The organism is Bradyrhizobium ivorense (genome assembly GCF_900696085.1).
Lineage (GTDB): Bacteria > Pseudomonadota > Alphaproteobacteria > Rhizobiales > Xanthobacteraceae > Bradyrhizobium > Bradyrhizobium ivorense.
In genome coordinates this window covers 741,057-797,976 of sequence record NZ_CAADFC020000028.1, presented here as the reverse complement: position 1 = coordinate 797,976, position 56,920 = coordinate 741,057, and the positions used below count along the sequence as shown (strand labels likewise).

Annotated in this window: 49 protein-coding genes (2 of these 49 only partly in view); 21 read left to right on the top strand and 28 right to left on the bottom strand. The window is 64.8% G+C overall.

Features of this window, described 5'->3' with window-relative positions:
* Positions 1–3,043, bottom strand: the 5' portion of a protein-coding gene (locus tag CI41S_RS34850; RefSeq protein WP_139863515.1) for an indolepyruvate ferredoxin oxidoreductase family protein. Its footprint begins 599 nt before the window's first position; only the first 3,043 of its 3,642 coding nucleotides appear in the window; it begins with the start codon at positions 3,041–3,043; its stop codon lies beyond the left edge, outside the window.
* Between the two features lie 156 nt (positions 3,044–3,199).
* Between CI41S_RS34850 and CI41S_RS34845 the strand changes: the two genes are divergently transcribed.
* Complete coding sequence (locus tag CI41S_RS34845; protein WP_139863514.1) at positions 3,200–3,655, top strand: Lrp/AsnC family transcriptional regulator; 456 nt, start codon at positions 3,200–3,202, stop codon at positions 3,653–3,655.
* Between the two features lie 605 nt (positions 3,656–4,260).
* Here the strand turns inward: CI41S_RS34845 and CI41S_RS34840 are convergent.
* The 3 genes from CI41S_RS34840 to CI41S_RS34830 are packed head-to-tail and all read right to left on the bottom strand — an operon-like array spanning position 4,261 to position 7,506.
* On the bottom strand, positions 4,261–5,046 hold the full coding sequence (locus CI41S_RS34840) for a fumarylacetoacetate hydrolase family protein (RefSeq protein ID WP_139863513.1): 786 nt from the start codon (positions 5,044–5,046) through the stop codon (positions 4,261–4,263).
* A gap of 12 nt (positions 5,047–5,058) precedes the next feature.
* On the bottom strand, positions 5,059–6,426 hold the full coding sequence (locus CI41S_RS34835) for an LLM class flavin-dependent oxidoreductase (RefSeq protein ID WP_139863512.1): 1,368 nt from the start codon (positions 6,424–6,426) through the stop codon (positions 5,059–5,061).
* Positions 6,427–6,453: 27 nt separating this feature from the next.
* Positions 6,454–7,506, bottom strand: a complete 1,053-nt coding sequence (locus CI41S_RS34830) for an Ldh family oxidoreductase (RefSeq protein WP_139863511.1) — start codon at positions 7,504–7,506, stop codon at positions 6,454–6,456.
* A gap of 403 nt (positions 7,507–7,909) precedes the next feature.
* Here CI41S_RS34830 and CI41S_RS34825 point away from each other — a divergent pair, with 403 nt between their 5' ends.
* Positions 7,910–12,055 carry a bifunctional diguanylate cyclase/phosphodiesterase gene (locus CI41S_RS34825; RefSeq protein WP_139863510.1) on the top strand — a complete coding sequence of 1,382 codons (4,146 nt, stop codon included), beginning with the start codon at positions 7,910–7,912 and terminating at the stop codon, positions 12,053–12,055.
* Between the two features lie 18 nt (positions 12,056–12,073).
* Here the strand turns inward: CI41S_RS34825 and CI41S_RS34820 are convergent, their stop codons facing one another.
* Both CI41S_RS34820 and CI41S_RS34815 read right to left on the bottom strand, forming a co-directional pair.
* Entirely contained in the window at positions 12,074–12,313 is a 240-nt protein-coding gene (locus tag CI41S_RS34820; protein WP_139863509.1) for a DUF2171 domain-containing protein, read from the bottom strand.
* A 101-nt stretch (positions 12,314–12,414) separates the two neighbouring features.
* A complete protein-coding gene (locus tag CI41S_RS34815) occupies positions 12,415–12,828 on the bottom strand; it encodes a cupin domain-containing protein (protein WP_244626767.1) in 414 nt (137 codons plus the stop codon).
* A gap of 284 nt (positions 12,829–13,112) precedes the next feature.
* Between CI41S_RS34815 and CI41S_RS34810 the strand changes: the two genes are divergently transcribed.
* Complete coding sequence (locus CI41S_RS34810) at positions 13,113–13,709, top strand: 3-keto-disaccharide hydrolase (protein WP_172628299.1); 597 nt, start codon at positions 13,113–13,115, stop codon at positions 13,707–13,709.
* Between the two features lie 10 nt (positions 13,710–13,719).
* On the opposite strand, the gene CI41S_RS34805 is transcribed toward CI41S_RS34810, so the two are convergent.
* The 7 genes from CI41S_RS34805 to CI41S_RS34775 all read right to left on the bottom strand — a co-directional run bounded on the left by CI41S_RS34805 (position 13,720) and on the right by CI41S_RS34775 (position 22,877).
* Positions 13,720–15,195 carry a hypothetical protein gene (locus tag CI41S_RS34805; protein ID WP_139863506.1) on the bottom strand — a complete coding sequence of 492 codons (1,476 nt, stop codon included), beginning with the start codon at positions 15,193–15,195 and terminating at the stop codon, positions 13,720–13,722.
* Between the two features lie 106 nt (positions 15,196–15,301).
* The gene (locus CI41S_RS34800) at positions 15,302–16,408 is read right to left on the bottom strand and encodes a glycoside hydrolase family 5 protein (RefSeq protein ID WP_139863505.1); all 1,107 of its coding nucleotides are present in this window, start codon (positions 16,406–16,408) and stop codon (positions 15,302–15,304) included.
* Positions 16,409–16,440: 32 nt separating this feature from the next.
* Positions 16,441–18,789 carry a GumC family protein gene (locus tag CI41S_RS34795; RefSeq protein WP_139863504.1) on the bottom strand — a complete coding sequence of 783 codons (2,349 nt, stop codon included), beginning with the start codon at positions 18,787–18,789 and terminating at the stop codon, positions 16,441–16,443.
* Between the two features lie 141 nt (positions 18,790–18,930).
* Positions 18,931–19,683, bottom strand: a complete 753-nt coding sequence (locus tag CI41S_RS34790; protein WP_139863503.1) for a polysaccharide deacetylase family protein — start codon at positions 19,681–19,683, stop codon at positions 18,931–18,933.
* Positions 19,680–20,498 (bottom strand): class I SAM-dependent methyltransferase, encoded by an 819-nt coding sequence (locus tag CI41S_RS34785; protein WP_244626766.1) that lies wholly within the window; start codon positions 20,496–20,498, stop codon positions 19,680–19,682. Before CI41S_RS34785 ends, CI41S_RS34790 begins: the two co-directional genes overlap by 4 nt.
* A 22-nt stretch (positions 20,499–20,520) precedes the next feature.
* Positions 20,521–21,957: a lipopolysaccharide biosynthesis protein gene (locus CI41S_RS34780; protein ID WP_139863502.1), complete on the bottom strand. Its 1,437-nt coding sequence runs from the start codon at positions 21,955–21,957 to the stop codon at positions 20,521–20,523.
* Complete coding sequence (locus CI41S_RS34775) at positions 21,951–22,877, bottom strand: DUF6492 family protein (protein WP_139863501.1); 927 nt, start codon at positions 22,875–22,877, stop codon at positions 21,951–21,953. Before CI41S_RS34775 ends, CI41S_RS34780 begins: the two co-directional genes overlap by 7 nt.
* 415 nt (positions 22,878–23,292) lie before the next feature.
* On the opposite strand from CI41S_RS34775, the gene CI41S_RS34770 reads away from it, so the two are divergent.
* Positions 23,293–24,267 (top strand): glycoside hydrolase family 26 protein, encoded by a 975-nt coding sequence (locus CI41S_RS34770; RefSeq protein WP_139863500.1) that lies wholly within the window; start codon positions 23,293–23,295, stop codon positions 24,265–24,267.
* A gap of 66 nt (positions 24,268–24,333) precedes the next feature.
* On the opposite strand, the gene CI41S_RS34765 is transcribed toward CI41S_RS34770, so the two are convergent.
* A complete protein-coding gene (locus CI41S_RS34765) occupies positions 24,334–25,422 on the bottom strand; it encodes a radical SAM protein (RefSeq protein WP_139863499.1) in 1,089 nt (362 codons plus the stop codon).
* 395 nt (positions 25,423–25,817) lie between these two features.
* Here CI41S_RS34765 and CI41S_RS34760 point away from each other — a divergent pair, with 395 nt between their 5' ends.
* From CI41S_RS34760 to CI41S_RS34740, 5 genes are all read left to right on the top strand, one after another.
* Positions 25,818–26,813: a glycosyltransferase family 2 protein gene (locus CI41S_RS34760; protein ID WP_139863498.1), complete on the top strand. Its 996-nt coding sequence runs from the start codon at positions 25,818–25,820 to the stop codon at positions 26,811–26,813.
* Entirely contained in the window at positions 26,810–28,123 is a 1,314-nt protein-coding gene (locus tag CI41S_RS34755) for an O-antigen ligase family protein (protein ID WP_139863497.1), read from the top strand. Before CI41S_RS34760 ends, CI41S_RS34755 begins: the two co-directional genes overlap by 4 nt.
* A gap of 458 nt (positions 28,124–28,581) precedes the next feature.
* Complete coding sequence (locus CI41S_RS34750; protein ID WP_139863496.1) at positions 28,582–29,931, top strand: adenylate/guanylate cyclase domain-containing protein; 1,350 nt, start codon at positions 28,582–28,584, stop codon at positions 29,929–29,931.
* Positions 29,932–30,294: 363 nt separating this feature from the next.
* Entirely contained in the window at positions 30,295–31,734 is a 1,440-nt protein-coding gene (locus CI41S_RS34745; RefSeq protein WP_139863495.1) for an IS1182 family transposase, read from the top strand.
* A gap of 290 nt (positions 31,735–32,024) precedes the next feature.
* Positions 32,025–33,725 carry an adenylate/guanylate cyclase domain-containing protein gene (locus CI41S_RS34740; RefSeq protein ID WP_172628298.1) on the top strand — a complete coding sequence of 567 codons (1,701 nt, stop codon included), beginning with the start codon at positions 32,025–32,027 and terminating at the stop codon, positions 33,723–33,725.
* 356 nt (positions 33,726–34,081) lie between these two features.
* On the opposite strand, the gene CI41S_RS34735 is transcribed toward CI41S_RS34740, so the two are convergent.
* The gene (locus tag CI41S_RS34735; protein WP_139863493.1) at positions 34,082–35,173 is read right to left on the bottom strand and encodes a glycosyltransferase family protein; all 1,092 of its coding nucleotides are present in this window, start codon (positions 35,171–35,173) and stop codon (positions 34,082–34,084) included.
* Positions 35,174–35,365: 192 nt separating this feature from the next.
* Here CI41S_RS34735 and CI41S_RS34730 point away from each other — a divergent pair, with 192 nt between their 5' ends.
* The gene (locus tag CI41S_RS34730) at positions 35,366–36,313 is read left to right on the top strand and encodes a cupin-like domain-containing protein (protein WP_139863492.1); all 948 of its coding nucleotides are present in this window, start codon (positions 35,366–35,368) and stop codon (positions 36,311–36,313) included.
* A gap of 27 nt (positions 36,314–36,340) precedes the next feature.
* Positions 36,341–37,528 (top strand): GNAT family N-acetyltransferase, encoded by a 1,188-nt coding sequence (locus CI41S_RS34725; protein ID WP_139863491.1) that lies wholly within the window; start codon positions 36,341–36,343, stop codon positions 37,526–37,528.
* A gap of 32 nt (positions 37,529–37,560) precedes the next feature.
* On the opposite strand, the gene CI41S_RS34720 is transcribed toward CI41S_RS34725, so the two are convergent.
* From CI41S_RS34720 to CI41S_RS34705, 4 genes are all read right to left on the bottom strand, one after another.
* Positions 37,561–38,511, bottom strand: a complete 951-nt coding sequence (locus CI41S_RS34720; RefSeq protein WP_139863490.1) for a DUF5996 family protein — start codon at positions 38,509–38,511, stop codon at positions 37,561–37,563.
* 125 nt (positions 38,512–38,636) lie between these two features.
* Positions 38,637–39,236 (bottom strand): NAD(P)H:quinone oxidoreductase, encoded by a 600-nt coding sequence (gene wrbA, locus CI41S_RS34715; protein WP_139863489.1) that lies wholly within the window; start codon positions 39,234–39,236, stop codon positions 38,637–38,639.
* Positions 39,237–39,327: 91 nt separating this feature from the next.
* Positions 39,328–40,026, bottom strand: a complete 699-nt coding sequence (locus tag CI41S_RS34710) for a pirin family protein (protein WP_139863488.1) — start codon at positions 40,024–40,026, stop codon at positions 39,328–39,330.
* A gap of 75 nt (positions 40,027–40,101) precedes the next feature.
* Positions 40,102–40,854 (bottom strand): SDR family NAD(P)-dependent oxidoreductase, encoded by a 753-nt coding sequence (locus tag CI41S_RS34705; protein ID WP_139480704.1) that lies wholly within the window; start codon positions 40,852–40,854, stop codon positions 40,102–40,104.
* Between the two features lie 116 nt (positions 40,855–40,970).
* On the opposite strand from CI41S_RS34705, the gene CI41S_RS34700 reads away from it, so the two are divergent.
* From CI41S_RS34700 to CI41S_RS34685, 4 genes are all read left to right on the top strand, one after another.
* Positions 40,971–41,885: a LysR family transcriptional regulator gene (locus CI41S_RS34700; protein WP_139863487.1), complete on the top strand. Its 915-nt coding sequence runs from the start codon at positions 40,971–40,973 to the stop codon at positions 41,883–41,885.
* Positions 41,886–41,933: 48 nt separating this feature from the next.
* On the top strand, positions 41,934–42,461 hold the full coding sequence (locus CI41S_RS34695) for an REP-associated tyrosine transposase (RefSeq protein WP_139863486.1): 528 nt from the start codon (positions 41,934–41,936) through the stop codon (positions 42,459–42,461).
* 86 nt (positions 42,462–42,547) lie between these two features.
* The gene (locus tag CI41S_RS34690; RefSeq protein WP_139863485.1) at positions 42,548–43,537 is read left to right on the top strand and encodes a Bug family tripartite tricarboxylate transporter substrate binding protein; all 990 of its coding nucleotides are present in this window, start codon (positions 42,548–42,550) and stop codon (positions 43,535–43,537) included.
* 151 nt (positions 43,538–43,688) lie between these two features.
* On the top strand, positions 43,689–44,048 hold the full coding sequence (locus CI41S_RS34685) for a hypothetical protein (RefSeq protein ID WP_430650058.1): 360 nt from the start codon (positions 43,689–43,691) through the stop codon (positions 44,046–44,048).
* 206 nt (positions 44,049–44,254) lie between these two features.
* Here the strand turns inward: CI41S_RS34685 and CI41S_RS34680 are convergent, their stop codons facing one another.
* The 4 genes from CI41S_RS34680 to CI41S_RS34665 all read right to left on the bottom strand — a co-directional run bounded on the left by CI41S_RS34680 (position 44,255) and on the right by CI41S_RS34665 (position 47,332).
* A complete protein-coding gene (locus CI41S_RS34680; protein ID WP_139863484.1) occupies positions 44,255–44,722 on the bottom strand; it encodes a YbaK/EbsC family protein in 468 nt (155 codons plus the stop codon).
* A gap of 22 nt (positions 44,723–44,744) precedes the next feature.
* Complete coding sequence (locus tag CI41S_RS34675) at positions 44,745–45,488, bottom strand: haloacid dehalogenase type II (protein ID WP_139863483.1); 744 nt, start codon at positions 45,486–45,488, stop codon at positions 44,745–44,747.
* Positions 45,485–46,327, bottom strand: coding sequence for a dienelactone hydrolase family protein (locus CI41S_RS34670; RefSeq protein ID WP_139863482.1), 843 nt, complete (start codon positions 46,325–46,327; stop codon positions 45,485–45,487). The genes CI41S_RS34675 and CI41S_RS34670 overlap by 4 nt, the downstream gene beginning before the upstream one ends.
* Positions 46,328–46,447: 120 nt before the next feature.
* Complete coding sequence (locus tag CI41S_RS34665; RefSeq protein ID WP_139863481.1) at positions 46,448–47,332, bottom strand: amidohydrolase family protein; 885 nt, start codon at positions 47,330–47,332, stop codon at positions 46,448–46,450.
* Positions 47,333–47,631: 299 nt separating this feature from the next.
* Here CI41S_RS34665 and ykgO point away from each other — a divergent pair, with 299 nt between their 5' ends.
* A complete protein-coding gene (ykgO, locus tag CI41S_RS34660; protein ID WP_002718645.1) occupies positions 47,632–47,757 on the top strand; it encodes a type B 50S ribosomal protein L36 in 126 nt (41 codons plus the stop codon).
* A gap of 95 nt (positions 47,758–47,852) precedes the next feature.
* Positions 47,853–48,509 carry a tetratricopeptide repeat protein gene (locus CI41S_RS34655; RefSeq protein WP_139480696.1) on the top strand — a complete coding sequence of 219 codons (657 nt, stop codon included), beginning with the start codon at positions 47,853–47,855 and terminating at the stop codon, positions 48,507–48,509.
* A gap of 293 nt (positions 48,510–48,802) precedes the next feature.
* Here CI41S_RS34655 and CI41S_RS43865 read toward each other — a convergent pair whose 3' ends face one another.
* On the bottom strand, positions 48,803–48,979 hold the full coding sequence (locus CI41S_RS43865; RefSeq protein ID WP_172626676.1) for a hypothetical protein: 177 nt from the start codon (positions 48,977–48,979) through the stop codon (positions 48,803–48,805).
* Positions 48,980–49,319: 340 nt separating this feature from the next.
* Between CI41S_RS43865 and CI41S_RS34645 the strand changes: the two genes are divergently transcribed.
* The 3 genes from CI41S_RS34645 to poxB all read left to right on the top strand — a co-directional run bounded on the left by CI41S_RS34645 (position 49,320) and on the right by poxB (position 52,685).
* The gene (locus tag CI41S_RS34645; protein WP_139480695.1) at positions 49,320–49,760 is read left to right on the top strand and encodes a PEGA domain-containing protein; all 441 of its coding nucleotides are present in this window, start codon (positions 49,320–49,322) and stop codon (positions 49,758–49,760) included.
* Between the two features lie 110 nt (positions 49,761–49,870).
* Positions 49,871–50,833 carry an alpha/beta fold hydrolase gene (locus CI41S_RS34640; RefSeq protein WP_139863480.1) on the top strand — a complete coding sequence of 321 codons (963 nt, stop codon included), beginning with the start codon at positions 49,871–49,873 and terminating at the stop codon, positions 50,831–50,833.
* 115 nt (positions 50,834–50,948) lie between these two features.
* On the top strand, positions 50,949–52,685 hold the full coding sequence (gene poxB / locus CI41S_RS34635; RefSeq protein ID WP_139863479.1) for a ubiquinone-dependent pyruvate dehydrogenase: 1,737 nt from the start codon (positions 50,949–50,951) through the stop codon (positions 52,683–52,685).
* Between the two features lie 64 nt (positions 52,686–52,749).
* Here poxB and cycA read toward each other — a convergent pair whose 3' ends face one another.
* Positions 52,750–53,145 (bottom strand): cytochrome c-550 CycA, encoded by a 396-nt coding sequence (gene cycA, locus CI41S_RS34630; protein WP_139863478.1) that lies wholly within the window; start codon positions 53,143–53,145, stop codon positions 52,750–52,752.
* Between the two features lie 237 nt (positions 53,146–53,382).
* On the opposite strand from cycA, the gene CI41S_RS34625 reads away from it, so the two are divergent.
* The gene (locus tag CI41S_RS34625; RefSeq protein WP_139863477.1) at positions 53,383–54,876 is read left to right on the top strand and encodes an FAD-linked oxidase C-terminal domain-containing protein; all 1,494 of its coding nucleotides are present in this window, start codon (positions 53,383–53,385) and stop codon (positions 54,874–54,876) included.
* Between the two features lie 82 nt (positions 54,877–54,958).
* Here CI41S_RS34625 and CI41S_RS34620 read toward each other — a convergent pair whose 3' ends face one another.
* From CI41S_RS34620 to CI41S_RS34610, 3 genes are all read right to left on the bottom strand, one after another.
* Complete coding sequence (locus CI41S_RS34620) at positions 54,959–55,867, bottom strand: heme o synthase (RefSeq protein WP_139863476.1); 909 nt, start codon at positions 55,865–55,867, stop codon at positions 54,959–54,961.
* A 154-nt stretch (positions 55,868–56,021) separates the two neighbouring features.
* Positions 56,022–56,429, bottom strand: coding sequence for a cytochrome C oxidase subunit IV family protein (locus CI41S_RS34615; protein WP_139480689.1), 408 nt, complete (start codon positions 56,427–56,429; stop codon positions 56,022–56,024).
* Between the two features lie 8 nt (positions 56,430–56,437).
* On the bottom strand, positions 56,438–56,920 hold the 3' portion of the coding sequence (locus CI41S_RS34610) for a heme-copper oxidase subunit III family protein (protein ID WP_139863475.1). Its footprint extends 240 nt past the window's final position; 483 of the gene's 723 nt are visible here — the last part of the coding sequence; its start codon lies off the right edge, out of view; its stop codon occupies positions 56,438–56,440.

Genomic DNA, 56,920 nt, shown 5'->3' with positions numbered 1-56,920 from the left:
GCCGCATCGCATCGATAGATGCGATGCGGGTGGGGGCTCCCTCCGCGATACGACTCGTGGAGAGACCCCCACCCCAACCCTCCCCCGCAAGCGGGAGAGGGGGCACAGTCCCTTCGCGGTTGCTGCCAAGCGCCGCCTCGGCACGGCGCACGCGATCGACCGTTGCGCGATAGCGCGCGGCATAGGCCTCGTCCTGATAGTCGCGCAGGAAATCGGCGCGCCGCGCGATGATCTGGTCGATCGTCTCGGGCTGCTTGCTGGCGGCATCCTCGGCCTTCGGCAGGAACTCCGGATCGGCAAACGCGATCCGGCCCCAGGCCAGCGCCTGCTGGTTGCGCTCGACAGTGACGCCGTTGAGCTCGATCGCGCGCGTCAGCGCGTCCAGCGACACCGGCACCAGGCCCTGCTGCCAGGCAAAGCCGAGCATCATGATGTTGGCGTAGACGCTGTCGCCGAGCAGTCGTTCGGCCAGCGCGTTGGCATCGATGCTGGCGAGGTTGCCGGGTCCGATCACCCGCTCGATGGCGCGGAGGCGCACCGGCGAGGCGAGGTCGGCATCGCGAAACCGCACCACGTCGCCGGTCGGCATCTCCGCGAGGTTAACCGCGGCGCGCATGCCCTTGCGATAGGAGCCGGAGGCTTTCGCCGACGAGCTCACCACGAGGTCGCAGCCGATCAGCGCATCGGCCGCGCCCTGGTCGATCCGCACCTGGTGCAGCGCCTCGGGCGCCGCCGCCAGCCGCAGATAGCTCAGCACCGGGCCGAACTTTTGCGCAAACCCGGTGAAGTCGAGCACCGAGACGCCGCGGCCCTCGAGATGCGCGGCCATCGCGATCAGCGCGCCGACCGTGATCACGCCAGTGCCGCCGACGCCGGTGACGAGCAGATCATAGGGCTTGTCGAGCATCGCCAGCTCCGGCGCGGGCAGCGTGGCGGCACGCGCGAGCGGATCGATCGCGCTGGCGCTCTTGGCCCGCCGCTTGCCGCCTTCGATGGTGACAAAGCTCGGGCAAAAGCCGTTGATGCAGGAAAAATCCTTGTTGCAGGTCGAGAGGTTGATCTTGCGCTTGCGGCCGAACGGCGTTTCCTTCGGCTCGACGCTGAGGCAGTTCGACTCCACCGAGCAGTCGCCGCAACCCTCGCAGACCAGGTCGTTGATATAGGCAAAGCGCGCCGGGTCGGGAAGCGTGCCGCGCTTGCGCCGCCGCCGCTTCTCGGTGGCGCAGGTCTGCTGATAGATCAGCACGGTGACGCCGGAGATTGCGCGCAGCTCGCGCTGCACGGCGTCCATCTCCTCGCGCGGATGGATGGTGACGCCGCTAGGCAGATCGGCGGGCGAGAAATGCGTGGGATCATCAGACACCAGCGCGATCCGCGACACGCCCTCGGCGCGGACGCTGTGCGCGATCGCCTGCACGCTGACCGGGCCGTCGACCGGCTGACCGCCGGTCATCGCCACTGCGTCGTTGAACAGGATCTTGTAGGTGATGTTGGCCTTCGCGGCGATCGCCTGCCGGATCGCCATCGAGCCGGAATGATAATAGGTGCCTTCGCCGAGATTCTGGAACACATGCGTGTTGCCGGTGAATCGCGACGAGGCCGCCCAGTTGACGCCTTCGCCGCCCATCTGGATCAGTGACGAAGTCTCGCGGTCCATCCAGCTCGCCATGAAGTGGCAGCCGATGCCGGCGAGTGCCTTGGAGCCTTCGGGCACTTTTGTGGAGGTGTTGTGCGGGCAGCCCGAGCAGAAATACGGCGTCCGCGTCGCGCCCGGGACCGCGATGGTCCGATCCCGCTCCGGCGCAAGCGCAGCCACGCGCTGCGCGAGTTGCAGCTCCGGAAACATCGGATCGAGCCGCCGCGCCAGCACGCCGGCCAGCATGCGCGGCGACAATTCGCCGATCCAGGAGATCAGCCGTGCGCCGGTTTCGTCATGCTTGCCGACCATCCGCTCCGGCTTCGCGCCCGGATAGTCATAAAAATATTCCTTGAACTGGCTCTCGATGATGCCGCGCTTCTCCTCGACGACCAGAATCTCGCGCTTGCCCTTCACAAACTCCATGGCGTCGTGCAGCGCCAGCGGCCACACCATGCCGACCTTGTAGATGTCGATGCCGAAGCGGCGGCAACTGGCTTCATCGAGCCCGACCAGCCGCAGCGCCTCCATCAGATCGAGGTGCGCCTTGCCCGTGGTGACGATGCCGTAGCTCGCGTCCTTGACATTGTAGATGCGGCGGTCGATCGGATTGGCTTTTGCAAAGGCGTACACCGCGTGCTTCTTCGCCTCCAGCCGCTCCTCGATCTGCGGTCCTGGCAAATCCGGCCAGCGATAGTGCAGGCCGCCGGGCGGCGGCGTGAAATCGGGCTGGATGAACCGGCGCGGCGGCCGCAGTTCGACCGAAGCGCCTGACTCGACGATCTCCGAGATCGCCTTGAAGCCGACCCACATGCCGGAGAAGCGGCTCAGCGCATAGCCATACTCGCCGAACGCGAGATATTCGCCGACGTCGGCCGGGTGCAGCGTCGGCATGAACCAGCTCATGAACGCGACGTCGGACTGGTGCGGCATCGACGACGACACGCAGCCATGGTCGTCGCCGGCGACCACGAGCACCCCGCCATGCGGCGACGAGCCATAGGCATTGCCGTGCTTCAGCGCATCGCCGGAGCGGTCGATACCCGGGCCCTTGCCATACCACAGCCCGAATACGCCATCGACCTCGCGATCCCGTTGCGTCTCGACCTGCTGCGAGCCGAGCACCACGGTGGCCGCGAGGTCCTCGTTGACCGCAGGCAGAAACTCGATGCGGCTGTCCTTCAATTGCTGCTGGATCTTCCACAGCTCGAGATCGACGCCGCCGAGCGGCGAGCCGCGATAGCCGGAGATGAAGCCCGCGGTGTTGAGCCCGGCGGCGCGGTCGCGCCTGATCTGGTCGAGCGCGATGCGCACAATCGCCTGCGTTCCCGTGAGGAAGACGCGGCCGTGCTGGCGGCTGTAGCGGTCGGAAAGCTGGTAGGCGTCGAGCTGCGGCATCTGGCCCATAACTGACCCCTTAAGGAATCGATGTGATCTCAGACCCAACGCTACGCCTGAGCCGTTGGTAGGTCTTACCTATCTGTTCGGCTCGAAACACATTTTCGGCAAAAGATTTTTGAACCCGCTCAATTTTGGTAGATTTTACCAAAATGGAGCTGAATCGTGGTTGAGGAGCAAGACGAGAAGATCCTCGCCGAATTGCAGAAAGACGGCCGCGCCACCAACCAGCAGCTGGCCGACACCGTCGGCATGTCGACCTCGGCCTGCTGGCGCCGCGTCCGCGCGCTGGAAGAGTCCGGCGTCATCGAAGGCTATTCGGCGCTGGTGAAGCGCGAAGCGGCGGGCTTTGCGACCTCGGCGATCCTGCACGTCTCGCTGGAGCGCCACGACACCACATTCGTCGACGAGTTCGTCGCCCGCGTGATGCAGCGCCGCGAGGTGCTGGAGTGTTTTGCGACCACTGGCGATGCTGACTATCACTTGCGCGTCGTCGTGCGCGACATGGACGCCTACAACAAATTCCTCGACGAGTTCATGTTCCGCATCCCCGGCATCCGCCACGTCCGCACCAACGTGATCCTCAAGGAAATCAAGACCGGCGTCGCGCTGCCGTTTTGAGGCGGCGATGTGTGCGCGTGAGGTGAGCACGCTAGTTGGGCTCCCTCCCCCCTTGCGGGGTAGGGTGGGGAGAGGGGTACCACACGGCGCGCCCTCTCGATGAATCCGCAACGAAGCCCGGTGAGGTTTGCAAGCGCAGCACACCCATCGATCATCTCGCCCGGGGCTTACCCCTCTCCCCGCCCTCCCCCGCAAGGGGGGAGGGAGCCCGACCAGTGTGCTCACCTCACTTGGTTTGCGGGTCGACAAGAGAGAGCGGAAGGAAGCAAAGCTCGGACAGCCCGTGCTGCGAAATCGCGAAGCTGCGTCCCCACTCATACTGTCATTGCCCGGTTTAACCGGGCGATCCAGTACGCCGCGGCTTCTCGGCTCAATCACCACGGCCTCTGGAATACTGGATCACCCGCATGCGCCGGTGATGACACCGAACAAGCTGCTTGAAGCGTGCATCGTACCAACCCCACGTCGTCCTGGCGAAAGCCAGGACCCATTACCCCGAATTCGAGTTGTTGCGAGCGCTGAGGCCGCGATCCCGTTCACAACCAGATATGGTGGTGATGGGTCCTGGCCTTTCGCCAGGACGACGGTGGAGAGAGCTGCGCGCCTCACGCCTGCTCCCGCACGAAGCGGTTGCGCAAGGTGCCGATGCCGGTGATGTCGATCTCGACCACGTCGCCGTGCTTCAAATCCGGCGAGGCGCCGTCGGTGCCCATCCAGATCACGTCGCCGGGCCACAGCGTAAAATATTTCGTCAGCTCGACCAGGAACGGCACGATACCGAAAATCATGTCGTTGGTGCGGAAGCGGCCGGTTTCCTTGCCGTTGACGCGGATCGCGGTCTCCATGGTGTCGAGATCGACATCGGTTTCGATCCACGGGCCCATCGGCTTGAAGGTGTCGGCGTTCTTGGCGCGCCACAGGCCGCGGTCGGCCTTTTGCCAGGTGCGCTCGGAGACGTCGTTGCCGATGGTGTAGCCGAACACGCAGTCCATCGCGTTGGCTTCAGTGAGATGCTTTGCCTTCTTGCCGATCACGACGGCGAGCTCGCCCTCGTAATGGATCTTCTCGGTCGCAAAGGCCGGGATCACGACGTCCTCGTCATGGGCGATCAGCGCGTTCTGGGCGCGGTAGCCGATCTCGGGACGGTCGGGAATGTTCGGCACCGTGCCAGCCTTGTCGGCGGCCTCCTTCAGATGCTTCAGGTAATTCAGCCCGACGCAGTAGAAGGTGCGCGGGATCAGCGGCAGCTCGATCTTCACATTCTTCAGCGCATGGGTTTGCGGCGTCTTGCTCCATTCACTGAGCGGATCGCCGCTGACGGCGACGACCGTGTCGCCCTCGACGAGGCCCCAGGAGGTCTTGCCTGCGGCAGTGAATTTCAGCCAGCGCATGATGATGTCCTTCTATTCTGCGGCGGCCTGCGCGCGCGTCTTCCAGGCGCCCGCGGCAGGGCGCTTGAGCCCGAGATTCTCGCGCAGCGTGGTGCCGGCGTAGTCCTGGTGAAACAGGCCGCGCTTCTGCAGCTCCGGCACCACGTGGTTGACGAAATCGGCGTAGGAGCCCGGCACGTAGCTCGCCGCGACCACAAAGCCGTCGCAGCCACGGCCCTCGAACATCTCCTCCAGCCGGTCGGCGATCTCCTTGGGGCCGCCGACGATCGCGTCCTGCACCTGGGCGCGGCCGGAGAAGGTGATGAAGTCGCGGGTGGACGGATTGCTCTTGCCGGAGGCGCGCAGCACGCCGTCGCGCATGCCGAGCATGCCCTGCATGCCCTGCAACTCCTCTGACGTCAGCGGCTCGTCGATCGGCTTGGCGCCGAAATCGAAATTGAGCGCTTCGGCGAGCAGCGACAGCGCGTCGATCTCGAGCGGCAGTTTCTGGATCACGGCCATGCGATCCTCGGCTTCCGCCTTGGTGGCGCCGGCGACCGGCGTGATCAGATTGCAGAGGAACATCTGGTCGGGATCGCGGCCGGCCTTGACGGCCTCGCCCCGGATCGCGTCGTAGCCCTGCTTTGCGCTGGCGAGGTTGCGCGAGGCGGTGAAGATCACCTCGCCCCAGCGGCCGGCAAAACGCTGGCCGCGGCCGGAGGCGCCGGCCTGAATGATGACCGGATGGCCCTGGGCCGAGCGCGGCACGGTGAACGGCCCGCGCGAGGCAAAGAACTCGCCCTTGTGGTCGAGCCGCTTCACCTTGGTCGGATCGGCGAAGCGGCCGCTTGTCTTGTCGATCAGCAGCGAGCCGTCCTCCCAGGAATCCCAGTGGCCGAGCACCACCTCCATGAACTCGTCGGCGCGGTCGTAGCGCGGGTCGTGGTCGAGATGCTGCGCCTTGCCCATGTTGAGGGCTTCGCCGTCATTGACCGAGGTCACCACGTTCCACGCGGCGCGGCCATTCGTCATCAAATCGAGCGTGGCAAAGCGGCGGGCGACGTCGAACGGCTCGAAATAGGTGGTGGAGGCGGTCGAGGCGAGGCCGAGCTTTGTCGTCACCATGCCCATCGTGGTCAGCACCACGATCGGGTCCATCTTCACGCAGCGGATGCCGTATTCGACGGTGTGGGCGTGATCGTTGTTGTAGCGGTCCGGCATCGCGAGGCGATCGTCGAAGAACGCCATGTGAAACTTGCCGCGCTCCAGGATGCGGGCGATCTCCTGGTAGTAGTCCGCCGACATCGAATCGTCGCGCGATTCCGGGTGGCGCCAGGAGCCCGGCAGGTTGGTGCAGTTCTGCGCCTGCAGGAAGCCAACCAGCGCCATCTGCCGTGTCATGTCGTTCTCCTGTGCTCGGGCAATGTGTCAGCGAAGCGCGAGCTCTTCTGCGAGCTTGTAGTCGGCGGCGAGCGCCTTCAGCTTCTCCCAGGTCGCGTCCTCGATCTCGATGCCGTTCTTGCGCCGCTCAAGCTCGCGCAGATGCTCGACCTCGCCGGGATAGAACACGCCGCGGCTGCCTTCCGACGGCGGCGTCGATTTCAGATAGCGGGCGAAGTCGGCGACCTCTTTCTTGAACTGCTGCAGCGGGCGGAACGCGGCGACGTTGAACACCGCCATGAAGCAGCCGTCATTGTGCCGGCCGGTCGGCTCGACGCCGAAGCCGAGCCCGGTGAGCAGGCCGCACAGCACCTCGACCATCGCGGCAAGCCCACTGCCCTTGTAGCCCTCGGTGCCGCCGAGCGGCAGCAGCGCGCCGCCCTTGCGATAGTCCTTGGGGTCGGTGGTGTCGCGGCCCTCGGCGTCAATGATCCAGCCCTTCGGAATGGATTCGCCGCGCGCCACCGCGAGCTGGATCTTGCCGGCGGCGACCGCCGAGGTCGCCATGTCCAGATAGAACGGCGCCTCGAGATCGGACGGCACCGCGATCGAGAGCGGGTTGGTGCCGAGCCGGGCCTCGCGGCCGCCGAACGGCGCGACATGCTTTGGCGAACGGCCGGAATCCGCGGCGGCGATTCCGATCATACCCTCGCGCATCGCCATCAGCGGATAATGCGCGAGCCGCCCGACATGGCTCTGGCGGAACACGGTGCAGGCCGCGACATTGGCGGTCTTCGCCTTGTTGATGGTCATCTCCATCGCCTTGGCGTTGACGTGGAACCCAAAGCCCCAATGGCCGTCGATCACCGTCGTGGTCGGCGTCTCCTGCACGATGGTCCATCGCGCGCCGGGCACGATGTGGCCGGCTTTGACGCGGTCGATATAGGTCGGGATCGCGATGATGCCGTGCGAGTCATGGCCGGCGAGATTGGCGTTGACGCAGCCCGAGGCGACGGCGTTCGCCTCCTCCTCCGACGCGCCGGCGGCCTTGAGCAGCGCCGCGCCGATGCGCGTGAGACGGTCGGCCTGGACGATCGGCATCGGGGGTTCCTCGCGATGGGCCCGCGCGACCGGCGGGTCTTGCTTAACGATGTTTACGTCACCCTCTCAAAGCGCTGCCGCGCGAGCAAGGCCAGAAAAATCCGGTCCGCCATACCGGGAGCAGGGTGCTCATCGTGCCGATTTCACCGCGTGGAACGCGTGCGGTCGCAACGCGGAATTTGGCCGGCCCGGCGGCGCGGGTCGACGGCCGCGCCTGGCCTGCGCCGGCACCGCCTCAGCCTGATACATAAGCCTCCGTAATACCCCGGAAAATCGCGCTTCGCGTTCGTCATGCGTTTACTCTGACCTGCAACTTGCCGGACACAATAACCTCCGCTTAGGCCTCCCGCGGGCAATGTCTCGGGCCAGATTGAAGGGGGAAGCCCCAGGGGCGTTGAGGACTGTGCAGTCGACTATCGGACGTACCTTCGCGGCGTTGAGTGCCACCAACGAAGCGATCCTGTACGCGAAATCGCCGGAAGAGCTGTACGGCAAGGTTTGCGAAGCCGCCTTCTCCAGCGGAGGCTTCCTGGCCGCCGCCGTGTTTTTGCTGGAGCCGGATACCGGCCTCCTGAAGTTCGCGGCCGGCTGCGGCAACGATGTCTCGCGGCTGCGCAGCCTGACCATTTCGACCCTCGCCGATATTCCCGAAGGTGATGGCGTTTGCGGGCGGGCGTTCCGCGACCAGAAGGCCTGTGTCAGCAACGATTACATCAACGATGCCAGCTCCGCCGCCTGGCGCAGCGGCGCGGCCGCAGCCGGTGTCGGCGCCGCCGCGGCAGTGGCGCTGACCCAGGGCGGGCGCAGCATCGGCGTCTTCGTCGTGACGCGGGGCGAGCCGCACTCGCTTGGCGAGGAGGTCGTCTCACTGCTGGAGCGCATGGTCGCGAACGTGTCCTTCGCGCTCGACAATTTCGACCATGAGGCACAGCGCAAGGGCGGCGAGCGGGCGATGCGCCGGCTCAACCGCATGTTCGGCGCCATCAGCGCCACCAACGAAGCCATCCTGCGCGCCAAGACCGAGCACGATCTCTATCAGCGGGTTTGCGACGCCGCGGTGTTCAGCGGCAAGTCCTTTGCCACCGTGGTGCTGCTGGCCGAACCCGACACGCAGTGGCTCGAGCCCGTCGCCGGCACCGGCGAGGCGCTCGACCTGATCACGCAAACGCGATTCTCGACCGATCCGGACAGCGTCTACGGCAAGGGCATCTGCGGCGACGCATTCCGCACCCAGCGGCCCTGCATCGAGCGCGACATCCCGAAATCGGCGTGCCCGCCGCAGGCAAGGACCCGCGGCGGCAGCGGCCTGATGGCCAGCGTCGCGCTGCCGCTGACGCGGTTCGGCAACAGCATCGGGGTGCTGATCTTCTTCATCGGCAACTCCTGGGCGGCGGACGAGGAGATCATCGCGCTGCTCGCCGGCATCGCGGAGAACGTATCGGTCGCCCTCGACAATTTCGGCCGCGCCACCGAAAAGGCCAAGGCCGACGGCGAACGCGAGCGGCTGTCGCGGATGTTCGCCGCGCTGAGCGCCACCAACGAGGCGATCATGCGCGCCCGCTCGCGGCTGGAGATGTTCGAGCTGGTCTGCGCGGCGGCGGCCCATGGCGGCGGATTCAATTCGACCAGCATTCTGATCGCAAAACCCGGCGACGACTTCTTCGAGATGATGGCGGTCGCAGGTCCAACCGCCGAGAATGCGCGCCGTCTCACCGTCTCGCGCAGCGAGGCCCGCCCCGAGGGACGCGGCGTCTGCGGCCGGGCGTTCCGGTCCCGGCGCGCCTGCATCAACAACGACTTCCTGAGCGCGGTCGCCACCAGCCCGTTCCGCGACGTGATCGACCGCGAGGACGCGCGATCGGGCGCCGCGTTCCCGCTGATCGTCGGCGACGAGCCGGTCGGCGTGATGCTGTTCATCTCCGCCAAGCGCAACACCTTCAGCTCCGAATTCGCCGAGCTGCTGCAGCGGCTTGCCGACAACGTGGCGTATTCGCTTCATAGCTTCGATCGCGCCGACGAGAAGGCGCGGACCGAGGAGCAGAAGGAGCGGCTGACGCGGATGTTCGCCGCGCTGAGCGCGACCAACGAGGCGATCATGCGGGCAAAATCCCGCAGCGAGATGTTCGAGCTGGTCTGCGACGCGGCGGCGGTCGGCGGCCAATTCATTTCGGCGACGATCCGCCTAGTGCGGCCGGGCGAGATCTTCCTGGAGAACGTGGCGGCATCGGGCCCCGACCGGGTGCGCGCCCACGAGCTGCAATTGTCGGCCGATGCGTCGCGTCCGGAGGGACAGACCCTGACCGGGGTTGCGATCCGCACCCGCAGGCCCTGCATCAGCAACGACTATCTCAGCGACTTCGAACCGGAATCGCATGTCTACCAGATCGTCCGCGACAGCGGCAGCAAGTCCGGCGCGGCGCTGCCGCTGCTCAAGAATGGCGAGGCGATCGGCGCGCTGGTTTTCCTGTCCGGCGAGTTCGGCACCTTCAGCCCGGAGATGATGGCGCTGCTGCAGCGGCTCGCCGAGAACGTCTCCTTTGCACTCGACAATTTCGACCGCGCCGACGAGAAGGCGCGGGCCGACGAGCAGCGCGAGCGGCTGTCGCGGATGTTCGCCTCGCTGAGCGCGACCAACGAGGCGATCATGCGGGCGAAGTCCCGCAACGAACTGTATCAGCTGGTCTGCGAGGCGGCGGCGTCCGGCGGCAGGTTCACCTCCACCACCATCGCGCTGGCGCAGCCCGGCAGCGATTATCTCGCGATCGCCGCCACCGCAGGGCCGGCCGCGGAAGGCGCACGCCAGGTGACGCTCTCGACCAGCGAGGCGCATCCGGAAGGCCGCGGCGCCTGCGGCCGGGCGTTCCGCTCCGGCAAGGCCTGCATCATCAACGACTATTGCGCCGACCCGGACACCGCGGCCTTCCATGCCCGGGCCCGCGCCGATGGAACGCAATCCGGCGCCTCGTTTCCGCTGATCGTGCACGGCCAGGTGGTCGGCGTCATGATCTTCGTCGCGATTGAGAAGGACACCTTCACGCCGGAGTTCGCCGAGCTGTTGCAGCGGCTCGCCGACAATCTGGCGTTCGCGCTCGAGAGTTTCGATCGCGCCGACGAGAAGAACAAGGCCGACGAGCGCATCGAGTATCTCGCCTCGCATGACAGCCTGACCAAGCTGCCCAATCGCGAGACCTTCAACGAGCTGCTGCGTCACGCCATCACCATGTCGGACCGCCATCGCCGGCCGCTCGCGGTGCTGTTCATCGACCTCGACCGCTTCAAGATTATCAACGACTCGCTCGGCCACGAGGCCGGCGACATGCTGCTGGTCGCGATCGCGGACCGGCTGCGCCGGTCGTTGCGGGTGAGCGACGTGGTGGCGCGGCTCGGCGGCGACGAGTTCGTCGTCATTCTGGAGGAAGCTGCCGCCCGCGACGACGTCGCGCGGATTGCCGGCGAGCTGCTGATCGCGCTCAGCAAGCCGCTGCAGCTCAGCGGGCACGAATGCCACACCACGGCCTCGATCGGGATCGCGATGTACCCCGCCGACGGCTCCGACGTGCAGACGCTGACCAAGAATGCCGACATGGCGATGTACCTCGCCAAGGAGGACGGCAAGAACGGCTTCCGCTTCTTCTCCAGCGAGATCAAGGCGCAGTCGATCGAGCGGCTGACCATGGAGAGCGCGTTGCGCCGCGCGCTCGAGCGCGACCAGTTCTCGCTGCACTATCAGCCCAAGGTCGACATGGCGACGGGACAGATCAGCGGCGTCGAGGCGCTGCTGCGCTGGAGCCATCCCGAGCTTGGCCAGGTCTCGCCGGGACAGTTCATCCCGCTCGCCGAGGAGATCGGGTTGATCGTGCCGATCGGCCGCTGGGTCCTGAAAGAGGCCTGCGCGCAGAACATGGCGTGGCAGCGCCGCGGCCTGCGCCAGGTGACCATGGCGGTCAATCTGTCGCCGCGGCAGTTCGCCGATCCGCAACTGCTCGACGACATCGACGCGGCGCTGCTTGCGAGCGGCATGTCGCCGTCGCTGCTGCAGCTCGAAGTCACCGAAAGCATGGTGATGCGCAACGTGTCGCGCGCGGTCCGCGTGCTCGATGCGATCCAGAACCGCGACATCAGGCTCGCGATCGACGATTTCGGCACCGGCTATTCGTCGATGTCGCTGATGAAGCAGTTCCCGATCGACACCATCAAGATCGACCGCTCCTTCGTGCGCGACCTGCCCGACGATTCCGAGGACGTCGCGATCGCGCAGGCGATCATCTCGATGGGCAAGGCGCTCGGCATGACCATCGTCGCCGAGGGCGTCGAGACCTCCGAGCAGCAGGAGTTCCTGCGCGCCCATGCCTGCGACGAGATGCAGGGTTTTCTGTTCTCCCGGCCGCTGCCGCCGCGCGATCTCGCCGAGCTGTTGAAGCCGGCGCCGGCGCCGGCCTCGCCTCCGCTGCAGCCTGGGCTGGAAGATGAGGCGAAGCAAGGTGAAATGGGCCAGGACGAAGTCGATGCCGACGACATCGACCTGGAGCCGAAACGCGCCACGGGCTGACCTTCGCGGATGGCGCGGCTATTGACGGCCGTGCTGCCAATGCGCGGTGACGTCGGCGCCCGACTTGTTGAGGTGGACGTGCTGGTCGACATGATCGACCCAGGCCAGCGGAATGAAGTGATGGTGCTGACCATCGGGCGAAGACTGCTTGGTCAGCTTGATCTTGTCGGTGCCTTCCATGTGATCGACCTTGCCGACGGTCTTTTTGTCCGACGAGATCACATCCATATGTTCCCTGATATCTGCGGCACTCGCCATGCGTCGTCTCCTCGTCATGATGGAGGGGATGAAACGTCGCGCGGCGGCAATGGTTGCTATCGCGCCGACGGCGCCGGCGGCGCCCGAAAGCTCGTTCCCGGTTATTTCTCCTCGGCGGCGGTCGACGTCGCCGGTCCTTCGCCCATGATCAGGAGCACGGCATCCTCGTCCTTGGCGCCGTCCCAATGCACCTGCTTGCCGTAATGGGTGACGAAGCTGCCGGCCGGCATCGCCACGGTGCCGTGCTCGGGATCGAATTTCGGGCCCGAGCCCACCCACCAGGTGCCCTGCAGCACCACGATGTAGCGGTCGTTGGGATGGAAGTGCGGGCGGCTGAAATGATTGCCCTTGGTCCATTTGGTGTAGACCATGTAGAAGCCGGGCTTGTCGGGATCGCCGACCACGACGGCATTCTGCGCGCCGCGCGCGTCGACCGGGCCCCACGGAATCTGGTTCGGCAGCTTGTAGGTGACGGCGGCGGGATTGAGTTCGGCCGCGGAGCTGATGCTCAGCATTCCGACAAGGGCCAAAGGCAACATCAGGTATCGCCGGAGCCGGTTCGACGCCATCATCGCTTCCTCCCATCGTTATGGGCTTGGTCGGGCAATTGTCGTGCCCTGTTGCGCGGCGATGCTAGCCGCGGTCGTTCGCGGCAGGCAAGACACGCGCACGCATGTCTGATCTCAGCAAGAGGCAATCAGTCACCGCATATCGCGGCTGCAATATCAAAAACGGGGATTGTCGCCGCCGCAGACGATGCTAGGTTGCGCGCCAACCAAAACACGGGAGGGCGTTCTTGATGAAGCGTTTGTCGATACTCGCAAGCTGTGTCCTGATCAGTGCAGCCGCGTTGCAATTTTCCAGCCCTGCCATCAGCCAGGACGGCTGGGTCACGCTGCTCGACAGTTCCAAGAAGGGCGATTGGGACGAGATCGGCAAGGCCAATTGGGAGATGAAGGACGGCGCGCTGGTCGCCGACAAGCTCGACGGCAAGGAGCTGTCCTATCTCGTCAGCAAGACGCAGTACAAGGACTTCCAGATCCGCGCGGAGTTCTGGACCGACGAGGACGCCAACAGCGGCATCTTCATCCGCTGCGAAGGCAACAAGACGATCGATTCCAAGGTCTGCTACGAGGTCAACATCTTCGACAAGCGGCCGGACCCGACCTACGGCACCGGCGCGATCGTCGATGTCGGCAAGGTCGATCCGATGCCGAAGGCGGCCGGCAAGTGGAACGTCTACGAGATCACCGCGCAGGGCCAGCATTTCGTCGTGACGCTGAACGGTCAGAAGACCGTCGACGCGCAGGACTCCAAGCACGCCAGCGGCTACATCGCGCTGCAGTACGGCTCTGGCGTGGTCAAGTTCCGCAAGGTGCAGATCAAGCCGCTTTGAGCGGCATTGTTCACGAGCGGGCGTCAGCCGCGTCGCCGTCGCTTTGGGTGCGCATGTGATGACCGATCACCAGACCGGTCAGGCACAGCATCAGCCCGAGCGCCGGCGGCGCGAACAGCGCCTCCTCCTGGAAGATGCCGTTGACCACGATGACCAGCGTGCCGAACGCGGCGAGCCCCTGGGTCAGAATTCCGGTTGAGGCGTAAAGCCGCCAGGCCCGCAGCGCCATCGCCAGGAAGAAGCCGAGCGGCACCACGGCCGCAAGCCCCATCTGGTAGAGCAGCACGCCGACCGCGCTCTCCACCGCGCCATCCATCGTGCCGGCATTTTGCGCCGCGCTCCAGTCGATCGAGAAGTAGCCCTCGGACAGGTTGCCGCCGACGCCGAGCCCGCGCCCGATCGGGTTCTTCAGGAAGCCGTCCCAGCCGCCCATGAAGCCGATGACGTGAAAGTCGCCGATCTGCAATCCGATATAGATCGCCGCGATGGCATACAGTGCGAGCCCGACGCATCCGACGACCAGCGTAATGACAGGGCCGAGCAGCCAGGTCGCGCTCCAGGCCAGCCCCACGAAGATCACCGTGACGAGCGCGCCCTTCACGCTGCAGAGCACCAGCAGCGGGATCGCGGCGAGCGCCAGCCAGCGATGCCCGACCGAGAACAGGAACAGGATCGAGAACGCAACGCCGTAGCCGAAGCTGATCGCGCTCATGTTCGGGCCGTGGATGCGCAGGATCGATGACAGCCCGAGATCCTCGAACAGCGGGCTGTTGAGGAAGCTGAAGCGGAAGCGGTCGATCAGATCCACCGGCACGAAGCCGGTCGCGCGCATTTCGGCTTCCCAGGTCCCGGAGCGGGTCGCCTTCAACTCGTCGAAGTGCCAGAAGGTGTAGCCGTTGGTGATCTGCAGCCAGAAATCGCGGAACAGCAGCTCGGTGTAGCCGCAGGCGATCAGCAGCACCGCAACCGCCACCAAAAACGGCGTGATGCGGATCTCGAACGTCGCCGCGGTCAGCAGCGCCAGCTGAAACAGAAACAGCGGAAATGCGATGTTGCGCAGATAGACGATGGCGGCGCGCGGATCCTGCGTGGCGCCGAGCGCGCAATACAGCAGCACGGTCGCCAGCGTGATCATGCCCCATTTCATGATCCGATCGATCTCGGGAGAATGCCTGCGCTCGCGCAGCAGGTACAGCCCGACCGTCAAAAGCCACATCACGGCGCAGAGCAGGAAGTTGTAGCCCTTGACGAACTCCATCTCCTGCTCGGTCGACAGGTATGACGACAGGATCGAGACGAACAGGTTCTGGAAGAAGATGATGAAGATCGCGACCGACGGCGCGTAAGCCGGCGCCGCGAGAACGATCGCGCAGCCGACCAGGACTTCGACGACGATGGCGAGCCCGGCATTGGCCGCCTGCAGGATCGGGACGAATGCGATCGACGCCACGGCGATGCCGAGCGCCGGGATCAGATCGTTGGCCATCAGCGGCCGCTGGGCTATCCCTGCTTGCACGAGCTCTGACCTGGAAATAACCGCCGCACGATCGATCTAGCCGCCCAATGTGTAAGACCAGGTTAACCAACTACGCCTAGCGCGTGCCGAGCAAGGCCTTGAGCACATCGGGATCGGCCTTGCCCGAGACGGCATCGGCGAGGCCAAAACCCTGCGACAGCTCCCAATGGGTCCAGCCCCAGCACTGTTGCCTTGCGTAGCTGGTGACCGCGGCGAGCCAGCCCAGCCGGCTGTCGCGCGGGGCGCCGGCCTTGAGCACGCCGAATTCGTTGATGATGAGCGGCCGCGAATATTTTTGCTGCCAGGCGGCGGCGGGCGCGAGCCATTGGTCGACGCCGCGGTCGGGGATGGCGCGTTCCAGCATCGCGAGTGCCTTGCGCTTGTCCAGCGCGGTGAGCTGCTCGCGCAGCTGCTTGACCTGCGGGTCGTCGGCGCGGGCAGGATAGGGCAGGCCGGTAATGTCGTGCAGCGGTTCGCTCGGATCCCAGTGCGCCTGATGGGTGAACACCATCGGGTCGTAGAAGTGGATGGCATAGACGACGTTCGGATCGTCGAGCGGCTTGAAGTCCGGCAGCGAATCCGCGCGCTGCCAGTTCACCGGTCCGATGATCAGCGTGGTCTGCGGCAGCAGCCGCCGAATGAACGCGGCGAGCTCGGTGGCTTCGCTCTGCCACTGCGCGGCGTCGACGTCCGGCTCGTTCAACAGTTCCGCAAACACCCGATCGGCCGGATAGCGCTGCACGATCTGTGCGAGCGCGCGCCACGCGTCCTTCATCTCCTGCATCGCGGCGGGCGGATCGTCCTTGTGCAGCGGGTTGAAGCGCTCGCCGGAATGCAGGTCGACCGACACGGCGAAGCCGAGCTCGAGCAGCTCCTTCAGCGCGGCATCGACCGTGCGCAGGCGCTGTTCGCGATCCGCCGGCGTGGCAAAGCGCGGCATGACGAAGTCGGCCGGCACCGGCAGGCGGATGTGGGTGAGGCCAGCCTTGCGCAGCTCGGCCAGCAGGCTGCGCGGCGGCGCCGATTGCGGAATGGCGATCCAGCCGTCGGCATTGACACCGCGTGACAGCGCCTCGATCCGGTTCGCCGGAACGCCTTCGACCAGCGCAGGACACGCTTGCGCCGCGGCCGACAGCAGCAGGGATGCGGCGGCGATGATGGCAGGGATCGGCGGCCGGGCCATGGGATGCTCACCTCGCGTAGGTGGCGCGGCGCTCAGGCATATTGCTTGTCGTGCTGAGGGCTCGCGACGGTCGGCTGCAGCTCGTTGAGCACGACACCGGCGAGCTTGCGCTCCGCGCCGCCCAGCGCCGTGATGATGTCTTCCATCGCCTCGTTGATGTCGCCATGCAACGGCAGCACCGCGACGAGCCCGTCGGCGATCTCGAACAGCTTGCGTTCGGCTGCGTCCCACGGCATCGCCGGGCCGTCCAGGATCACGAGGTCGTGGCCGCCGGCGGAGCGGGCTTGCGCGATCGCCTTGCGGATCGCCTCGCTGGCCTTGGCGCCGCCTGTGATCGCCGGCAGGATCGCGATGCCGTTCGCGGTGTTGATGGCGCGCGCGGCCTTGCTGCCGATGGTGAGCCAGTCGAGACGGCTCGGCGCGGCCTTGCCGAGATGCGCGACCTTGTCGGTCAACGCGTGGCTGACGCCGTCGGCGTCGATCAGCAGCACCCGGGCGCCGTCGCGCGCGGCGACCAGCGCCACGTTCAGCGCCACCATGCTGCGATCATGATCGCCGGCGGTGCCGATCACGGCCAGCACCGGCACGCCATTCGCCGGCGTCAGCGCCGCCAGCGCGGCAAGAATCTGCCGCGTCGTGTTGGAGAACGGCGCCAGCGCCGCGCTGGTGCGCAGCGTCGGCCAGCCGAACCGGGTGACGTCGGCGGCATTGCCGTCGGTCAGGATGCCGCCGAGCGTGCGCATCACGTCGGTCTCCTGCAGCTCGGCGATCAGCGGCTTGTCGAACAGCGGCTTCTCGAACGGCGGCTCGATCGGGCCGGCCGCGGGCCGCGCGGCGGGCTGCGGCTGGACTTGCGGCTTGGCTTCCGACTTGGCTTGCGGCTTCACCGGCGCGACGACCCGCTGCGGTTCCGGCGCCGGATCCTGCTTCGGCTGGAGTTTTGGCCGCACCGGGTCCGCGCCGGGCGCGAGCCGGCTGGCGGCAACGATCCAGGCCGCGGCGGCGAGGCCGCCGAACATGAAGCCGAGCAGCGCCAGCAGGCTCATCGCCGGCGGGAAGGTGCGCTGCTGCGGGATGGTGGCATCGCCGATCACGCGGGCGGCCGATGTATTGAGGCTCTCCTGCTCTTCGGTCTCGCGCGAGCGCTTGAGGAAGGCTTGATAGACCTCGCGGCTGGCCTCGACCTCGCGTTCCAGCTCGCGCAGGCGTACTGACGCCTGGCTCATCTGCACGCTCTGGCTCTTCTGCACGTCCAGCGACTTGTTGAGCGAGGCTTCGTAATCGCGCGCCCGGGTCAGATTGTTCTTGGCGGCGAGCGCGACGCGGTTAATCTCTTCCTTGATGGTCCGGCGCAAATCGTCGACCTGCTGATCGACCTGGCGCAGCGCCGGATGTCGCGGTCCGAGTTCGGCCTGCAACTCGGCCTGCTTCTTCTTTGCTTCGGCATATTGCGCGCGCAGATAGGCGATGCTCTGCGATTGCAGCACCTCGGGAATCGCGCCGGGATCGGCGGCGCCGCGGCGGCTGGCCTCGATCTGATCGTAGTTCGCCTGGGCATCGAGGGTCAGCGCCCGCGCCGCGGCCAGCCGCTGGTTGCTGGCCGAGAGCTGCTGGTCGGTGATCATGTTGTCCTGCGAGCCGACGAAATTGTTCTGCGCCTTGTAGGTCGCGAGCGCCTCTTCGGCGTTGCGCAGGCGCTGCTGCAGCTCCTTCAGCCGGCCGGACAGGTCGGTGGTGGCGCGGCGGGCGGCCGCGGCCTGCGACTGCTTGGATTCGGCGAGATAGGCTTTTGCGATCGCGTTGGCGAGCATCGCGGCCTTGGCCGGCTCGCGCGACCACACGTCGATGTCGACGATGAAGGTGCGGTCGGTCTTCTTGACGTTGATATGGCGGTTGAGCGCGTCGAGCACGCCCAGTTCGAGTTGCTCGGCCTGCTCCGCGGTCGGCCTGGATTCGATGCCGAACAGGCCGAGCAGCGTGGCGAAGATACCCTTGCCCGAGCTGCCGCCGAATTCGGGATCCCTCAGCAGGTTGGTGTCGTGGATCACCTGCAGCAGCACCTTGTTCGACGTGATCAGGCGCGACTGGCTCTCGACCACCATCGCCAGGCCCGAGACGTCCTGGGCCCGCGGCGTCAGCTCGCGTTCGACCAGCTGCAGCTCGCGCGGATCGAGATAGAGCTGGGCGCCGGCGGTGTAGCGCGGCGTCAGGCTCTTGCCGATCGCAACCGCGATGCAGGCGCAGAGCAGGGCGGCCGATATGATTGCGACCTTGCGTTGCCACAACAGCCGGATCAGGTCGGCCAGGTTGAAGCCGGCCGGCGCAGCGGCCTGGCGAAGCTCCGGCTTCGGCGGGTCTATCGGCTGGTCATAGATGAGCATTGGCCCCAGCTTCCATTTCAACGGCCGCACGCGTCGGCTGAGAAGCTATCTTTCGGGCCACGCGAGACGCGGAAAACACGCAACACGAAAAATTAACCATACGCATGCCGGGACTATTCACCAGAAAGGCAAACAAAGCGTTTAAGCGCGGGCGCATCGGAACGCCTCCGCCATCGTCAGTGCCGGGATGTTGCGCCGTGCCGCCGCTTCCAGCGCGTAGGTCATCAGGTCGGGCGAGCAGCCGTAGAGGCTCGGCGCCTCGTCGACGTCGTGGCTGTAGAAAATTAACCAGCCGTTAGTGCTTGCCGCCTCGTCGAAGGCCTGCTCGATCCGCTCGTGCGAGGTCTGGCGATCGATCAGCGGCATCGCGCGCAGGAACTGGAGGTCGACCTCGCCGCTGTTGACGCCCGGCACGATGCTGCGGCAGGTGCGGAATTCGGACTTCAACTGGTACTTCCGCGCGTAGGAGCCGTAGCCGAACGGATAGGCGAAGCTGTCGACCGTCATGGTCGGATCGAGCGAGTGGAAATAGGTCCGATTGCGCGCGATCTCGCCGGCCAGCGAGGTCTCGTCGAGATCGCAGGCGCGGCGGTGCGAGAAGGTGTGGCAGCCGATCTCGTGGCCGCGGCGATACAGCGAGACGACGTCGTCGGCGCTGCCGGTCGCCCAGTCCGGCGCGTCGATCCCGACCAGCCCGCCCGACACGTAGAAGGTGCCGCGCGCGCCGTAGGATTCCAGGATGTCGGCGCCGAGCGTCGCGGCGCTCTTCGGCAGGTCGTCAAAGGAGAAGGTCACCATCGGCGTCGCATTGTGCAGGCGGAAACGCTCGACCTGCACATGCATCGCCAGGCGGTGGCTGACCTTGACCCTTGCCTCGGACCACAGAGCATTCATGACCTGAGCTTTCGCAGGATGACATGGTAGTCGCCGTGCCGGACGTCGATCTTGCCCGGCAGCAACGCATTCATCAGCTTCGCCGCCGCGTCGATGCAGGCGGCGAGCACCGGCTTGCGCCGGCGCATCTCGGGATAGCGCGGGCTCTCGTATTTCTTGCGGTAGATCACCTGCAGCCCGTGCTTGACGGCAAACGCCTCGAGCTTGGCTGGTGTGACCAGCGGATGGAAGTGGGTGGGGAACGGCGCCTCGCCCGGCAGCCCGGCTTTCTTCTCGCCGCGGACGTAGCGGTAGAAGAACACGTGGAACCAGTGCGGCGAATATTTCGTGACGATGCCGGACAGCGACTTCGGGTTCGGCGCGCCGATCAAGAGCAGGCCGTCGGTCTTCAGCGCGTCGCAGAAGCCGCGCAGCGCGGCCTCGACATCGGGAATGTGCTCGATGACGTTATAGCAGATGATCAGGTCGAAGCGGCCGGGCGGAAAGCGGTAGGTCTGGATGTCGCCGAGGATCGGCTCCTGCGCATAGGTGTTGTTGCGGATCTGGTCCTCGTCGATATCGACGACGGTGACATGGGCGCGGCGCAGCACTTTCAGCGGCAGATAGCTGGTCGAGCCGCCGCCGGCCTCGTAGATCGAAAGCGGTCCGGCCGGCAGCCGCGCCTCCAGAATGCTGTGCACCGTCAACAGGCTCTGCTTGGCCTCGCCCGGCGGCAGCGCGAGCAGCGACTCCGGATGGACCGCTGCGGCCGGAGCCGGCATCGTCAGATCAGCGAGTGGCGCACGACGCGAGGCAAGCGCTAGGGACTTGGTCATCGGCTCATTCCAACATTGCTATTTACGAACTTGTTACGTACTTGGCGCGGAACATGGCGAAACCCCGCTTCAACCGGCCGCGCAGTTGCGCGATGTCGAACAGCCCGCACAGCGCCGCGTAGACGGCGAGCCCCGCGGCGATCAGCGCGATGCTGGCGGGGAGATCGGCGATGGGCAGGCCGCGGTCCAGCGCACCGACGGTGAGCACCATCGCAAGCGCGGCGATCACGATCAGAGCCAGCCGGCCGAGCGGGATCGGAATATGGAAGGCGAAGCGGCTGAGGATCAGGGCGCAGGCAAAGCCGGTGATGTCGGCGCCGAGCCGCGCCCACGCCGCGCCGATCGTGCCGTAATGGCTGACCAGCACGTAGGACAGGATCACATTGGCCGCGATGATCGAGGCGGTGTTGATCAAATAGAACGAGTTGCGGCCCGACAGCAGGAAGCTCGCATGCAGATATTGCTGGGTCAGCACCTGGAACAGCACGGCGACCGCGATAACAGGCATGATCTCGCCTGCCAGCGCGCGGAAGTCGACGCCGAGCACGATGTTGGCGATATGCGCCGCGATCACCGCAAAGCCGAGGCAGGCCGGCAGCGTGACGCCGGCGAGCAGCTCAAAGCATTCGACAAGATGGGTTTTGACCGCGGCATCGCCCTGCTTGGCGTGGATCTGCACCGCCATCGGGAAGAACGCGGCGGCGATGCTCATCGCCGGCATCATCAGGGTCTGGCGGACGAGGTCGAGCGCCGCGACATATTTGCCGGCGTCGGCGGCGCCGATCAGATTGGCGATCATGAAACGGTCGGTCACGCTCGAGATCGCCAGCAGCGTCAGCGACACCGTCAGCGGCAGGCCGGTGCGCGCCAGCGTCGACAAATCGGCGCGATCGAAGCTGACGATGGTGCCGCGCCAGGCGCTGCGCGACTGCACCAGCACCGCAATGAGATAGGCCGCGGCCGCCGCAAGCAGCAACAGCACGCCGGTCGGGCTGATCAGCGCCACGACGACGCCGAAGCCGAGCAGCGCGCCGGCGCGGACCAGCGTCGCCTTCATCACGGAGAGCGCCTTCAGCCGCGCGCGCAGCAGGTCCTGCGTCAGCTCGAACAGGCCGATCGCAATTGCGAGTGCGGTGGCCGCCAGCGCGGCTGAACCATCGAGCCCGACCAAGCGCGCCAGCAGCCAGGCGATCGGCGCGGTGAGGCAGCAGATCAAATAGCCCGACACGACCAGGCCGCGGACGTCGGTGCCGTCATCGCGCGCATGGCCGCTCAGGATCAGATTGCGGAACCAGCCGACCAGGAACACGGAGATGACGGAGGCGAAGCCGACACCCAGGAGATAGACGCCATAATCATGCGGCGCGAACAGCCGCGTGAAGATGAACACGCTGAGCAGGCCGAGCAGCGCCGACAGCACGTTGGCAGTCAGATTGATGCTGGCCTGTCCGATCAGCATGATGCGGCAAACTCCGCGGCCGCGGGAGCCAGCGACGGCGCCAGGATGGCGTCGCTCTCGGCCACCACCTCGCGAATGGTCGCGACCGGCGTGCCCGAGAACGATGCGATCGAGAATGCGACGTCGTCCTTGTCGGCGCGCCGCAGCAGCCCCTTGAGCTCGTCCTTGCTCAGCGTCGGGTCGTCCCAGTAGCTGATGCACTGGGTCTTGGGCACGACGCTGTGGCGCTGCGCGGCGTCCGGATCGTTCTCGACCAGGAAGCCGTAGAGCAGGTATTCGGAGAACTCGCGGGTCCGGCACAGCGCTTCGATCCAGCTGACGCCGGTCGCGGCCTCGATGCGGTCGACCATCGTCCTCGTCGTCAGCTTGTCCCAGAAGATGATGTGGCCGATGAAGTCCGGCGCCGGGAAGGGCGGCGTCGGCAGGCCGAGCAGCCGATGGCTGGTTTCCAGCCAGCGCGAATGGCGCGGCTGGTCGGCGGTGACGGCGCCCTGCATCTTCAACAGCGGAATCCGGTTCGGATATTCGAACCGCGCCAGGTCGAAGTCGCGGAAGAACACGATGTCGGAATCCAGGATGCAGAACCGCTCGTAAGGCAGCGAGATGGTCGCGGCGATCTTCAGCACCTGCTGGATGTGCCAGCCATGCACCGGCTTGGTGCGCAGCGACCACCAGAACTGGCGGCGCTTGCGCTGGATCATGCGCGGCAGCGGCCGCAGCCAGTCGGGCAGGAAGGAAGAGGCCGGGATGATGATGCGCCGTTCGCTCGCCAGCGGCGCGAACAGCGGCAGGTCGCAGTCCGGAACCAGCAGATAATGCCTGGAGAAGGAGGTGACGTGGCGATCCACGCTCTCGCAAAGCAGCGTGCAGATTTCCAGATCGCGCCCGTAGGTCGGGGTCAGCAACGCGACAGGGTTCATCTTGTATGCTCTCCGCCAGTACCGTGTCAGGACGGTACGTTGCAGCCCGCCGGAATGGTTGTTGGTGCCAGTTCAGCAAGAACGATGCCGGAGCATTTTTGCGCGGGCCGCATGCGGTCGCTGATGGTTAATCAAGGAACAACCGCGGCGCGATGCATCGGTTAACGAGACGAAGCAACCATCCGCGCGCGTGATTTTGCCGCGCCGATCGCGTGTAGCCCGGATATTGCAGGGCTGCGGCACGATTGCCGACGCAATCGGTGCAGGTGAATGAGTATGAGAATCTGTTGGCATTCCCGGCGCGAAAGCGGCGCGACCGGACCGGTGGCGGCGCCGCGCGCCCATTTCGAAACAGCCGTGCTGTCCGCGCTGTCCGCTTTTGACACGCGCGGCGTGAGAACCATCGGAGTGTGTGGTGCGCGTTGATATGAACAACGGGATCACGCGAAGGGCCGTTCTGGCATTCGCCGCGCTAGCCCTGGGTGGACCATCGGCGGTGCGGGCCGCACCGTCCCGCCGCTCGCAACTCGGACCGGGTTCCGCGCGGTTCGCCGGCGCCTTCGTCAATTGGGGCGAGACCGGCCGCGAGCATGTGCTGCAGGCGTGGGAGAAATGGCTCAATCAGCCGCGCTCCTCGGTGCTCGGCGTCGACTTCTACGGCGAGAAGGCGTGGGAGGAATTCCATCAGTTCGCGTGGGTGCCGGCGCTCTGGAACAAGCTCAACCCTGCGCGCAACGTGGTCTGGTCGGTGCCGCTCAGCTTTGCGGGCACCCCGCTCGCCGATGTCGCAGGCGGCCTGCACGATCACGACTTCGAGGCGGCCGCACGCGCGATCACGGCCTCGCATCCCAGGGCGATCATCCGCTTGGGCTGGGAGATGAACGTTCCCGACAGCAACTGGTTCGCCAAGGGGCAGGAGGACGACTATGTGAAGGCGTTCCGCCGCGTGGTCGGGATCTTCCGCCGGCATTCCGCTGGCTTCGTATTCGACTGGTGCCCCGGCTGGGGAGCGCAGGGCATGCCGGCGGATGCGGCCTATCCCGGCAACGATGTCGTCGACATCATCGGTCTCGACATCTACGACTTCGGGTCCGAGGGCACTGCCGTGGAACGCTGGACCTCCAGGTGCCTCAAGGTGCCGTTCGGCCTCGAATGGCAGCGCGATTTCGCCGCCGCGCATGGCAAGAAGATGAGCTATCCCGAGTGGGGCGTCGGTCAGGCCGGGGACAACGCTTACTTCGTGCAGCAAATGCACGATTGGTTCGTGGCCAACAAGGCCACGATCGCCTATGCCGCCTATTTCGACGTCGACGGATTGTGGCCGACGCAGATCGACACCGGCCGGTTTCCCAATTCTGCGAGCCTGTTCCGGACATTGTTCGCGGGCTGACCACTCAAAGAGAAAAGCCCGATCGGTCCGCTGAACCGATCGGGCTTCGTTGTTTCGGCTGCGGCGTCAGGCCGCCTTGGTGCCGGTCAGCAGCGTCAGGCCCATCTTCATCTTGTCCTGCAGCGTGCGCTGCGCGAGGCAGGTGAACAGGCAGAGCTTGTCGCAGCCGATGGTCTCCTTGCGGCGGGCGCGGGCTTCCTCGCTGTACCAGATTTCACGCGCGGTCTGGGTGCGCACGTTGCCGATCGGCTTGAAGAACCAGCACACTTCGAGGCGGCCGTCCGAGCGGATGAAATAGTTGCGCATGCCGACCCGGCACGGCATCACTTCCTTCGGCGCCTTCTCGCGGCGGAAATGGTTCGGCCAGGCCCGCAGCAAAGCCTCGCCGTTGAGGATCGGCGCGCCCGCCCGCTTCAGCCGCAGCAGCTCGTCGCGGACCGTGATGAGATCGTCCATTTCGCTCTCGCCGATCCACAGCTCGTCCTCGACCTCCTGCGTGCCTTGCTCGACCGGCTGGAAGCTCAGCGCGGTGGCGCCGATCTCTTGAATCCAGTCGACCATTTCGGGCAGGCGGCGGAAATTGAGCTTGTGCACCACCGGCTTGATGATGATCGGAAAATCCAGTCCCGCGGCGCGGCGCGCGTCGGCGACGTTGCGGATACCCTGCACGATGTCAGTGAGCGAGTTCTCGACGCCGCGCGAGTAGTTGTGGATCGCCGGATCCGTCGAGTCGATCGAGATGTTGATGTTGAACGGGTGCGCCTCGACGGTCTGCGTCACGATCTTCTTGTTGAGATAGGCGCCGCCATTGGTGGTGACGCCCCAATGGATGTCGTTGTCGCGGCAGAACCGCAGCAGGTCGAGGAAGCCCTTCTTGATGTAGGGTTCGCCGCCGGCGAACTCGATATGATAGGCGCCGATGAATTCCTTCAGGCTGGCGAGCGCGCGCTGCCACTCCTCGATGCTCATCTCGTCGCGATAGTTCGGACGGCGCCAGTAGTCGCAGTAGCGGCATTTGTAATTGCAGCGTTCCACCACCTCCGCGAAGATCGCGGCCGGGCGGGTGACGTCGCGTCCGGTACGCAGGTAGAGCTCTTCTGAAAATGCGTTGCGGACATGCTTGGTGCCGAGCGAGACGAGGTCGAGCGCTTTCAAGGTGAACCTCAGCTGTTGCGTGTTTTTGGGAGAACGCGTTGATCCGGCCGGTGCCGAGCAATTCGGATGCCAGTCTCGCCGCCGCGCAGCCTGTCGCGGGCGCGGGCCGCTCTTAACCCTAAGGATCCTTTAAGGGGTGCAGCGCTGATGGGCTCCGTCGCGCTGATAGGTGTATTCGCGCCGATAGATCGGTTCGTTCGAGTTCAAATTAACCTTGGGACGAAGTCGCGGCGATGCGCGCAGCCGCTGGATCGGATTTTGCCATGAGGCCGCCGTAACGTTTGAACCGCGTCTGCATCGCGGCACAGGCCAATCAATTTGGGACGGTGATGTCCCATTCTGAGCTGTGGCGGGACGATGCATGCTGCGGATCGGGATTGCCAGGAGGCGATGAGATGTCGATCGAGCTGCCCTTTGCCGACCGCGCTTGGGTCACCACCTCGTCTTCGCTCGACTGCACCGTCGAAACCGTGATCTGCATTCCGAGCTTCCGCCGGCCAAAACATCTGCGCCTGACGCTGGAGTCGCTCGCGGCGCAGCGCACCGCGCGCCGCTTTGCCGTCGTCGTGGTTGAGAACGACGCCGGGCGATGCGAGAGCGCGCCGGTCGCCGCCGAGTTCCTCAATTCCGGCCGGCTGCACGGCATCTGCATCGTCGAGCCGCGCCAGGGCAATTGCCGGGCGATCAACGCGGCGTTCGAGACCGCGCTGGAGAATTTTCCGCGCGCGCAGAACTTCCTGATGATCGACGACGACGAGGTCGCTTCGCCGGATTGGCTGGAGCGCATGGTGCGCGCCGCCGAGACTTCCGGCGCCGCCATCATCGGCGGGCCGGTGTGGCCCAATTTCGATGACAAGCACAAGGGCGGCCTCAAGCGGCATCCGGCGTTCGCGCCGGCCTATCATGCGAGCGGCCCGGTTCCGGTGATCTATGGCTGCGGCAACTGCCTGATCCGGCGCGCGGTGTTCGAGCGGCTCGGCCAGCCGGCGTTCGATCTGCGCTTCAACTTCCTCGGCGGCGGCGACCACGATTTTTTCGCCCGGGCGCGCCGCGCGGGTTTCCGCTTCTACTGGATCGTCGAGGCCGCGATCAGCGAGACGGTGCCGCAGAGCCGCACCAGTCTCGGCTGGATCGTGCGGCGCGGTCTGCGGATCGGCGCGATCAACTATCACATCGAAAGCAAGGCGGCGCGGACGGTGTGGTCGCGCGCGGCGGTGAAGGCAAAGATGTTCGGCCTGGTGCCGTTCTCGCTGTTTCGCTTCGCGCGCATCGTGCTGCGCGAGCACCAGGCCGTGATCGCGATGCATCCGATGGTAGTCGCCGTCGGCAGCGCGCTGGCGGTGCTCGGCATCGAGCCGCAGCCCTATGCGGCCTCCAAGATCGCGTCGTGAGCGATCTTCCGATCACCGCGGAAGGCCGGGCGCTGGTCGCCGGCATCGCGCGCCGGCCGGTGCTGGACATCGTCCGCGGTGCACTGTTCATCGGCATCCTGCTTCTGGTCTGGATCTCGCTGCGGCCGTTCCCGGACCTCAGCGGGTTTTATCTCAGCGACGTCACCGCGGGCGGCGACGCGTTTCTCTACGGCCTGTTCGGCGTGCTGATGGTGGTGATGCTGGCGCTGACCATCGGCGACAACATGCCGGCGCTGAAATCGCTGCTGACCCCGGCCTTCCTGCTGTTCGCCGGCTGGATCTGCGTCACCGTCGTGCTGTCGTTCGATCCGGCGACATCGCTGCGCCGACTGTCGCTGTCGGTGTTCGTGGTCGTGGTGGCGGCGACGATTTTGCTGCTGCCGAAATCCCAGGGCGAACTGCTGCGCTGGGCCGGCATCGCCGCGCTGGTGCTGCTCGCGACCTGTTATCTCGGCGTGCTGCTAGCGCCGCATCTGTCGATCCACCAGGCCGGCGATCCGCAGGAGCCGGCGCTCGCCGGCCACTGGCGCGGCGCGTTCGGTCACAAGAACGTCGCTGCCGCGATGATGGCGATGCTGCTGTTCCTCGGCATCGCGCTGACCAGGGTTGGCGGATGGCTGGCGGGTATCGCCGTGTCGGGGCTCGCGGCGGTCTTCCTGTTTTGCACCGCCGGCAAGAGTTCGATGGCGCTTTGTCTCGCCGTGCTGCTGCTGACTTCGCTGATGCCGCTGGTTCGTTCGTTCTGGGGCCGGGCGCTGCTGCTGCTGACGCCGCTGGTGCTGCTCAATCTGCTCGGCGTCGGCACCGTCATGAGCGATACGCTCGATGCGGTCGCGAGCCGGCTGCCGCTCGATACCTCCTTTACCGGCCGCGCCGATATCTGGGAGTTCGCCTTCGATTCGCTGCGCCGGCGGCTCTGGACCGGATACGGCTTCGAGTCGTTCTGGGGCAGCAGCGCGATCCAGAACCTGCAGGAGGGCAAGGAGTGGGCCGCCCTGGCCTCGCACAGCCACAACGGCTACCTCGACATCGCGCTCGGCACCGGGCTGCCCGGGCTCGCGCTCCTGATCGCGGCGATCGTGATCAAGCCGCTTCGCGATTTCCAGGCCGCCGATCAGGGCGGCAATGCCGGTCCGCTGGCGATGCTGTTCCTGCGCATCTGGCTGTTCGGGCTCTATCTTTCGTCGATGGAGAGCTTTTTCCTCGACCGCGCGGACACGATCTGGGTGACGTTCCTGATCTCGGTGTTCGGGCTGCACTATCTCGCCCGGTTCCGGATGCGGAGCTAGGACGCGGACTCGAAGCTTGAATCACAGCGACCTGATCCGCCGCAACGCTTCGAGGCAGGCGCCGGTTGGACGCTTATGGGCAGAAGTGGACATCAGCCCGCCGACAATCCCTGTTGAAACCGTCGAAAATGACCCGTTGCGGAAGTGTTCTTCGCGGCTACCGCCAGTGTCGGCTGGTGCCGACTAGATTTGCTCCAAGTGAGACTTTCGGCCTGTGACCCGAAGAGAACTTCGAGTTCTCACGGAATCATTCAATCCTATCGCCCTCATCCGGATGCACCCAAACGTAAGGACTGCTGTCACGTTCTGCAGTCAGTCTGATGCGAGTGGGGCGTGTCAGTCGAGCGGAAATGCCGTCATCGCCGGTAAGTGATATACTGGATCTACGATCAGGGCAGGTAAACATGGCCCTCCGCGCGGTGCTACATCAGGCCTGTATCTGAGTGCAGGTGTTGTCAATGAGCACTCTCGATCTCCCGGTGACGCGTTACGCCCGAAGCGGGGAGTTGAACATCGCCTATCAGACGATGGGCGATGGGCCCATTGATCTGATCTTGGTTCCCGGTATGACCACACATGTGGAGTTTCTCCACGAGATCGCCGGCTACACGGATTTCGTGCGCCGCCTCGCGGCGTTCGCCCGCGTCGTCACGTTCGACAAGAGCGGCCAGGGCCTGTCGGACCGAGCGTTCGGTGTTCCGTCACTTGAGCAGCGCATGGACGACATTCGCACGATCATGGACGACATCGGATCCACCCGTACGGTTCTGCTCGGCTGCTCGGAAGGGGCGGCCATTAGCATGATGTTCGCCGCGACCTATCCGAAGCGGACCTCGCATCTCATTCTTTACGGCGGTTTCGCGCGATTCACCGGTACCCCCGAATATCCGTTTATGCGTTCTGAAGAGGAATGGACCCGTCGCGCCGAGACCGTGGCGGCTCATTGGGGAACGGGCACATTTGGCATCGGCATTCTCCTGCCAAGCCACGCGGCGGTGCCCAACGTCATCGGTCAGCTTGGAAAACTGGAGCGTCTCACGTACAGTCCCGGCGCGCTCCTCGCGATGTATCGCCAGAATATGCTGATCGATGTGCGGTCAGTGCTGCCAACCATCCAGGTGCCGACGCTCGTGCTACACAGGCGTGCAGACGCAGGTGTACCAGTGGGCAATGGGCGCTATTTGGCCTCACATATTTCAGGAGCGAAAATCATCGAGTATGCCGATTGTGGCGACCATTTCATCTTCTCTGGCGATTACTCGACTTTGTGCAGCGATATCGAGGAGTTTGTAACTGGCCGTCGAGAGATGAGCGTGCCCGAGTTCGATCGTGTGCTTGCTACGGTGCTGTTTACTGACATTGTTGAATCGACCCGGCGGGCAGCCGAAATGGGCGATCAGGCATGGCGTCGGGTACTCGATGAGCACGACCGCACGGCGCAACAGATCGTGGCGCAGCATCGAGGAAATCTGGTCAGAACGACCGGCGACGGGGTCCTCGCCACCTTCGATGGGCCGGGGCGGGCGATCCGTTGCGCGATGGCATTTGAAGCTGCAACAGCCCGCCTGGGGTTACCGGTGCGGGCCGGTCTCCATACGGGGGAGATCGAGTTGCGTGGCCACGACATCGGCGGAATCGCAGTCCATGCCGCCGCCCGCGTGATGGCGCGAGCCGGGGCAGGCGAAATCCTGGTTTCCCGCGTAGTTACCGACCTTGTCGCTGGCGCCGGGCTGAAGTTCTCCGGGCGCGGGGCGCACGAGTTCAAGGGCTTGCAAGGACGCTGGAATCTATTTGCGGTGAGCGCCTAAATAAGATCGAGGCTTTGCTTCGGCCGGGCACGGGTGCTCTCACATTAGTCCGCATAAGGCCGACGAACGCTGCACCGGCCTATGCCGATGGTGCACTCAAGATCGTGATGCAAAGGAGCCGAGAAGCAAGATCGTGCGGCGTTTCAAGGCGGCCGTGTCTGCCTGCCCAATCTATTCAGCATGTGTCTTTGGAATGACCGCTTATGGCCCCTAAGCCGAACACCGCCGAAGCCCTTGTGATGTCCGCTGATAGGGGCAGACTGGACGCCGGTCCGTGCTCGTCCATACCGCCGCTTGTGACCCTGGCTGTGTGAAAACGCGGTGCCGCGGTTATGATTCTCCCGTGATTCTAGGGAGAAATTGATGGGTCGCTTCGTTGAAGAGGCGGATCGCGGGCAATGGACGCTATTGCCCGAATGCCTCGATGATTTCATTGACGAGAGCAACCCCGTTCGCGTGATCGACGCGTTTGTCGATGCGCTCGATTTGGCTGAGATGGGCTTTGAGGGGGTGGAGCCGGCGGCAACGGGTCGACCGTCGTACCACCCCTCGGTTCTCTTAAAGCTTTACATCTATGGCTATCTGAACCGGGTGCAGTCGAGCCGACGGCTCGAACGAGAGTCCGGCCGCAATGTCGAGGTGATGTGGCTGCTGGGTCGGCTCGCTCCGGATCATAAGACGATCGCGGATTTCCGCAAGGACAACGGCCTGGCGCTCCGCAAGGTCTGTGCGCGCTTCATCGAGCTCTGCCGAGAGATGGGGCTTCTCGCGACGTCGAGCGTCGCCATCGACGGCAGCAAGTTCAAAGCGGTGAACAACCGGGACAGGAACTTCACCCGGGCGAAGGTGGAGCGGCGGCGTGCTCGGCTCGAGGAGAGCGTCGCGCGCTATCTGAGCCAACTCGACACCGCCGACCGGCAGGAGCCGACGGAGGCGCTGGCTGCGAAGGTCACGAGGCTCACCGAGAAGCTGACAAAGCTGAGGGAGGAAATGGGCAAGCTTGCTGTCTACGAGAAGCGGATGCTTGCGTCACCCGATCAGCAAATCTCCCTGACCGATCCCGACAGCCGTTCGATGGCAACCAGCGGGCGCGGGTCCGGCGTCGTCGGCTACAATGTGCAGGTCGCGGTCGACACCAAGCATCATCTGATTGTGACGCACGAGGTAACGAACAGCGGCTCAGATCGGGCACAACTGGCCAATATGGCCAAGCAGGCGAAGGCTGTTCTAAAGACCGAGACGCTGGAAGCTGTGGCCGACCGTGGCTACTTCAACAGCCCAGAAATCCTCGCGTGTCACGAAGCAGGCATCACGGTAACCCTGCCCAAACCGCTGACATCAGGTGCCAAGGCAGATGGGCGCTTCGGTAAGCAGGACTTTGCCTATTTGCCAGAGGAGGACGCCTATCGATGCCCGGCTGGGGAGCGATTGCCGTATCGCTATACGAGTGAAGAAGACGGCAAGATGCTGCGGCGCTACTGGACCACAGCCTGTCAAAATTGTGCGCTCAAATCGCAATGCACAACCGGGCCGGAGCGGCGAATTGCGCGGTGGGAGCATGAGCATCTGCTCGAGGCCGTGCAGCAGCGCCTTGATGCAAACCCAGAAGCGATGCGCCAGCGTCGCGAGACAGTCGAGCATCCGTTCGGCACGATGAAGGCCCGCATGGGAGCGACGCACTTCCTGACCAAAACGCTTCCAAAAGTAGCTACCGAGATGGCTCTCTCGGTTCTGGCCTATAATCTGACACGGGTCATGAACATCGTCGGGGTCAAGCCGCTTATCGTCGCGATCGTGGCCTGAGATTCGCCAGGCTCTGGCTGCCAGGCCGGACATCCCTAAGGGCCGTTTTTACACGGCCAAGACCCATAAGAGACATAGTGCATTGAATTGGCCGGGGCGCTTTGCCTTGCACCCGGCAACGGAAAAGCGAACGCAGCCCCTGCCATGGGCCCGGCAAATGCCTCCCCAATTACCGCTCACAGGTCCACAGCAAAGTGCTAGACTGCTCCTTGTCCCAGCGGCGTGGTTAGTTTGGTCGTTCGGAGGGCGCTGTGACGGAGCAGCGGGTTCAAAGGCGACTAGCGGCAATCTTGGCCGCTGACGTGGTGGGTTATTCTGCGCTCATGGAACGCGACGAGGAGGCCACCTACGCCGAGTTCGAGCGGCTGGAGCGAGAGCTGATCGAGCCTAGTTTCTCCCGCCACGAAGGGCGGCTTATCAAAACTACGGGTGACGGCGCGCTCGCCGAGTTCGCGAGTCCTTTAGCCGCCATGAGGTGCGCGGTTGAAATTCAGGATCATCTCGCCTCGGGCGGCAGTCCCCTCAGGTTACGCGTCGGGCTCAACCTCGGTGACGTTATCGTTGGGCAGGACGGCGACCTCTACGGCGACGGGGTCAACATTGCTGTGCGGCTGGAGGGGATCGCCGACCCGGGAGGCGTCCTGATTTCCGAAAAGGTGTACAGCGAAGTCGAAGGCAAGCTGGACGTTGGCTTCGAGGATCGCGGCGAGCAGCGGCTCAAGAACATCTCCAAGCCGGTCCGCACATACGCCGTCCGCGCGGGAGCGCATAGCGCGCTAACCGAGAGGCTAAGTGCGGCCCCGCCACTCCCGGACAAGCCGTCGATCGCCGTGCTGCCGTTCGAGAACATGTCCGGCGATCCCGAGCAGGCGTATTTTGCGGACGGAATGGTTGAGGAGATCATCACCGCGCTTTCGCGGTTCAAATCGTTGTTCGTGATCGCTCGCAATTCGAGCTTCACTTTCAAGGGCAAAGCCGTCGATATCAAGGAAGTCGGGCGCAGGCTTGGCGTGCGCTATGTCCTCGAGGGGTCTGTGCGCAAGGCCTCAGGGAAAGTTCGCATAGCGGCGCAATTGATCGACGCGATAACAGGCGCGCATATCTGGGCAGACAGGATCGAGCGTGACCTGACAGACGTTTTCGCGCTTCAGGACGAAGTCACGGTCGCCGTTGTCTCGGCCATCCAGCCGAAATTGTTCGAAACAGAACTTGCAATGACGACGCGGCGGCGACCAGAGAACCTCAGCGCGTATGATTTTTATCTCCGAGCCACACTGCAGTGGTATTTGATAACCCGCGAGAGTTTGGCCGAAGCGCTTCGGCTGGCTCACCGCGCCCTGGAGCTTGAGCCTCGGTATGGTTTGGCCGCTGCTCTGGCAAGTGCCTGTCACGTGCAAAACGTCCTTTCCGGCTATACGAGCGATCCTCAATTCGAGAGGAAGGAAGCAGTTCGGCTTGTTCGCCTGGCATTGAGCGTCGACGACAGCGATCCAGACATTTTGGCGCGGGCTGGCCCAATCTGGGCGTGGATGGTCGGCGATGATGAAAGTGCGATCGAAATGGCTGACCGGGCGGTCGCGCTCAACCCAAATTCATATCTCGCATGGAACGCCCGAGGCTGGGTCTATAGAATTGCGGGGCTGCCGGAGGAAGCGATTCGGAGCTTTGAACGTGCCATTCGCATGAGTCCGGTAGATCCGCTGATGGTGTTCGCTGGGATGGGGTTTGCCTTTATTGAGCTTGGTCGCTTTGAAGAGGCCATCGTCGTAGGGAGGAAAGCCCTTCGTCAGCATCCTTCCTATCCGGGAACTTACCGTTTTCTCGCGTCCGCTTTCGCCCATCTCGGACACGACGTTGAGGCGCGTGAGGCGGCGGCGCGTCTGCTTGAGCTCGATCCCGCCTTCACAATATCTGCGTGGATCGCCCGGGGCGGACAATCAAACGCGAAGCTGTTGACCGAAGGTCTCCGCAAAGCAGGGCTGCCCGAATGAGCCCGCGCACGCTCGCGCCAACGAGGTGATCGAATAGCCCCTCGTTTGCTGCGGCGCATGAGTCTGCATCTGGCCCCGTCGCGACATATTGCGCCGCCGCGCGAACCCAGCCGCTATAGGGGCGAAGCGGACATTGCGTTCGTTGCATCACGCCGCTGGGTTTATGGGTACACGGCCTAGTTGGCGCCGACGAAGGCGGCGAGATTTCGGAATATTGGAAGATTACCCCTGACTTGCCCGACGTGTCAAGCGGCGTCTGGTCGAGCGCCGGCAGCCGCCGGCGGCTACTTTGCATGGGGTTGTTTTGTCGATAACGGCGGCGCGCCCCTGCGGCGGCGAGTTCCCGAGCGAATCCTTCACAGCTGTGCGCGGATCGCCTTCGCCACGTCGGTCCACCAGCCCTCGAAGTCGAATGGCACCGGCACCGTCGGCCGCTTCAGCGCCGCGACGATCCGGTCGGCATAGGCGATGCTGTCGGCGTCGCGCGGCACCAGTTGGACGGCGCCGCGGTCGATCAATTCCTTGAAGCGCGGATGGTGGTCGAATTCGTCGGGCAGCGCCGGGCCGGTGGCGATCAGCGGCCGGCCGGACTGCACGCAGGCCAGCACGCTCGAGCGCCGCGCGGTCAGGCCCTCGTTGAGCGGGTAGCAGAACACATCGACCTCGCCGAGCAGGCCGAACACCTCGTGATCGGAGCCGATATAGCCGGAGACGATCACGTCGCCCTTCAAGCCGAGCTCGGCAACCCGTCCGTCGAATTTCTGCTCGATATTGTCGACGCCGCGGATGAAGGAGCCGATATAGATGACCAGCGGCCGCAGTCCGCGCTGCTTCAGGATCGCGCCGATCGCCAGCAGCGCGTTCGGCTGCTTGCCCGGATAGAGCGAGCCGAAATGGCCGATGATGAGCCGGCCGTCGCCACGCGCGGCAACGAGTCGCTGCAGCAGCATCGAGTCCGCGATGCCGGCCGGCGCCTCGATGTTGGGCGGCAGCGGCGCCAGCACGCATTTCCGCAGCATGCCGCGCATCAGGCGATCGTCGGCGAGTTCACGCCGCACCAGCGGCGAGAACATCACGATGCTGCTGGCAAGCCACAGAGCCGGGATGTAGGTCAGCCGGCGCAGCGTGTTGAGGCCGGCCCATTCGTGCTGGATCAGGACAACCTTGCGCCGCCGCAGCCGCGCGAACAGCAGCGCCAGCAGCGGCCGGACGATCACCCGTTTCCAGGCCACGATCGGGAAGTTGCACACCACGCTCTCGGCGCTGCCGACTGCGCGCCAGATCTCGCCGATCGTCCCATCGCTCTGGGTCAGGGTTAACACCGTGCTAGCGCCGGGCTCGATCTTCTCGAGCGTCGCCTGTGCGAGGCGTGTGAACTGCCCGACGCCGCATTGCATCTGCGGCCCGGCGTCGAGAAACAGCGCCCGATATCGGGATTTTGGCGTCATCGTGCCTGTTATCGGTTCTCGTTGGCCGGTGTCGGCGTCGCGGTTAGCCATATCGCCGAGACATTAGCTTCCGGTAAGCGGCGTCGCATACAGGGCGGCACCGATCTTGCCAATCCCTAGCTCAAAGCCGTCCGCACGTCCCGGAACGGGACATCGGATGAAGCGAAATGGCGCAGCACCAGGAGCGCGACAATGACGACAGGCCGGATCTTCACCAACTGGGACGACAAGCATTCCAAGCTGTGGGGCCATGCGCCGATCCGGCTCGAGCACGCCATGCACAAGCAGCCGGCGTTCTCGATGGATGATCTCGCCAGACTGATCGAGCATTACCCGCGCGAGCATTACAGCCTGGTCAAGACCGGCGCCAAGGGATCGAGCCGGGTGTGGCGCGAGGGCGAGATCGGCAGGCTGTGCGGCCGCGAGGTGATCGAGGCGATCTCGCGCGGCGGGCTGTGGCTCAATTTGCGCAACGTCACCGCGGTCGATCGCCGCTACCGCGACATGATCGAGCAGATGTTCGGCGAGATCGCCGCCAGGGTGCCGGGCTTCGACGCGCCGACGCACCAGGCCGGCATTCTGATCTCGTCGCCCGACGCGCAGGTCTATTACCACGCCGATCTGCCGGGCCAGGGCCTGGTGCAGATTTCCGGCCGCAAGCGCGTCTACATCTATCCCAACACCAAGCCGTTCATCCGGCCCGAGCACCTGGAGAACATCGCGCTGTTCGATGTCGAGGTCGATATCCCCTACGAGCCCTGGTACGACTGGCACGCCAAGGTGATCGATCTCGAGCCCGGCCAGATGCTGAACTGGCCGCTCAATGCGCCGCACCGGGTCGAGAACCTCGACACCGTGAACATCTCGATGACGATCTCCTATGTGAACGACGACATCCGCCGCGCCCAGATCCTGCATTTGGCCAACGGCATGCTGCGTCACAGATTCGGCTACGCGCCGCGCAACCGCAGCATCCGCGGGCCGGTGTTCTTCGCCAAGCAGGTGATGCAGAAGCTGCTGCGTGACGGCAAATGGGTGAAGCGCGAGCGCGCGGTGCGGCGCGCGATCGACTTCCGTCTCGACGAGACCGATCTCGGCAAGATCGTCGACCTGCCGAAGCCGGCGCTGGAAGCGGCATAAGTCGTGGCGCGGGACGCAGGTGCTGACATGACGGTGCTGACGGCGGCCGAAAAGTTCGGGGTGCAGGCATCCTCCGACGCGGTCGGCTTCCGCGTCGAGCTGGTTTCCGATTGGGCGCAGGCGGTGGCGCGCTGGGGCCCGTTCGATCCGCCGACCGCGTTCCAGCATCCGCAATGGTATGCGTCGTGGTATCGGGCCTTCGCGGCGACCGACGGCGTCGATCCGCTGATCGCCGTCATTACCGATGCATCGAGCGGCGAGCGCGCGGCGCTGCTGCCGCTGATCCGCCACCGGCAGGGCCGCCTCCGCGTCGTGGAATTCGCCGACCTCAATCTCACCGATTTCAACGCGCCGCTGCTCGGCCCGGCCGCTCCGCGCGACGTCGCCGCGGCACGGCGGCTGTGGCGCGATCTGCAGGCCGCTTTGCGCAAATCTAACGGCGGTGCAGATATCATCCGTCTGCGCAAGATGCCGCCAAGGCTTGCCGGGCGTCCCAATCCGCTGGCGCTGCTCGACGGCGCCGGACCGTCGATCGTCAACGGCAATCTGCTCACCATGGGTGACGATTACGAGGCCTGGCGTTACGAGCTCGACAGGAAGGTTCGCAAGGAGCTGGGCCGGAGCTGGCGCGTGTTCACGCGCGAACCGTCCGCCGCCTTCAAGGTCGCGACCGATACCGACGAGGCGCTGGGGTTGCTCGCGGTGACGGAGGTGCAACAGGGCACGCGGCTGGAAGGCCTCGGAATCAACTACGTGCTCGACAACGAGGATTGCGCCGCGTTCTATCGCGACCTGGTGCGCGAAGGCACCGCTCGTGGCTATGCGCTGATGACCGCGCTCACGGCAGGCGACGAGGTGGTGGCGACGCTGCTCGGCATCCGCACCGGCTCGCGCTACGTCATGATCCGCATCAGCAATGCGGGCGAGAAATGGTCGACCTGCTCGCCGGGCCGGCTGATCATCGACCGCACCATCGCAGCGCTGCACAAGGATGGCGTGCGCGAGTTCGATTTCTCGATCGGCAACTACAGCTACAAGCGGCGCTTCGGACCGCAGCGGACGCCGCTGGTCGATGTCAGCGCATCCCTGAGCTGGCGCGGCCGGCCGCATGCCCTGCGCGACCGCGCCGTGCTGGCGCTGCGCCGCTATCCAAAGCTCACCGCGCGGCTGAAGCAGGCGCTCGGCAAGACGGCGCCGTCGCGTGAAGAGGACTGAGCGGCCGGCAAGGCGTCCGCGCGCGATCTCGGCTAGATCTTTCTGACCACACCGGGCTGCCCCGGCGCGCATTCGAGCGCGCCGCGATCCCAGTTGGCGCTGATCGCGGCAGCCTCATAGCTCGACTGCAGGAATTCGAGCAGCGCCTGGTCGGGATCGGCCGCGGTGCGCACGGCGTCGTAGGGCAGAATGAATTCGCCGAGCGCCTCGCTGAAGAACGCCGCAGCGGGCCCGACCTGCTTGCTGCGATAGCCCGGCGGCTCCGGGTAGGCGTAGGAATAGAACGCGGGATAATCGATGGCGCCGCCGCCCGGCCAGAAGCCGGCGCTGCTGACTTCGTGCGAATAGGCCTCGTGCGCCACGCTGTCAGGCAAATGCGGCACGCCGCCGGGATGCCGCGGCGCGAGGCGACCCGAGAAGCGCGTGACCGCGAGATCAAAACTGCCCCAGAAGAAATGCACCGGGCTGGCCTTGCCGAGAAAGCCGGTGCGGAAGCGCTTGAAGACCCGGTCGCAGTTCACCAGGATCTGGTGAAAGCAGCGCACCGCATCGGCATCGTAGGATGCGTGCTGGGTGTCCTGCGAAAGCCTGATGGGATCGGGCAGCTCGTTCGGCATCTCGTCGATCGCAACCTCGATGCCGAGGTCCTTCAGGCTGGCCATGATCGCTGCGTAGAAGCTCGCGACCGATTGTCCGGCCAGTGCGAACTGGCGTTCGGTGCCGTCGCTGGTCGAGATACGCAGCACGTGATCGATGAAATCGAAGTCGATCTGGAAGGTGCGATCGCCGTCCGGGATCGGCGAGGTCGTCAATCCGCGCGCCGTGACATAGAGCGTGACGTGCCAGGAATGGTTGAGCCAGGGCGATTTCGTCAGGCGGATCTTGCCGGCGATCTGGGTCCAGAGCTGGAGCGTCAGGCTGGTGTCACGCCACGCCGCGGTCGGCAGTTCCGGCCAGCGGTTCTTCTTCGCAGTGTTGGTCATGGCAAAACTCCCGGGCGCTGCTATGCGACCTGTATTCTATCATTGAAGGGTGAACATGCGGATGGCGCGAGGGCAGGGCGGCAGTCCCGAACGAGCATGCCGCCCCGACGCATCGGCGGTGCAGCTTAGCCGTGAAGTTTCTTGGCCGTCTCGGCGATGACGCGGCCCTGGTAGCGTGCGCCGGCGAGCTCGTTCTCGCTCGGCTGGCGGCTGCCGTCGCCGCCGGTGATCGTGGTGGCGCCGTAGGGCGCGCCGCCGGTGATTTCGTCGAGCTTCATCTGGCCGGCAAAGCCGTAGTTGAGGCCGACCACCGTCATGCCGAAATGCAGGAGGTTGGTGATGATCGAGAACAGCGTGGTCTCCTGGCCGCCATGCTGGGTCGCGGTCGAGGTGAAGGCGCCGCCGACCTTGCCGTGCAGCGCGCCCTTGGCCCACAGGCCGCCGGCCTGGTCGAGGAAATTGGCCATCTGCGAGGACATGCGGCCGAACCGGGTGCCGGTGCCGACGACGATTGCATCGTAGTTGGCGAGGTCATCGATCTTGGCGATCGGCGCGGCCTGGTCGAGCTTGTAGTACGACGCTTTCGCGACCTCGGCCGGCACCAGCTCGGGCACGCGCTTGATATCGACGGTGGCGCCGGCTTCGCGGGCGCCTTGCGCGACGGCATTCGCCATCGCCTCGATGTGACCGTAGGCGGAGTAGTAGAGGACGAGAACCTTGGCCATGATGGCTTCCTTTCAGGTTTTCAGGGGGAGGGGGTTTTGGGAGAGGTCCATGCGCGGAGCTTTGTCCGCGCATGGAGTGGTGGAAGGGTGGTTACGCCGCGTCGACCAGCACGAGCTCGGCATCCTCGAGCGCGGTGATCTTCAGCGTGGCTTCGTCGCGGATCGCGGCGCCGTCGCGTGCGTTGACGCGCACGCCGTTGACCTCGATGCTGCCGGCTGCCGGCACCAGATAGAGGTGGCGGGCCTTGTCGGGCGCATACTCCGCGCTCTCGCCGGCCTTCAGCGTGGTGGCGAGCACCCGCGCCTTGGCGCGGATCGGCAGCGCATCGGCGTCGCCGTCAAAACCCGAGGCGATGGTGACGAGCTTGCCGGAACGGTCGGCCTTCGGGAACGGCTTTGAACCCCAGGTCGGCTGGCCGCCCCTCGTGGTCGGCTCGATCCAGATCTGGAAGATCTTGGTCTTCGACGGTTCCAGATTGTATTCGGAGTGACGGATGCCGCTGCCGGCGCTCATCACCTGAACGTCACCCGCTTCGGTGCGTCCCTTGTTGCCAAGCGAATCCTGGTGCGTGATCGCGCCTTCGCGGACATAGGTGATGATCTCCATGTTGGCGTGCGGATGCGCGGGGAAGCCGCTGTTGGGTGCGATCTCATCATCATTCCACACGCGCAGCGCGCCGTGGCTCACATTGTCGGGATCGTAGTAGCTCGCAAACGAAAAGTGATGCTTCGCCTTCAGCCAGCCGTGATCGGCTCCGCCGAGCTTTGCGAATGGTCTCAGTTCGATCATTGTGATGTCTCCTTCATTGGAATGTTTGCGGAGGGGCCGAGCGAATTGCGCCCGGCATCCTTCGGAATTTTTCGATCAGGCGCCGAAGCCGCCGTCGACGTTGAGCACAGTGCCGGTCACGAAGGAGGCTTCCGGGCTCGCCAGGAACAGCACGCCGGCGGCAACTTCCTCCGGGCGGCCGAAGCGCTGCAGCGCGTGCTGCAACCGCTGCGTCTCGGCAAACTCGCCGCCGTCCTTCGGGTTCATGTCGGTGTCGATCGAACCCGGCTGCACGACGTTGACGGTGATGCCGCGCGGTCCGAGGTCGCGCGCCGCGCCCTTGGTGTAGCCGACGACCGCCGCCTTGGTGGCGACGTAGTCGGCAAGGCCCGGGAACGAGGCGCGATCGGCCAGCATCGAACCGACGGTGACGATGCGGCCGCCTTCGCCCATCAGCTTGGAGGCTGCGCGGATCGCAGTGATCACGCCGTCGATGTTGATCGCTTCCTGGCGGGCGAGGTTGGCGGTATCGGCCTTCGGATCATCGACCGCGCCGCCATTGGCAACGCCCGCATTGTTGACGAGAATGTCGAGCCGGCCAAAATCCTTGGCGACGGTCTTCACCAACTGATCGACGTCGGATGATGACGCCTGGTCGGCCTTGTAGGCGCGGGCATCGATGCCGCTCGCCTTCAACTCGGTGACGACCGCCTCGGCCTTTTCCGGCGAGGCGACGTAGCTGATCGCGACACTGGCGCCTTCGGCGGCGAGCGCCCGGGCGCTGGCAGCGCCGATGCCGCGGGAGCCGCCGGTGACCAGGGCAACCTTGCCTGAGAGCTTCTTGGTCATTGGATTTCTCCATGGGTTAAGTTCTGTTGGCTCTTGGATATGCCTCCCGCTGTGATATAGAAATAGAAACTATCGAAACTCATTGTTTCCTATATTGAGCAACGGGACCACTGCCCATGCCGAAACTGCCGGACTTCGAGGCGCTCGCGATTTTCGCAAAAGTCGTGGAATTGCGGTCATTTGCGGCGGCCGCGACCGAGCTGTCGCTGTCCAAGGCCACGGTCTCCAAGGCGGTCAGCCGGCTGGAGGAGCGGCTCGGCGCACGGCTGTTCAACCGCACCTCGCGGCGGCTGGCGCTGACCGATGCCGGCCAGAAACTGTCGGAGCGCGCGGCGCGGTTGCTTGCCGACGGCGAGGCCGCCGAGAACGAGGCGCTGGCGCAATCGACCACGCCGCGAGGGCTGGTGCGGCTCGCGGTGCCGATGAGTTTTGGCATCAAGACGGTGGCGCCGCTGCTGCCGGAGTTCATGGAGGCCTATCCGGAGGTCTCGATCGACCTGCATCTGAGCGATGCGACGGTGGACCTGATCGGCGAGGGTTTTGATGCCGGCCTGCGCATCGCGCGGCTGCCGGACTCTTCGCTGATCGCGCGAAGGCTCTGCGCGATGCCGCGCTACACGGTGGCCGCGCCGTCCTATCTGAAGCGCCACGGGCGGCCGACGCATCCGATGCATCTCGCCGATCACAAATGCTTCGGCTACGCCTACCTCTCGACCCAGGGCGTCTGGCAATACACCAACGCGTCAGGCGAGCAGGCCAATGTGCGTCCCGCGGGGCAGCTGCGGGTCAACAATGGCGAGGCCGTGATGCCGGCGCTGGTCGCCGGCCTCGGCATCGCCGATCTGCCCGACTTCATCGTCGGCGACGCGATCGCGCGCGGCGAGGTCGAGGTGATCCTCAAGGGCTGGAAGCAACCCGAAGGCGCCGTCCATCTCGTCACCCCGCCCGGCGGCCCGCGCCCCGCGCGGGTGGAAGTGCTCGCGGATTTTTTGGCGAAGCATTTTGCCAAGGGCAAGAAACGAACTTCGTAGGGTGGGCAAAGCGTAGCGTGCCCACCATCCTCGGGGATACTCGACGTCATGCCGCAATATCGACGCGCCAGGATAGAAGGCAGCACTTTCTTCTTTACCGTCGTCCTCGCGGATCGATCGAGCACATTGCTGATCGACCAGGTGGAACGGTTGAGGAAGGTCTATCGGATCGTGCGCGAGCGCCGTCCCTTCGAGACGGTCGCAATCTGTATCCTACCTGACCATATTCACGCAGTCTGGGCTTTGCCCGAAGGGGATGCGGATTTTTCGACGAGATGGAGCTTGATCAAGAGTGGCTTCTCGCGTGGATTCGAGGAAGAGCCGCGATCTCCGAGTAAGATTACAAAACGCGAGAAAGGAATTTGGCGGCGACGCTTCTGGGAGCATGCCATTCGCGACGATACCGATCTGGAGCGCCACGTCGATTATACTCATTTCAACCCGGTCAAGCACGGCCATGTCGTGCGCGTCGCGGACTGGCCGTACAGCAGCTTCCACCGCTACGTCGAACGCGGACTGCTTCAGGCGGATTGGGGTGGGGATATGAAGGAGATCCAAGGAAAGTACGGAGAGTGAATGGTGGGCACGCTTCGCTTTGCCCACCCTACGGATTGCGGCTAGTCTCTCCCCACAACGGCAAAAACCGCCGGGGAGAAACTTCGATGAACCGCCGCGAACTTCTGCGCGCTGCTGCCACATTGCCGCTTGCGCACACCGCGCTCGCAAACTCCGCCTTCGCGCAAGCGGCCTATCCCACCCGCAACATCACGATGATCGTGCCGTTTCCGGCCGGGGGCCAGGCCGATCTCGCGGCGCGGCCGGTGGCGGCGGCGCTGGAGCGGATCCTCGGCAAACCCTGCATCGTCGACAACCGCGCCGGCGGGGCAGGCGGATCGATCGGCAATGCGCAGGCCGCGCGCGCCGAGCCCGACGGCTACACGCTGCTGATGACGCTGTCGTCGCTCGCGGTGCTGCCGGAGGCCGACCGCCTGTTCGATCGCCCGGTCGCCTATGAGGTCTCGCAGTTCGCGCCGGTCGCGCGCGTCCTCGCCGATCCGACGCTGCTGGCAGTGCCGGCCTCGGCGCCGTGGAAAACGCTGCAGGAGTTCGTCGACGATGCGAAGAAGCGCCCGGGCCAGATTCCCTACGGCTCGTCCGGCCCCTACGGCACGCTGCATGTCGCGATGGAGATGTTCGCCGCCAGCGCAGGAATCAGACTGCTGCACGTGCCGTTCCGCGGCGCGGGGCCCGCGCTCACCGCGCTGCTCTCGGGCACCGTACAGGCGCTGGCGTCGGCGCCGGGCACGCTGAAGCAGCAGGTCGAGGACGGCAAGATGCGCGTGCTCGCCAATTGGGGCAATGAGCGGATCGCCAGCTTCCCGGAGCTGCCGACCTTCAAGGAACTCGGCTACAAGGATGTCGAGTTCTACATCTGGGCGGGATTGTTCGCGCAGGCCGCGCTGCCGGCGCCGATCATGTCCCGGCTGCGCGAGGCGATGGCCGAGGGCGTGAAGGCGCCGGAGGTGATCAAGACGTTTGAGACCGCCGGCAGCCCGGTCGCCTATCTCGACGCGCCGGAGTTTTCAAAATTTGTTGCAGCCGACAGCGCGCGCTTGATCGCGGCGGTGAAGAAGATTGGCAAGGTCGAGTAGGGAACCTGCTCACGATTTTCTTCACATTTAGTTGTGCTTGAGATCGATCCTTGAAACGATCCTTGGCCGCATTCATTTGCCAGCATTAGCGCGAATGCGACGCGGAACTTCCGCGCGCTTCATGAATCGGATGAGGGGACGCGGCATGCAAATGCATCGGATGGTGCTGAGCCTGGCGATCGTCATCGGCGGCGCGGCCGCCGCGACGCCTGTGCTCGCGCAAGAATATCGCGGAACCTGGGAACAGCAGATGGCGTGCACGCCCGACGTGATGCGCCTGTGCGGCGACCAGATTCCCGACACCAACCGCATCGTCGCCTGCCTGCGGCAGAACACGGCACGGCTTGGCAGTTCCTGCCGCGCGGTGTTCGAGTCGCAAGCGCAACAGCAGGCCGAGCAGCAACCGCGGACGCAGGGGCGCGCGCCGCAGCCGCAGTATCAGCAGCGCCCGCGCGCGCCGCAGGTACAGCCTGTGCCGCCGCGGCCATCATACGATGATGACGACGATTAACCTCGAGGCCGAGTAGTACCTGCATCGGAGTTGCGTCCCCTCTCCCGCTTGCGGGGGAGGGTTAGGGTGGGGGCTCTCTCCGCAACATGACTAGCGGAGAGAGCCCCCACCCGGATCGCATCGATCGATGCGATCCGACCTCCCCCACAAGCGGGAGAGGTGCACTGAGAATGCCGTCGGACTAACCGAACCAACCTGTTGTCGCGCTAGGCTCTGACTTCGCAGACATCGACCCACTCGGCGGTGGTCAATTCCGCCAGCCGGTCGGGTGTGATGCGCACCGCGCTGTGGGTCGAGCCGGCGGCCGGCACCACGATGTCGAACGCCTTCAGCGACACGTCGCAATAGACCGGCAGCGGCGTCTTCAGCCCGAACGGGCAGACGCCGCCGACCTCGTGGCCGGTGATCTCGGCGACCTCGTCGAGGCCGAGCATCTTCGGTTTGCCGCCGAACATCGCCTTCACCTTCTTGTTGTCCATTCGCGCGGTGCCGCTGGCGACGATCAGCACGACGCGGTCGCCGACGCGCAGGCTCAGCGTCTTGGCGATCCGCGCCGGCTCGACGCCATAGGCCTCCGCTGCCAGCACGACAGTCGCAGAGCTCACGCTGGATTCGATCACGGCAATGTCGGGCGCCTTCTCGGCGAAGAAGGCGCGAACGGACTCGAGACTCATATGATTTCAGGACCTTGAAGATTCAGGATTTGGCAGACACCAAAGCGGGAAGCTCGGAGAGGCCGTGGATGCGGTGATCGGGCGCGACGCCGAGTTCGTCCATCTGGGTACGCAACGCCTTGAACATCGTCAACGGGGCGACGGTTTCGCTCTCGACGCAGGCGAGCGCCATCGCTTCCGGCGTCACCCGCTCGATCCAGGCGACGTTGAGGCCGAACGCCTTGGCGCCGCAGGCGTCCCACGGATTGGAGGAGATGAACAGCACCTCTGCGGGTGCGACCTTCAGCACCTCTTCGATCAGCGTGTAGGCCTCGGGCGCCGGCTTGAACACCTTGTGCGCATCGACGCTGATCGTGGCATCGAGCAGCCGGTCGAGACCTGAGTTGCGCACCAGCGCATTGAGCATGTCAGGGCTGCCGTTGGAGAGGATCGCGAGCTTCCTGTCCTTCATCGCCTCGAGCGCGGCGACCGCATCCGGATACAGCGCGAGGTGCTGATACTTGTCGATGATGCGCGCGAACGTCGCATCGTCGTATTGCAGGCCGAGGCTGCGCAGCGTGTAGGCCAGTGAGTCGCGGGTGGCGACGGAGAAATCCTGGTAACGCCGCATCAGCGTTCGCAACCAGGAATATTCGAGCTGCTTGATGCGCCAGATCTGGGTGATGATGTCGCCATAGCCCGGAAAGGCGTCCTCGGTGACATCGGCCACCGACTGGACATCGTAGAGCGTGCCATAGGCATCGAAGACAACAGCTTTGATGGTCATTGTGTTTTCTCTTGTCCGCCGATCGTCGCATACAGGAATTTCCTGAGAGCGTCGATGGATTGATCGCGGACCTGCTCGTTGAATTCCAGGAGATGACCGAGTAACCGCCCCGGCGTGCGGTATTGCGGCACGTCGAAACCATGGTAGGCGCCGGGATAGACGATGAGCTGGATCGGATAGCCGAGGCCCTGCTGGCGCGAGATGCCGTCATCGTCGCGGCCTTCGGCCAGGTTCCGGCACTCCTGCGCCGGCGTCCAGTCGTCGAGCTCGCCGACCATGATCAGGGTCGGCACCGTCATGTTGCCCTTGATGCCGAGGCAGCGCGGATAGAAGGCGACGGCGGCGCGGAATTTTTCGGTCGCGTAGCGCTCGATCGCGCCGCGCTCGACCGAGAGCAGCGCGAGCCATCCGCCCTGGGAAAAGCCGACCACGGCAATGTGTTCCGGATCGACCTGGGATTGCCTGGTCAGGAAGCTCAGCGCGCGATAGGCGTCGTGAATCGTTGCCGCCGGAACGCCGCCGATGCAGGTGTTGCTGATGCCGCGCGGGCCGAAGCGGTCCACGGTGAGCGTCACATAGCCCCAGGCCGCGAGCCGCTTGCCCCAACGCTCGTCGAGCTCCCGCCACAGGCCGCTGCAGCCATGCAGCAACACCACGGCGGGCAAAAGACCCGGTCGCTCAGGCCACCGCAACAGGCCCTGCAATGGCTGCGTGTTGGTCAGCGGGCTTTCGAGCTCGACCAGCGCGGCAGGGATTTCCGCCGCCGCCGCAGGCTTGCCGCCCGCGCTCCCGACCAGGAGCACGGTGAGGAGGGTGGCAAGTCCGGCGCAGTTCGTCATCGGCTGCCCCGCTAACGCGCGATCGGGATCGCGCTTTAGCTCTTTGCTTGAAGCATGATCTTTTCGGAAAAACCGCCTCGCTTCCGGATCATGCTTTAGCGTGCCGCCGATGATACTCCCTTAAATCCCCAAAATCTTGCGCGCGTTGGCCTTCAGGACCTTTGGCCGGATCTCCTCGCGGATGTCGAGCTTTGCAAAATCGGCGAGCCAGCGGTCCGGCGTGATCACCGGCCAGTCGGAGCCGAACAGCATCTTGTCCTGCAGGATCGAGTTGATGTAGCGCACCAAAATCGGCGGAAAGTATTTCGGCGACCAGCCGGAGAGGTCGATATAGACGTTCGGCTTGTGGGTCGCGACCGACAGCGCCTCTTCCTGCCAGGGGAAGGAGGGATGCGCGAGGATGATCTTGAGGTCGGGAAAGTCGGCCGCGACGTCGTCCATGTACATCGGGTTGGAGTATTTCAGCCGCATCCCCATGCCGCCGGGCATGCCCGAGCCGACGCCGGTCTGGCCGGTGTGAAACAGCGCGATCGCGCCGCCGTCATTGATTGCCTCATAGAGCGGATAGGCCATGCGGTCATTGGCGTAAAAGCCCTGCATGGTCGGATGGAATTTGAAGCCGCGGACGCCGTAGTCCTCGATCAGCCGCTTCGCCTCGCGCACCCCGAGCTTGCCCTTGTGCGGATCGATCGAGACGAACGGGATCAGCACGTCGAGATGGTCGGAGGCGATCTCCAGCATCTCCTCATTCTTGTAGCGGCGAAAGCCGGTCTCGCGCTCGGCATCGACCGGGAAGATCACCGCCGCGATGTTCTTGGCGCGGTAGTAGGCCGCGGTCTCCGGCACGGTCGGCGGATGCTTGTGCGGCGATTTGAAATACTCCGCCATCTGGGCCTGGAAGTCGTCATAGCCGTCGTCGCCATGCATGCCGCAGGGCTCCTCGGCATGGGTGTGGATGTCGATCGCGACGACTTTTTCGATATCGGGCAGTTTGAGCTTGGGCATGGCGGTTTCCCCGGCGGCCTGATTGGTGGCGTCGGATAATGATTATAATATATAACGAATTTCGCAAGGGCCGTTTCTAATCGCGGGCAAGCCATCTGACCGGGTTCCAGCCGGGCGGTGAAGATCGGCCCGTTTCGGTTGACAGTTGCCGGTCCGATGGCTTAGAAACCGCCCCGTCCCGGGCGGCAGGGCCGCTTGTCGGGATAAATCCATTTTCGCCGCTCTTTGCCATCGATCGGTCGTGGCATGGATCGGTACGGCCTCCAACACGGGCCTTTCGAAGCAACAGGATTGGTCCCATGAAGGTCCGTAACTCGTTGAAGTCGCTGCGCGGTCGTCATCGCAACAACCGCCTGGTCCGCCGCAAGGGCCGCGTCTACGTGATCAACAAGGTTCAGCGCCGCTTCAAGGCGCGCCAGGGTTGATCGGCGGGCCCGTTTCGGGCCCCGAACTGCGCTCCTCACAGGTCTTTGACGCCGCGCTGCTTTGCAGCGCGCGTTTGCGCGTCTAGACTTGCCCCATGCGTTTGAGACTTCCTGGGACCAACCACCGCCGGCTGGCGATCGTCCTCGCCGCGCTGATGGCGATGCCTGTTGCCGCGGCTGCGCAGGGCGATCCCCGCGTGATCCCACCGCCGCGGACCCAGAAGAAGCTACCCGAAGCCCCGACCAAGCTGCCCAAGGTTCCGGCCGACCGCTCGCGCGGGCTGGATTTCCTGTTCGGCGCGCTGAAGGCCGCGCCCGATGAAGACAGCGCCCGTCATGTCGAGGCGCGGATCTGGGCGCTGTGGCTGCAGACCCCGAGCGACACCGCCGCGCTGCTGATGACCCGCGCCAAGGCGGCGATCGACGCCCAGAATATCGATGTCGCGCTCAAACTGCTGGACGCCGTGATCAAGCTCAGGCCGGACTATGTCGAGGCCTGGAACCGGCGCGCGACGCTGTATTACCTGAAGAACGACTATGTCCGTTCGCTGGAAGACCTGCAGCAGGTGCTGTCGCGCGAACCGCGCCATTTCGGCGCGCTGGCGGGCGTCGGCATGATCATGCAGGACCTCGGCGACGAGAAGCGGGCGCTGGACGCGTTCCGCAGGGCGCTGGCGGTCGATCCCTTCCTCGAGAAGGTGCCGGACATGGTCAAGCAGCTCTCCGAAAAGGTCGAAGGCCGCGACATCTGATTGCGTGCGGCGGCTTGCCGGCCGACATTGGGCAGCAAAGCCCTGACATGGTTGCTGCTGGCCAGCGCGATGATGCTCGCAGCCGGAACCTGTGCCTCGCCGACAGCCCTTATTCGGTGGTCGGAAATCACGCCACAGGCCGCTGTCCGATCGTCAGGACCAATCCGGTGATCGACGGCGACACCTGGTTCGGGGGCGAACCCTCAGTGGCGGATGCGGAAGCTTGCCCGCTCGACGGTCGGCGCCTGTCCGAAGGACGACCTGTCCCGCGAAGGCGACGACGACGAGGCGCGCTAGTGCAGGAACTTGCCGCGGGGTGCGCTATCCTGGGCGGCGGCAGCGTAGAACTGCTGTAGCTCCGCCTCCAGATGCTCATTGACGAGCAGCAGTGCCTTCAGGGCGCCGCGCAGGTCGCCATTGCAGCTTGCCACGATCTGGTCGATTGCCGCATCGCTAGGGTCGGAAATCATGGTACTCCTCCGATTATTCCCGTTGAACTCGTCGTGAGGACGCCGGTTCCTGTGGATACAGTGCACAAGATAGGAAGCGTCCCGGTTTGGATGAAGCCTCGCCGCTGATGGCAAAATTGCCGCGGGCAATCTATGGAATCGTTAATGACGCTGGTATGAACCCGCTATCCACAGGCTGGGGGTACTGTGGACAACCGCGGAAACCGCTGCGCGCCTCGCGCTGGGCGTTGATGCTGGGTCGCAACAGACCTCCTGTCCCACACCCACTTAGGCTAAAGGTTGATTGCCTTCTCCCACAGGTTGCGCCACAGCTGTGGCGGGCTGGGGGAATGCATATTTTATGAAGCAGATGATTGCGGCGGCGCTTTGCGTCGCGCTGGGCGGCTGTGCCTCTGTGACGCGCGGCACCACAGAAACCATTTCGATCGCCTCGACGCCATCAGGTGCGACGGCCGACATTGCGGGACTGGAAGTGCCGACGGCCTGCGTGACGCCGTGCGCGATTCAGGCGAAGCGCAACGCCGACATCGTCGTGACGGTCAGCAAGGAAGGCTATCAACAGCAGATCATCCCGCTGACCAAGGATATCAGCGGATCCGGCGGTGCCGGTTTCGCCGGCAATCTGTTGCTCGGCGGCGTGGTCGGTATGGGTGTCGACGCGGCGACCGGCGCCGCACTCGATCACAAGCCCAATCCGGTAATTGTGACATTGCAGCCGGCCGCGCCTCCGCCGCCACCACCGCGGCCGCCCAGGCGGCGCGACTCGAAGCCCGTCTCGTAGCCGCATCACCCTGCCAATTGGACTTCGGGCGTTAAAGCGGGGTAGCATCGAAACCGGCCGGTGCTCCCGCCGTAACTTTTTCGGTGCGCAGGATTTCCCCGATCGTCGTGATGCTTGTCTTGATCGTTGTGCTTGCGGTCGCCGCGCTCGTGCTGGCGACGCAAGTCGGCTCGGCAATGATTGAGCGCGCGTTTCCACCTCAGGGCCGCCTGGTCGATGTGGCCGGCGGCCGGCTGCACGTCGTCGAGCTCGGCCCGCGGGACGCCGTCGGCCCGCCGATCGTGCTGCTGCATGGCGCAAGCTCCAACCTCCGCGTCATGCAGCATCCGCTGGGCGAGCGGCTGGCGCGAAATCATCGCGTGATCCTGATCGATCGTCCCGGCCATGGCTGGAGCACGCGCGACCGCGTCGAGGAAGCCACGCCCGAAATCCAGGGCCGCATGATCATCGAGGCGCTCGGCAAGCTCGGCGTCGGCCGCGCGCTCGTGGTGGCGCATTCCTGGGCCGGCGCGCTCGCGCTGCGCATGGCGCTGGATCAGCCGGACCGGGTCGCCGGTCTCGTGCTGCTCGCGCCGGTCGCCTATCCGTGGCGCGGCGGCGCCGGCCGCTACAACAATGTGATCTCGACGCCGCTGATCGGGCCGCTGCTCGCGCACACCATCACGCTGCCGCTCGGCTGGCTGGTCGCGGAGGCAGGCGTGCGCGGCGTGTTCGCGCCGCAGCCGGTGCCCGCCGATTTTATCCGCGACAGCGCCACGCTGCTGCTGTTGCGGCCGCGCGAGTTCATCGCCAATGCGCGCGATCTGGTGACGCTGAAAGCCGCGGTAATCGCGCAGGCGCCGCGCTACGCCGAGATCAAGGCGCCGATCTCGATCATTGCGGGCGATGCCGTCGACAAGACGGTCTCGACCGCCATCCATTCCCGCCCGCTCGCTGTCACCGCGCCGAACGCGAAGCTGACCGTGCTGCCGGGCGTCGGCCACATGGTGCAGCAGATGGCCGCAGATCTCGTGCTGTCCGAGATCGAGACGATGGCCGGCCGGCTCGTGCCTCAAATGGTGACGGCGCAGTAGCTGCCGCGCATCGGCGGATCCGCACGAATGTGATCCGGCGAGGCTTGCGCGGTGCGAGGCCGCCGAACATCATGTCCCCCGTGCGGTTCTCGAGTTTCATCAAAGGACAAGTCTCATGCGGATCGACAACGTCGCCGACCTCATCGCTGAAACCCTTGCCCAGGCCGGCGTGAAGCGCATCTACGGCATCGTCGGCGACAGCCTCAACGGCCTGACCGAGGCACTGCGCAAGCGCGGCACGATCGACTGGCTGCATGTGCGCCACGAGGAGGTGGCGGCCTTTGCCGCGGCCGCCGAGGCCCAGCTCACCGGCGAGCTTGCGGTCTGCGCCGGCTCCTGCGGTCCGGGCAATCTGCATCTGATCAACGGCCTGTTCGACGCGCATCGCAGCCGCACCCCGGTGCTGGCGATCGCGGCGCAGATCCCATCCGCGGAGATCGGCGGCGGCTATTTTCAGGAGACCCATCCGCAAGACCTGTTCCGCGAATGCAGCCATTATTGCGAGCTGGTGTCCGATCCGTCGCAGCTGCCCTACATGCTGGAGAACGCGATCCGCGCCGCGGTCGGCAAGCGCGGCGTCGCCGTGCTGGTGCTGCCGGGCGATGTCGCGTTCAAGCCGGCGCCGAAGCGCAACATCTCGCCCAATGCCGGGCTGCTGCCGCCGGCGCCGGTGGTGCGGCCGGCCGACGCCGAATTGACGGCGCTGGCCGATCTGCTCAACGGCGCGCGGCGGGTCACGCTGTTCTGCGGCCGCGGCTGCGCCTGCGCCCACGACAACCTGATGAAGCTCGCCGAGGCGCTGAAGAGCCCGATCGTGCACGCGCTCGGCGGCAAGGAATATGTCGAGTACGACAACCCCTATGATGTCGGCATGACCGGCTTCATCGGCTTCTCCTCCGGCTATGCCGCCATGCACGCCTGCGACGTGCTGCTGATGCTGGGCACCGATTTTCCCTACAAGCAGTTCTTCCCGACCGATGTCAGCATCGCGCAGGTCGATATCCGCCCGGAGAATCTCGGCCGCCGCTGCAAGCTCGATCTCGGCATCGTTGGCGACGTCAACGAGACCATCGCCGCGCTGCTGCCGAAGCTGAACCCCAAGACCGAGCGCAAGCATCTCGACGCCGCCATGGCGCACTACAAGGATGTCCGCGCCGGCCTCGACGATCTCGCTCGCGGCACGCCGGGCCAGAAGCCGATCCACCCGCAATATCTCGCCCGCCTGCTCAGCGAAAATGCCTCCGAGGACGCGGTGTTCACGGCCGATGTCGGCACCCCGACGATCTGGTCGGCGCGCTATCTCAAGATGAACGGCAAGCGCCGCCTGATCGGCTCGCTGGTGCATGGCTCGATGGCCAATGCGATGGCGCATGCGATCGGCGCGCAGGCGGCGCAGCCTGGGCGGCAGGTGGTCTCGATGTCGGGCGACGGCGGCTTCGCCATGCTGATGGGCGACCTGATCACGCTGACCCAGGCCAAGCTGCCGGTGAAGGTCGTGATCTTCAACAACAGCGTGCTCGGCTTCGTGGCGCTGGAGATGAAGGCCGCCGGCTTCATCGAAACCGGGGTCGATCTGAAGAACCCCGACTTCGCGGCGATGGCCCGCGCCATGGGCATTCACGGCATCAGGGTCGAGGATCCCGGCGAGCTCGAGGGCGCGGTCCGCGACGTGCTCGCGCATAATGGCCCGGCGGTGCTCGACGTCGTAACCGCGACGCAGGAACTGTCGATGCCGCCGACCATCACGCTGGAGCAGGTCAAGGGTTTCAGCCTGTGGGTGCTGCGCGCCGTGATGAGCGGCCGCGGCGACGAGGTGCTCGATCTCGCCAAGACCAATCTGTTGCCGCGCTGACCGGGCGCGGCAAAGTCCGCCCTGAGATCAGCCTCAGGGCGGACGCAAGCCCGATCCGGGCGATTTACTGCTTCTGCTTGCCGTCCTTGTCGAACGAGGAGATGTAGGTCCAGAGGTTGTTGGCCTCGGTCTCGTTCTTGATGCCGGCGAACGCCATCTTGGTGCCGGGGATCTTGGCCTTCGGGTCCTTGATGTATTCGAGGAAGGTCGCCTTGTTCCAGGTGATGCCGGAGTTCTTGTTGGCGTCGGAGTAATTGTAGTCCGGCGCACTGCCGGAATGGCGGCCGTCGAGGCCGTTGAGCTCGGGTCCGACCTTGTTCTTGGCGCCTTCGCCGATCGCGTGGCAGGCGAGGCACTTGTTGAACGAGGTCTTGCCGGCGGCCGCATCCTGGGCCAGCGCGGAGGATGCGAAAGCCAGCGATGTGACGACCGCCAGCGCGCTCAAGGTCTTTAGCTTCATGGGGTGCTCTTCGTTTCGTCCCGGGAGGTGAGTAGAATCGTTTGTGGCATGTCCGGCTTGGGCAGGACAAGCCACGAAACTTTGACAGTTTTCATGACTGCCCGCTTGTCTCAGAGCGAACTCGCCCTGCCGGCTGCAGGCAAGACCGACCTTTGGCCGGTCGATCGAAACAGGTGCGGACGTGGTTGATTTGTCGTAACAAATCGGCAACAGGACGATGCCCCGAAGGAACCAGCGATGTCCATCATGATGCCGGCGGCCGATCAGGCCGTCCTCGATCGCCGCGGCGAAATCGTGGCGGCCCTGCGTGCCATCGTCCCGGGAGAGGGCGTGGTCGACAGCGCCGCCGAGATGCTGGCCTATGAATCCGACGGGCTGACCGCCTACCGGCAGCCGCCGATGGTCGTGGTGTTGCCCGATACCACCGAGCAGGTGGCAAAGGTCCTGAAATATTGCCACGCGCAGGGCATCAAGGTGGTGCCGCGCGGCTCCGGCACCTCGCTGTCCGGCGGCGCGCTGCCGCTCGCCGACGGCGTGCTGCTCGGGCTCGGCAAGTTCAAGCGGATTCGCGAGATTGACTTCGACAACCGCGTTGTTGTCACCGAGCCCGGCGTCACCAATCTCGCGATCAGCCAGGCGGTCGCCCATGCCGGCTTCTATTACGCGCCCGATCCGTCGTCGCAGATCGCCTGCTCGATCGGCGGCAATGTCGCGGAAAATTCTGGCGGCGTGCACTGCCTGAAATACGGCATGACCACCAACAACGTGCTGGGCTGCGAGATCGTGCTGATGAACGGCGAGATCCTGCGCATCGGCGGCAAGTCGGCGGAGAACGCCGGTTACGATCTGATGGGGATCATCACCGGCTCCGAGGGCCTGCTCGGCGTCGTCACCGAGATCACGGTGCGCATCCTGCGCAAGCCGGAGACGGCGCGCGCCCTGATGGTCGGCTTTGCCGAGGTCGAGGCCGCCGGCGAATGCGTGGCGCGAATTATCGGCGCCGGCATCATCCCGGGCGGCATGGAAATGATGGACAAGCCCGCGATCCACGCCGCGGAGGCCTTCGTCCATGCCGGCTATCCGCTCGACGTCGAGGCGCTGCTGATCATCGAGCTCGACGGTCCGTCGGTCGAGGTCGATGAGTTGATCACGCGGGTCGAAAGCATCGCCAAGGGCTGCGGGTCGGTAACCCTGCAGATTTCCAATTCAGAGGCCGAGCGCAATCTGTTCTGGGCCGGCCGCAAGGCGGCGTTCCCCGCGGTCGGCCGCATCTCGCCCGACTATCTCTGCATGGACGGCACCATCCCGCGCGGCGCGCTGCCGAAGGCGCTGGCGCGGATCCGCGACCTGTCGGAAAAATACGGCCTCGGCGTCGCCAACGTGTTCCACGCCGGCGACGGCAACCTGCACCCGCTGATCCTCTACGATGCCAACAAGCCGGGAGAGATCGAGAAGGCGGAAGCGTTCGGCGCCGACATCCTGCGCTGCTGCGTCGAACTCGGCGGCGTGCTCACCGGCGAGCACGGCGTCGGCATCGAGAAGCGCGACCTGATGGGCGAGATGTTCACCGAGATCGACCTCAACCAGCAGCAGCGGCTGAAATGCGCGTTCGACGCGAAGGGCCTGCTCAATCCCGGCAAGGTGTTTCCGACCCTGCACCGCTGCGCCGAGCTCGGCCGCGTCCACGTCCATGCGGGCAAGCTGGCGTTCCCGGATATCCCGCGGTTCTAAAGTGCGATGGGACCAGGTTGATCGTCATCGCGCTTTGGCTTCTTGCTTGAGCATGATCTTCGCGCAAACGCCGGAAATGGCTCTAGTGGGACTGAGCGTAGGGTGCAGCATTCATCAGCAGCACAGCAAAAAGCAGGACCAGATAGAGCATAGAAAACGCGAACAGGCGACGAGCAGGCCGCCATTCCCTGTCGTGGCTTCGACGGACATGCCATGCGAGAAAAATCATGGTCGCTCCCAGCATCGCCGCCGCCGCGCCATAGATGGCTCCCGCGAACCCCAGTGCACAGGGGAGCAGTGAGATCGGAACCAAAATCACACTATAAAGAAAAATCTGGCGCTTTGTTTCGGTCTTGCCGGCCACGACCGGCAACATCGGCACACCGGCGCGGGCATATTCTCCAGCAAGATTGAGCGACAGTGCCCAGAAGTGGGCCGGCGTCCAAAGGAAGATGATCAGAAACAGGCTGAGCGGCTCGAGCCCGACATTTCCGGTGACCGCAGCCCAGCCGATCACCGGCGGCAGTGCACCGGCGGCACCGCCAATGACGATGTTCTGCGGTGTTCGGCGCTTGAGCCACATCGTGTAGACGACGACGTAGAAGAAAATTGTGAAAGCAAGCAGCGCAGCCGCGGCCATGTTCAGCAAAGCGCCGAGGGCGAGGACGGCGCACGTGCCAAGCATCAATCCGAACACCAACGCTTCCGAACGCGATACACGGCCGCTGGGGATCGGGCGGATGGCGGTCCGCGCCATCACCGCATCGATGTCGGCATCGTACCACATATTGAGCGCAGCTGCGGCGCCGGCTCCCGCAGCGATGCAAAGAAGCGCAACGACGCCGGTGAAGGGATCGATGCCGCCTGGTGCGACCATCAGACCGACGAGCGCGGTAAAGACGACCAGCGACATAACGCGCGGTTTCGTCAGTGCGACGTAATCTCCGATGTTGGCATAGCTCCGGCGAAGAATTGAACGATTGATTTGCACGAGATTGATTCCTCGTCAGTTCGATACTCAGAAGGCCGTCGGTCGACGGCTTTCTTCGCAGAGTCCCGGACGAAATGGCTTGTCCTTCGCCTTCAGGATGCCTTGCTTGGTCCAGTTTGGCGGCATGGCGCAGGTGGTCATAGCCGTCCTGCGTCTAGTTCGCCGACGCGAAAAATATGACGCGGAGCAGATGCGTATAGTCGGATTCGAACACCATGATCCCTACAAAAACCAGCACCAGCACCGGCGGCAACAGGATGGCGTAAGCCAATGCCAGCCGCTCCCAGGCCATGTGCATGAAGACAGCGACGATCAGGCCGGCCTTGAGCACCATGAACAGCAGGATCAGCGACCACCGCAGGTGGCCGTGGATGCCAAAATAGTCGACGAGATAGGAGCAGGTGCTGAGCACGAACAGCCATCCCCAGACCACGAGATAGAGCTTGATGGGATGCTGCTGGCCCTCTGCGTGCGCGGCGCCTGATGCCACCGCGTCATGCACATAGGTGTGAAGCGCATGCTGTGCTGCCTGCCCTTCGACATGTACTGCTGCTTCTGTCATGCGCTACCTCACCAGAGATAAAAGAAGGCAAAGATGAACACCCAGACCAGATCGACGAAATGCCAGTACAGGCCCATGATCTCGACGATCTCGTAGTAGCCCTTGCGGCTCGTGAAGAAACCGCGCCGCTCGACATCGAAATCTCCGCGCCAGACCTTTCGCGCAATCGCGATCAGGAAGATGACGCCGATCGTCACATGGGTGCCGTGGAAGCCGGTGATCATGAAGAAGCATGAACCAAACTGCGCCGCGCCCCAGGGATTGCCCCAGGGCCGCACGCCCTCCATGATCAGCTTGGTCCATTCGAAGGCCTGCATGCCGACGAAGGTTGCGCCGAAGGCCGCGGTGGCCAGCATCAGGGCCGCGGTTTTGACGCGATCGCGGCGATAGCCGAAATTGACCGCCATCGCCATCGTGCCGCTGCTCGAGATCAGGATGAAGGTCATGATGGCGATCAGGATCAGCGGAATGTGCTTGCCGCCGATATTGAG

Coding starts and splice junctions, on each gene's coding strand:
- CI41S_RS34840 (WP_139863513.1), bottom strand. CDS start 5,046: ATGCGCTGGCTGAAATTCACTGCCGCAGGCAAGACCTCCTGGGGCCTC.
- CI41S_RS34835 (WP_139863512.1), bottom strand. CDS start 6,426: ATGACACGGCAGATGGCGCTGGTTGGCTTCCTGCAGGCGCAGAACTGC.
- CI41S_RS34830 (WP_139863511.1), bottom strand. CDS start 7,506: ATGCCGATCGTCCAGGCCGACCGTCTCACGCGCATCGGCGCGGCGCTG.
- CI41S_RS34820 (WP_139863509.1), bottom strand. CDS start 12,313: ATGGCGAGTGCCGCAGATATCAGGGAACATATGGATGTGATCTCGTCG.
- CI41S_RS34815 (WP_244626767.1), bottom strand. CDS start 12,828: ATGCTGAGCATCAGCTCCGCGGCCGAACTCAATCCCGCCGCCGTCACC.
- CI41S_RS34810 (WP_172628299.1), top strand. CDS start 13,113: ATGAAGCGTTTGTCGATACTCGCAAGCTGTGTCCTGATCAGTGCAGCC.
- CI41S_RS34805 (WP_139863506.1), bottom strand. CDS start 15,195: ATGGCCAACGATCTGATCCCGGCGCTCGGCATCGCCGTGGCGTCGATC.
- CI41S_RS34800 (WP_139863505.1), bottom strand. CDS start 16,408: ATGGCCCGGCCGCCGATCCCTGCCATCATCGCCGCCGCATCCCTGCTG.
- CI41S_RS34795 (WP_139863504.1), bottom strand. CDS start 18,789: ATGCTCATCTATGACCAGCCGATAGACCCGCCGAAGCCGGAGCTTCGC.
- CI41S_RS34790 (WP_139863503.1), bottom strand. CDS start 19,683: ATGAATGCTCTGTGGTCCGAGGCAAGGGTCAAGGTCAGCCACCGCCTG.
- CI41S_RS34785 (WP_244626766.1), bottom strand. CDS start 20,498: ATGACCAAGTCCCTAGCGCTTGCCTCGCGTCGTGCGCCACTCGCTGAT.
- CI41S_RS34780 (WP_139863502.1), bottom strand. CDS start 21,957: ATGCTGATCGGACAGGCCAGCATCAATCTGACTGCCAACGTGCTGTCG.
- CI41S_RS34775 (WP_139863501.1), bottom strand. CDS start 22,877: ATGAACCCTGTCGCGTTGCTGACCCCGACCTACGGGCGCGATCTGGAA.
- CI41S_RS34760 (WP_139863498.1), top strand. CDS start 25,818: ATGTCGATCGAGCTGCCCTTTGCCGACCGCGCTTGGGTCACCACCTCG.
- CI41S_RS34750 (WP_139863496.1), top strand. CDS start 28,582: ATGAGCACTCTCGATCTCCCGGTGACGCGTTACGCCCGAAGCGGGGAG.
- CI41S_RS34745 (WP_139863495.1), top strand. CDS start 30,295: ATGGGTCGCTTCGTTGAAGAGGCGGATCGCGGGCAATGGACGCTATTG.
- CI41S_RS34735 (WP_139863493.1), bottom strand. CDS start 35,173: ATGACGCCAAAATCCCGATATCGGGCGCTGTTTCTCGACGCCGGGCCG.
- CI41S_RS34730 (WP_139863492.1), top strand. CDS start 35,366: ATGACGACAGGCCGGATCTTCACCAACTGGGACGACAAGCATTCCAAG.
- CI41S_RS34725 (WP_139863491.1), top strand. CDS start 36,341: ATGACGGTGCTGACGGCGGCCGAAAAGTTCGGGGTGCAGGCATCCTCC.
- CI41S_RS34720 (WP_139863490.1), bottom strand. CDS start 38,511: ATGACCAACACTGCGAAGAAGAACCGCTGGCCGGAACTGCCGACCGCG.
- wrbA (WP_139863489.1), bottom strand. CDS start 39,236: ATGGCCAAGGTTCTCGTCCTCTACTACTCCGCCTACGGTCACATCGAG.
- CI41S_RS34710 (WP_139863488.1), bottom strand. CDS start 40,026: ATGATCGAACTGAGACCATTCGCAAAGCTCGGCGGAGCCGATCACGGC.
- CI41S_RS34705 (WP_139480704.1), bottom strand. CDS start 40,854: ATGACCAAGAAGCTCTCAGGCAAGGTTGCCCTGGTCACCGGCGGCTCC.
- CI41S_RS34700 (WP_139863487.1), top strand. CDS start 40,971: ATGCCGAAACTGCCGGACTTCGAGGCGCTCGCGATTTTCGCAAAAGTC.
- CI41S_RS34695 (WP_139863486.1), top strand. CDS start 41,934: ATGCCGCAATATCGACGCGCCAGGATAGAAGGCAGCACTTTCTTCTTT.
- CI41S_RS34690 (WP_139863485.1), top strand. CDS start 42,548: ATGAACCGCCGCGAACTTCTGCGCGCTGCTGCCACATTGCCGCTTGCG.
- CI41S_RS34685 (WP_430650058.1), top strand. CDS start 43,689: ATGCATCGGATGGTGCTGAGCCTGGCGATCGTCATCGGCGGCGCGGCC.
- CI41S_RS34680 (WP_139863484.1), bottom strand. CDS start 44,722: ATGAGTCTCGAGTCCGTTCGCGCCTTCTTCGCCGAGAAGGCGCCCGAC.
- CI41S_RS34675 (WP_139863483.1), bottom strand. CDS start 45,488: ATGACCATCAAAGCTGTTGTCTTCGATGCCTATGGCACGCTCTACGAT.
- CI41S_RS34670 (WP_139863482.1), bottom strand. CDS start 46,327: ATGACGAACTGCGCCGGACTTGCCACCCTCCTCACCGTGCTCCTGGTC.
- CI41S_RS34665 (WP_139863481.1), bottom strand. CDS start 47,332: ATGCCCAAGCTCAAACTGCCCGATATCGAAAAAGTCGTCGCGATCGAC.
- ykgO (WP_002718645.1), top strand. CDS start 47,632: ATGAAGGTCCGTAACTCGTTGAAGTCGCTGCGCGGTCGTCATCGCAAC.
- CI41S_RS34655 (WP_139480696.1), top strand. CDS start 47,853: ATGCGTTTGAGACTTCCTGGGACCAACCACCGCCGGCTGGCGATCGTC.
- CI41S_RS43865 (WP_172626676.1), bottom strand. CDS start 48,979: ATGATTTCCGACCCTAGCGATGCGGCAATCGACCAGATCGTGGCAAGC.
- CI41S_RS34645 (WP_139480695.1), top strand. CDS start 49,320: ATGAAGCAGATGATTGCGGCGGCGCTTTGCGTCGCGCTGGGCGGCTGT.
- CI41S_RS34640 (WP_139863480.1), top strand. CDS start 49,871: ATGCTTGTCTTGATCGTTGTGCTTGCGGTCGCCGCGCTCGTGCTGGCG.
- poxB (WP_139863479.1), top strand. CDS start 50,949: ATGCGGATCGACAACGTCGCCGACCTCATCGCTGAAACCCTTGCCCAG.
- cycA (WP_139863478.1), bottom strand. CDS start 53,145: ATGAAGCTAAAGACCTTGAGCGCGCTGGCGGTCGTCACATCGCTGGCT.
- CI41S_RS34625 (WP_139863477.1), top strand. CDS start 53,383: ATGTCCATCATGATGCCGGCGGCCGATCAGGCCGTCCTCGATCGCCGC.
- CI41S_RS34615 (WP_139480689.1), bottom strand. CDS start 56,429: ATGACAGAAGCAGCAGTACATGTCGAAGGGCAGGCAGCACAGCATGCG.